The sequence below is a fragment of the Chondromyces apiculatus DSM 436 genome, from assembly GCF_000601485.1.
GTDB classification, from domain to species: Bacteria; Myxococcota_A; Polyangia; order Polyangiales; family Polyangiaceae; genus Chondromyces; species Chondromyces apiculatus.
On the sequence record NZ_ASRX01000018.1, the window covers coordinates 56,976 to 114,646 of the forward strand.

Here is a 57,671-nt window from a genome sequence, read left to right on the forward strand (position 1 = left end):
GGCCGGGGAGCGGGGGCTCCACGTCGTCGTCGACTTCCACCAGGACGGGTTCTCGCGCTTCACCATCGGTGGCTGCGGCGACGGCTTCCCGCGCTGGGCGCTTCCCCCCGAGCTGGCCCCCCTCGAACCGGACAACGGCCCCGACTGCGTCAACTGGGGCGTGAGGATGGCCCAGGACACCGAGATGATGACGGCCTGGACCGCGTTTTACGCCGACACCCACGGCGCGAGGACCCGGTTCCTCCTCATGCTGGAGAGCGTCTCCGAGCGCCTCGCAGGGGAGCCGGCGGTGATCGGATACGACATCCTCAACGAGCCCTGGGGCGACGAGGCGACGGAGATCCCCGCTCTCCACGCCGACGCCGCTGCGGCCCTTCGCAAGGCGAGCCCCGAGGCCATCGTCTTCGTCTCGCCGCACGCCCTCACCAGCGCCGGGAAGGCGACCGAACTCCCGCCCCCGACCTTCGAGAACGTCGCGTACGCCCCCCACTTCTACGACGCCATGGTGGCGCTCCTCCACACCTGGAACGGCACCGATCCGGCAGCGACCTTCGATCTCATGCAGGAGGAGGCGACGGCGTGGGGAGCGCCGCTCTTCCTGGGCGAGTTCGGGGCGCCCGCGGAGGCCGGCAATGCCATCGCGTACATGGACGCGCTGTACGGGCACCTCGACGCCCGGCTCGCCTCGGGCGCGCAGTGGGTCTACACGCCGGGCTGGACCGACACCCGGAAGGACGGCTGGAACCAGGAGGACTTCAGCATCGTCGATGGCGAGGGCACGACGCGCCCCAACTTCCGCCTCCGCCCCGCCGCGCGGCGGATTGCAGGGACGCCGACAGGTCTCCAGGTGACCACCGTGGACGACCCGGAGAGCGGCACGATCACCCTGGCGTGGGACCACGATCCGGACGCCGGCGAGACCGAGCTGTTCGTCCCGCTGGCGTCACTCACCCGCGCGGCGCGCGCGCGGCTTCGGATCGAGACGGAGGGCGATGCGCTCGACTGCACGGCCGAGGGGGCGCGCGTCACCTGCACCTCACCGACAGCAGGAGCCAAGCGCGTGAAGGTCTCCGGAGCACAGGAGCCCGAGGAGGCCCCCGCGTGCGGCCTCATGGGGATCGAGCCGCTGGCGCTCGGGGCCCTGGCCGCCCTGGCCCAGCGCCGCCGCCGCGCACGGAGCCGGGCCGGGCGACGGCCCCGGAGGTGAAGCGCCCCCGCTCACCCGCTCACCAGGGGACGGGACCATCCTTGCTGGAGTACCCGCCCGTGGGTGCGTCTGCCGGCAAGAGCGCGAGGCGGATCGTCTCGCGCGCGCCTTCCTCGATGGTCTGCGTGCCGCTGTTCCCGTTGAGATCGGTGGCGGTGTAGCCAGGGTCCGCGGAGTGCACCTTGATCCCCGCGTCCCGCAGCTCGTACGCGAGCTGGACGGTCAGCATGTTCAGGGCGGCCTTCGAGGCGTTGTAGCCGATGATCTTGAAGGCCGCGAACGGGCTCGCGGGATCGGCGTTCAGCGCGAGCGAGCCGAGCCCGCTGGACACGTTGACGATCCGCCCTGCTGACGAGGCCTTGAGGAGCGGCAGCATGGCCTGGGTGACCTCGAGCGCGCCGAAGAAGTTGGTCTCGAACACGCGCCGGACCGCCCCCACATCCGCCGTGCTGGGAGGCCCGTCGGCGCGGTCGATGATCCCCGCGTTGTTGACCAGCACGTCGAGCCTCTTGAACTCGGCGCCGATCGTCGCCGCCGCGGCCTTGATGGTCTCCGACTGCGCCACGTCGATGTGGAGGAACCGGGCATCGAAGCCCTGATCACGGAGCTTCTTCGCCGCCTCCTCGCCTCGCCCGGCGTCGCGGGCGCCCAGGAGGACGGTCAGGCCGGCCTCTCCCAGGCTGCGCGCTACCTCGAACCCGATCCCCTTGTTGGCGCCGGTGATCAACGCCACCCGCTTCGACGCGTCCTGCATGGTCATCCTTTCCGGTCCTCATCGGACCGTGGGCGGCATGGTATACCCGCGGCGCGAGCGCGTTCGCGTCCGATCTACCCGCCCATGCAGGACGCGTCAGATACGCAGGAAAGGCGCGCGGCGCGGCTACTGCCGGCTGACGTGCTTCAGCTTGAAGGGCGAGGGGCTCTCGCTCATGGTGAAGTACCCGGCGCCGTTGCTCTGGTACTCGATGGCTTCCCCCTGGCCCTCCACGGTGTCCGTCAGGGTGACGGGCGTGGCGGCGAAGGCGGTCTCGAAGGCGGCTCCCGCGGCGGCGCGGAATTCGTAGACCCGCCGGTAGGTGCGGAGCAGGAAGCGGTTGGCGCAGGGGTGAATGGCGGCCGACGTCGCGTAGGAGACGTTGGGGTCCGTGGTGGTGGGGAGCTGCAGGTTCGACACGAAGATCAGGGTCGACATGGTCCCCGGCGTCGGCAGCGGGGTCGGGAACTTGTAGACCTTGCTGAGGCCCGTGCCCGACTTGGTGATGATGTAGATGTCACCCGTGGTCGGGTGCACCATGATGGACTCCGCGTCCTTCGGGCTGTCGGGGTACTGGAACGGGAAGGCATCCGCGGTGAGGTTGCCGCTCGTCTGACCGGCCCCGATGTTGGGCTCCGGGATGCGGTAGACCGCGAACGTCGAGGGAGGCGTGGGGAAGTTCGCGCTGGACCGGCCGATGTCGCCCATGAAGATGCACTGCCCCGCCGGACAGGGACCCGTCGCCACGTCCTCCCAGTCCGCCGGGGTCACGTTGGAGACGTTGAAGCTCCCCAGCGTGGCCGCGCTGGTGGTGCTGATCGCGACCACGGCCGTGGTGTCCTCGTTGTGCACGTACATGACCCCGGGCGTCACCCGGCTCGCCGCGATCCCGGAGGGCTCGACGATCGCGGTCGAGGCCACGGTGCCCACCGTGGTCACGGTGGTCGAGAACGTGTCGCCGACAGAGCAGCTCGGAGCCCCCGCGGGCCTGAGCGCCACGACCTGCGCGGTGTTGGTGTTGGGGTACGGCGAGCTGCCGTTGAACGCCGGCTGCAGGCCCGCCGCGCCGAGCTGCTTGTACGCCGCGTTGTAGAGGATGGCCGTGGAGGACGAGGGCAGGCAGGTGTCGAGCGGCTCGGTGAAGCCGGAGGGCGGGACGATGGGGCTCGCGGGGCACGTCGCCCCGGCCCACACCTGCGACCCGAACCAGACGGCGAGCCCGTTCGCCGCGGTGGTGGTGACGGGAGGCGCGTCGAAGCTGGCAGTGAGGCCGTTCTTCTGGCCGCTGTGCGCGTCGATGGGGTTCGCGGTGTCGACCCCCGAGAACGCGAGGATGCTGCCCGCCATGTTGCTGGCGAGGTCGATCGCGAAGGCATAGCTCGCTGGCTCCGAGGCGCCCGCGACCTTGTAGAAGACCCACGCCTTGAGCTGCGAGGCGCTCTGGTCCGAGCGGATCAGCGTCCAGCCCGCCGGCGGCGTCACGGTCGCGGTGGCGTTGTTCCGGTTGGCGATGCGCGCCAGCAGGACGTCTCCCTGCGCGGTGCCCGCAGGCTTGCCGAGGGTGAGCGACGCGAGGCTCGCCCCGCTGGCGACGGCGCTGCTCCGGTACGTCACCGTCAGCGCCTCCGAGGACTCGCCCGTGAGATCCTCCAGGTCCGCGTCGGCGAGATCCTCGGCATCGACCGCGCCGCATCCGCCGAGCGCGAGCAGCGAGCACATGAGCCATGAGGCGTTCCGCGTGAAAATGTTCATCGACATGTCGGTCTCCAGGTGTGGTTCCTGCTCGCGCGCAGAGCCCTCTCGTTCATCGGCGCTGCGCGCAAGAGGCAGCGCGAACCATGGCGACACACGCGCCCCATCGGAAGCCCGTTCTGCATGACATCCACGCTTGCTCACCGCGCGTTCGCGGGGTGATCGCGCGGCATGGCGGTCGACCTCACGGCAAAACCGCTCCGGCTGGTAAACTACGCCTCGTGCGCGTCGACGGTCCTCCCGCGATTCCTGGTTCATCGCCTGTGGCCGAGGCTGCGACAGAGGAGCACCAGCCGTGATCCAGATCTTCGGCACCGCGAAATGCAAGGTGACGCGTGCGGCGCAGCGGTTCTTTGCGGACAGAGGCATCAAGGTGCAGTTCGTCGAGCTGCGCGAGAAGGGCCTCTCCAAGGGCGAGCTGGCCAGCGTGGCGCGCGCGGTGGGGGGCATGCGCGCGCTCTACGACGAGAGCAGCCCGCGGGTGAAGGAGCGCGGGCTCCAGCACCTCGGCCCCAGCGAGGCGCGGCTGGCCGAGCTCCTCGCGGAAGACACGCTGCTGCTCCGCACCCCCATCGTGCGCGACGGCGCCCGAGCGGCGGTCGGCGCTGCCGAGGCGACGTGGAAGGCATTTGCAGAAGCCGCAAAGGGTAAACCCTGAGCTGGACCGCGCCCCGGCAGGGGTGCCCGGCACGGGAATGTTCCCCTGGGAGGGCGGGTTCTGGCGCCTTCAGGTTCGAGCCGCCGAGCATCACCGTGGCGCCCTGGCGCGCAGACGGAAGAGACCGAGGCGATGAAGGCGCACGAGCGACGAGCGACGAAGACCGCGGGCGGAACGGGTGCGTGGGTGCAGGTGGAGCGGGACGCGCCCAAGGCGGGCCCCGGTCAGGCGCTGGTGCGCATCCGGGCGGTGCGGTGATCCCGGTGTTCGTGGGGAGCCGGGTGATGTTCGAGGAGATGAACCGGGTGCTCGTGGAGCACCGGATCAAGCCGGTGATCGACCGGGTGTTCGCGTTCGAGGAGGCCCCCGAGGCGCTGAAGTACCTGGAGTCGGGGGCGCACTTCGGGAAGATCGTGATCACGGTCTGAGGCCGACGCCTCCCAGGAAGCCCACGGCGAGGGGACGCGCGTCCCCCTCGTGGAGACTCAGATCCCCGTGAGCTTGCCGACGGGGCAGCCGTGGTGCCCGGTGCGCTCGGAGTACTGCTGGTGGTAGCCCTCGGCCTTGTAGAAAGACCCGATCGGCTCGACCTTGGTGACGATCTTGTCCTGGTGCTGCGCTTGCGCGTCGACGAGGGCGCGGCGGGTGGCCTCGGCCTGCGCCTCGGAGAACGTGAAGATCCCGCTCCGGTACTGATCGCCCTCGTCGGGGCCCTGCCGGTTCAGCGTGGTGGGGTCGTGGATCTGGAAGAAGGCCTTGAGGAGGCGCTCGTACGAGAGGACCTTCGGGTCGAACTCGACGAGCACCGCCTCGGCGTGGCCGGTGCCGTGGTCGCACACCTCCTCGTAGGTCGGGTTCTTGGTGTGGCCGCCCGTGTAGCCCACGGCGGTGGCCGTGACGCCCGGGATCTGCCGGAACGCATCCTCCACGCCCCAGAAGCAGCCCGCCGCGAATGCCGCGAGTTCGTGGCCCGGGCGGGGCGTGAGCGGGGTGCCTTGCCCGACGCTGCCAGGGTCGGTGCCAGTCGGGCGGCGGCCGTCGGGGCCGGGCGCGATGAGCTTGTCGCTGGTGAGCTTCGGCGTGCCCTGGTTGCCCTCGCCCGCGGGCGTGCCGGCGGGCGCGTTGGACGCGCTTGACGCCTGGGCACCGGGCGGCGTCTGGCACGCGAGGAGGAGGGAGGCGAGCAGGGGTAGCAACGCTGGGAGGGTACGCATCGTGCTGGTCCTACGGCGAGGAGGGGCGGCGGTTTCGGGGCGCCGAGGCGCTCACTTGGCCTTCGGCGCCAGCGCGATTGCCCGGGGCTTCGTGGGGGCGTAGCAGAGCAGCCTGGGCGCTTCGTCCTTCATGGCCGTCTTCGCGTGGGCGAGGAGGGCCTCGCCCTGCTCCTTGCTGGGCACCTTCACCCCGAGGCGGCGGGTGCCCTCGCGGAACTCCACAAGCGAGAGTTCGGCGGCTCCCGGGAACGTGGCGAGCGCCTTGCGGGTGGTGGGGAAGGTGAAGTCGGCCGGGTTCTTGTCGCTGACGTCGTAGAGGAAGACGAAGGGGGTCGCGCAGCCGTCGTGCATGGCCAGGCTGCTGCCCTCACGGAACCTCTGGACGCCTCCGCTGGTGGCCCAGAAGGTGCCCTGGTCGAGGACGAGGTTCTGGAGAGGCATCGGCCATGCGAAGTGGGCGACGGGGACCCACTTGCCGTCCTCGTGGCGGTGGATGGTCTGCCCGTCGCTCGCGTGGAGCTGACGTTGCTGGGAGACGAAGACCTTCGTCACCGGCTTGTCGAGCGTGGGCAGGGCCGAGAAGGTGCCGCTCTGGTAGTGGAGAATGGGCTCTTTCGCGTCGACGTGGACCCAGAGTTCGTCACCGGTGCCCTGCAGGATCGTGGGCTCGCTGCTCATCCTCTTCACCCACGCGCCGAGGTCGACGATGCGCGACTTGCCTGGTTTGTCCCACACCTCCGCGACCGGCCCGCGCTTCACGCAGAGGTTCCCGAAGATCATCAGCGTGCCCTGCGGGGTCCCCCCGAAGACGTAGGGCGTGACCGCAGGCAACGGGAACAGCCGGCTTCCCTCTTCGAAGTCACCCTCCTTGCACCCGGCTTGCTCCGGGCTCTGCTGCGAGAAGCTCATCCCTGGCCCGCGCACGTTCTTGATCACGAAGCCCTCCGTGAAGCTCCACGTTCCCAGCAGGGTCGAGTCGCCGCGGTGCACCACCCCCAGCACGTCGCCGCCGTTCGCCCCGGGGAGGACGGTGTGCTGCACACCCTTCCCGGTCAGCGGGAAGTACGAGGGCTGCAGCGCCCTGTAGTTGTTGGACATGTAGATCACGTCGATGCCGTCGGGCCACACCCCGTGCACGGAGGTGATGGTGCTGCCGTTGAGCGAACCGTTCAGCTCGGGGAGCGTGCCGAGCCACTCCACCTTCTCGCCCACGATCCGACCCACGCGCCGGTCCTTCACCACCGCGAGCGCACCCTCGACCGGGTAGACCGCCTCCAGCGCGTCACCTCCAGGCGCGAACCGCTCCGCGACGAGCGTGGGGACGGTCTTCGTCGCTGGCTCGGGGGCCACGGCCACCCCTGCGCTCGGCGCGCCGGACGGGGCGCTCGACGGCGTCTCCGCCACGGTCGGCGTCTCCTTCTGCGGCGTGACCTCCTCCTGCTTGTCCTTGCGGGAGCAGGCGCTCGAACACGCGGCCAGCACGCAGAGCGACAGCGCCCGCGCGACTCGTTGGGTTCTCATGGCCATGCTCCTGGATGAAGGGTGCGCATCGTGCAGGTGCCATGGCCGTGCATGGCGGCGGTTTCGGCGGCGGTCTCGGCGTAACAGGGCACTCACTTGCCCTTGGCGGCGATGTCGATCACCCGAGGCTTCGCCGGCGCGTAGCAGAGCAGCCTGGGCGCTTCGTCCTTCATGGTCGTCTTCATGGTCGCCTTCATGTGCGCCATGAGGGCCTCGCCCTGCTCCTTGCTGGTCACCTTGACGCCGAGGCGGCGGTAGCCATCGTAGAACTCCACGAGCGAGATCTCGGCGGCTCCCGGGAATGCGGCGAGCGACTTGCGGGTCGCGGGGAACGTGAGGTCGGCCGGGCTCTTGTCGCTCACGACATGGAGGTGCACGAAGGGCGTGGCGCAGCCCTCTTTGAAGGCCACGTCCTTGCCCTCGCGGAGCCGTTGGAGCGCTCCGGTGCTGACCCAGAAGGTGCCGTCGTGGAGGGCGATGCTCCAGAACTGCATCGGCCAGGCGAGGCGCGCGACGGGCACCCACGTGCCGTCCTCGTGGCGATGGATGGTCAGCCCGTCGCTCGCGTGGAGCTGACCCTGCGAGGAGACGAAGGCGTTCACCAGTATCGGGTTGTTGAGCCTGGGCAGGGCCGAGAAGGTCCCGTTCTGGTACTGCAGGAGGGGTGTGGTTTCGTCGGTGTAGATCCAGAGCTGGTCGCCAGTGCCGGGCAGGATCCGGGGCCGGTCGCTCATCTTCTTCACCCACGGGCTGAGGTCGACGAGGCGTGACTTGCCTGGCTTGTCCCACACCTCCGCGACCGGCCCGCGCTTGTCGCAGAGGGTCCCGAGGGTCATCACCGTGCCCTGCGGAGTCCCTCCGAAGGCGGCGGGCATGACGGCGATCGGCTCCGCCGACACGGCGCGGTCGTCGAGCTCTCCCTCCTTGCACCCGGCCTCCGCGCCAGTCTGCGGCTTCAAGCTCACGCCTGGCCCACGGACGGTCTTGAGCTCGAATCCGCTGAAGAAGGTCCGCCCTCCCAGCAAGGTCGTCTGGCCCATGCGCACCACCCCCAGCACGTCGGAGGCGGCGCCTCCCTCGGGCGCGAGCGTGTGCTGGACGCCCTTGCCCGTCAGCGGGAAGTACGAGGGTTGCAGCGCCCTGCCGTTGTTGGAGGTGTAGAGCACGTCGACGGCGTCGGGCCACACCCCGAGCACGCCGTTGATGGTGCTGCCTCCGAACCCCTGGTTCAGCTCGGGGAGCTTGCCGAACCACTCCACCTTCTCGTCCACGATCCGACCCACCCGCAGGCCGTCCACCACCGCCAGCGCGCCCTCGATGGGATAGACGCTGCTCAGGAGGAGCCCTTCCGGCGAGAACCGCTCCATGACGAGCGTGGGGATCGTCTTCGTCGCCGGCTTCGCGTCCACGGCGAGCCCTGCGCTCGGCGCGCCAGACGGTGCGCTTGACGGCGCCTCCGCCACGGCCGGCGAGTCCTTCTGCGGTGTGACCTCCTCCTGCTTCTCCTCGCGGGAGCAGGCGCTCGAAGACGCGGCCATCACGCAGAGCGACAGCGCCCACGCGGCTCGTTGGGTTCTCATGGCCATGCTTCTGAAGAAAGGGTGTGCATCGTACGGGTGCCGTGGCGATGCACGGCGGCGGTCTCGGCGTGCCAGGGCGCTCACTTGCTCTTCGGCGCCAGCTCGATCACCCGGGGCTTCTGCGGCTCGTAGCAAAGCAGCCTGGGCGCTTCGTCCTTCATGGTCGCCTCCACGTGCGCGATGAGGGCCTCGCCCTGCTCCTTGCTGGGCACCGTGACGCCGAGGCGGCGGCCGTTCTCCTGGAACTCGACGAGGCGGAGTTCGGAGACGCTCGGGAACGTGGCGAGCGCCTTGCGGGTCGTGGGAAACGTGAAGTCGGCCGGGTTCTTGGAGCTGACGTCGTAGAGGAACACGAAGGGCGTGGCGCAGCCCTCCTCGAACGCCACGCCCTTGCCCTCGCGGAGCCGGTGGAGCCCTCCGGCGCTGACCCAGAAGGTGCCCTCGTGGAGATCAATGCTCCAGAACTCCGGCGGCCACGCGAGGTGCGCGACGGGAACCCATGTACCGTCCTCGTGGCGATGGATGGTGTGTCCGTCATTCACGTGGAGTTGACGCTGCTGGGAGACGAAGACGTTCTTCATCGGCTTGTCGAGCTTGGGCAGGGCCGAGAAGGTGCCGTTCAGGTAGTGCACGATGGGCGTGATGCTGTCGGTATGGATCCAGAGTTCGTCGCCAGTGCCCTGCAGGATCTGGGGCCGGTAGCTCATCTCCTTCACCCACGGGCCGAGGTCGACGAGGCGTGATTTGCCGGGCTTGTCCCACACCTCCGCGACCGGCCCGCGCTTGTCGCAGAGGGTCCCGAGGGTCATCACGGTGCCCTGCGGGGTGCTCCCGAAGGCGACGGGCATGACGGCGATCGGCTCCTCCGACCTGGCGAAGTTCTCAAGCTCGCCCTCCTTGCACCCGGCCTCCGCGCCGGTCTGCAGCTTGAAGCTCACGCCTGGTCCACGCACAGCCTTGATCTCGAACCCTGCGAAGTGGGTCCACCCTCCCAGCAAGGTCGTCTTGCCGAGGCGCACCACCCCCAGCACGTCGGCGTTGCCTCCGCCGGGCGCCAGGGTGTGCTGGACGCCCTTGCCGGTCAGCGGGAAGTACGAGGGTTGCAGCGCCCTGCCGTTGTTGGAGGTGTAGAGCACGTCGACGGCGTCGGGCCACGCCCCCAGCACGTCGCGGATGGAGCTGCCTCCGAGCCACTGGTTCATCTCGGGGAGCGTGGCGAACCACTCCACTTTCTCGCCCACGAGCCGGCCCACCCGCAGGCCGTCCACCACCGCCAGCGCGCCCTCGATGGGATAGACGTTGCTCAGGGAGACCCCTTCCGGCGAGAACCGCTCCAGAACGAGGGTGGGGATGGCCTTCGTCGCTGGCGTCGGATCCACGGCGCGCCCTGCGCTCGGGGCGCCGGACGGGGCGCTCGACGGCGCCTCCGCCACGGCCGGCGTCTCCTTCTGGGGCGTGACCTCCGCCTGCTCGTTCTTGCGGGAGCAGGCGCTCGCCCCCACGACGATCATGCAGAGCGGCAGCAACCAGGCGAGGCATCGCGATCGCATCACCGCAGCACCCCCGCATGCAGCTTGACCTCGGACTCCACCCGCGCCTGGCTCGGGTCTGTCCCCGCGCCGACGGTCGCTACCCGCTGGTAGGTCACCCACCAGGCGATGTGATCGGAGGGCGGCGCAGACGGCGGCACTGACAGCTCGATGTCAACGGTCTTCGGCGCGCTCTCCACGCGGTCGTCGCGGTCGAGGTGTCGCCCCGGCTTCCCCGGGACGGCCTCGAAGTGGCGGGCGAGGTGGCGCACCTCGCGGCGCACCACCTTCCCATCGGCACGGCGCAGCTCGCACCCGACCTCCAGCCTCCGGAACAGGTCCCCGGTGGGGAAGGCGTGCCCCGGCGTGGTCTGGACGAGCGTGAGGCGGACCGTGTCCTCCTCCACGCGCGCGGCCGTCACCCGCAGGTGGTCCCTCAGCCACTCCGGATCGCGGACCTCGGCGAAGGCGTGCGACCGACGCCCCTTCACCACGGGCATGTGGCACGCGGCGCACGCTTTCCCGGCCGAGGGCGAGCGCTGGTGCTCCCTCACCGTGGTCTGCATGAAGTGTGCATCCTCGTCGCCGGGCGCCAGCGGGAAACGGAACTCGTGGCAGCCGACGCACCCGCCGGTCCGGGCGAATTCCGGCGACCTCTGCACCGCGTGAGGCATGCCGACCGTGGCCGGGAGATCCGCGCCTCCTGGCGCTGCCGGTGCAGTCCCCGGAACCGTGGCAGCGAGCACGGACCCCTCCTCGGTCACGTGGCAGGTGACGCAGGCGACCCCGAGCTGGCCCACCGCGGCCGGCGGATCCTTCCTCGGGTCGGCCTCGGGAGCGTGGCAGCCGCGGCAGAACGCCGTGGGCTCGATGGTGAAGGCCTCCCGGAACGCGGGGTTCAGGTGAGCGCGCTGGTGGTGCGAGCCGCGCCACGCCGCCGCCTCCTCCGCGTGGCAGGACACGCACGTCGCATTCAGCGCCACGGCAGCGCCAAGCCGGCCGCGGTAGGGGCGCGGCATCGGGAGGTGCGGCTCGGTGGCGGCCTCGGTGGAGGGCTCCGGCGGAGGAGCCGCCATGCTCGAAGCCTCGGGAGCGCCCGATGAAGTCCCAGGTCCTGGTGCGCTCACCGCGGGCATGGTCGACGCGGACGCCGCCAGCACCGGGGACGCGCCTTCCGCCGCGAGGTCGGCGCGGTCCGAGGTGACCTCTCCACGGAGGCACCCGGCAAGGACGCACAGCAGTCCCAGCAAAGCCCCCCTGGCCTGCCTCACGGGAGAGGCTCGCCTCCCGGCAACGCCTGCACGCTGCAGGCTGCGATACGCCAGGCGAGACCGACCCGGCGTTCTGGATGCGGCAATGCGCCCGCTCGCTGCATCCATCGATCGACTCCCAAGCCCAGGGGTAACACCCTTCCCGCATCGCCGAAAGCCGGCACGCGACCGGCGGGTGCGCGCGCTGGTGAGCGACGCGCCCGCGACGGCACTCCCGCGCGAGGGCAATGCCGCACCTCGTCATGGGCGCGACGCGCTCGACAGCAATGATACGCTCCGCGTCGATGCGAACCTTGCGCTGGATACCCTTGGCTCTTGGCCTCCTCTCCCCGCTCGGATGCGAGCCCTCCGCGAGCGCCCCGCCGCCGCAGACCGCGAACGACGGCGCGGCAGCCCCGAAGAAGCGCGACGAGAAGATTCCGGCCTTCCGGCTCGGGCACTACTCGAGCGCGGACGGCTTCGTCGCGCTGGTCCTCGACCGCCTCGGGGACCTGCCCAAGGTCCGCCTCGACAAGCAGAGCGACGTCGTCGAGCTGTTCGTCGAGGCGGCCAGGGATCGCGGCGACAGCGTGGGACACTGGCTGAACGGCCCCGAAGGCAAGCACTGGCTCTTCCTCGGCACCCAGGGTGACCTCTGGTTCATCCGCCCCGAGGCGCGCGCCAACGTCACGCCCCGCTCCGTGCGCGACCTCGCCACCGCCCTCAACCGCGACGCCGAGGCCGACCCGCTCGGCGCGCCGACCCACCGCGGCGCCGCCACCCCGCCCCCCGAGAAGACGCCTTACGAGAAGGCCGGGGAGCAGTTCCAGGCGATCTCCGTCCTGAAGCGGCTGCCGCAGTTCAAGCCCGAGGACTCCGGCAACCTCGCCAAGATCGAGGAGGCGCTCGCTGCGATCGACGCCTCCATGCTGGTGCGCGTGAGCGCCAAGGGCGCCCCGGGGGGGCGGTGGGCGCCAGCCTCCGAGTACATCGGCGGAAGCCAGCAGGGCCTCGGCGGTGACCTCGGCGGCTACCCCTCCGACGACCCCTGGGACAAGGCTGCCAAGGGCCTGGCGAAGCATGGCGGCATGCTCCGAGGCCGGGTGGCCTTCGGCGACCCGAGCCGCCTCCGCACCTACCAGCTCAAGGGGTGGCCGCCGCCGCTCGCAGCGGGCACGCCGGGCATGGTGTGGATGGTCGAGAGCGGCAACGTGATCTTCGTCTCGCTCGACGGCGGACGCTACCGGCTCAGCATCCCGAACGACGTCGACAAGGAGGGGCTGCCTATCGACACGGGCGCGGGCTCCCCGGCGAGCTGGCCGGCCCCCTTGCAGCACACGCTGGTCGACGTCGACACCATCCGCGGCTTCGCCAAGGGCAACGCCGTCCCGGCGAAGGCCGGCACCGACATCGAGGCGCTCGACGACGCCTGGTTCGAATGCGTGAACAAGACCTGGGCCGAGGGCCGCAAGGAAGGGGAGAAGATCGATGCCTCCCCGGAGTCGCTCGACAGCAAACGCGGCAAGCTCACCGCCATCCCCAAGAAGTACGAGAACAAGGCGGAGAAGGACTGCGCCGGGGCCAGGAAGAAGCTGGAGGAGGGCCTCGTCCAGTTCATCGACGCCCGCACGAAGGAGCGCCTCGCGCTCTACGAGAAGGCCAAGGCCCGCGCCGCCGCCCTCGGCGCCAGGTAGGCGGCCCGCCGCCCGTGACCCTCGCCCCTCGGGCCCTTCAGGGCATCACGGGCGGCGTGTACCCGAGCGTCTGCCCCAGCGCCCAGAGCATGAACAGCACCAGCGGCGCGTGCACGAGGAGCTGCAGGAAGCTGAAGCCCACGATGTCCCGCGCCTTGAGGGACAGCACCCCGAGCAGCGGCAGCATCCAGAACGGGTTCACCAGGTTCGGCAGCGCCTCCGCCGCGTTGTACACCTGCACCGCCCAGCCCAGGTGCACCTGCAGATCGTTCGCCGCCTGCATCACGTACGGCGCCTCGATGATCCACTTCCCTCCCCCCGAGGGGATGAAGAACCCCAGCACCGCCGAGTAGACCCCCATCAGGAGCGGGAAGCTCTCCGCTGTCGACAGCCCCACGAAGAGCTGCGCGATCCGGTCCGACAGCGCGTGCCCATCCGCCCCCTTCGTCGCCGTCATCATGGTGGCGATCGCCCCGTAGAGGGGGAACTGGATCAGCACCCCGCCCGTCGCCGGCACCGCCTTCGCCACCGCATCCAGGAAGCTCCGCGGTCGCCAGTGCAGGAGGAGCCCCAGCATCAGGAACGCGAGGTTGTAGGTGTTCAGGTTCGAGATCGCGACGATCGGGTTCTGGCGGCTCATCTCCTGCCCGAGCCAGCCCACCGCCATCAGCACGAGGAGCACCGTCAGCACCGGGCTGTGCTCCAGCCACTCCCCGGGCCTCTTGGCCTGCACCTCGCCTGCCGCCTGGCCGAGCTTCTCGCGCGGCAGCGCGCTCCCCGCCCCCTCCAGCGCCACCCCCATCTCCTCCGCCGTCACCGCCTTCTCCCCCGCGGGCGCCGACATCCAGGCGATGGCGGTGGACACCACCACCAGCACCACCGCCATCAGCATCGATTGCCAGAGGAAGATGGTCTCCGTGAAGGGGATGACCCCCGAGATCTGGAGCAGCGGCTTCGGCAGGCTCGCCGGATTGGCCTGGAGCTGCGCCGCCGACGAGCTGATCCCGAGCGCCCACGTCGCCCCGAGGCCCAGGTACGCCGCCGCCCCCGCCGCGCGGTAGTCCATGCGCAGTTCCGCCCGCCGCGCCAGCGCCCGCACCAGGAGCCCGCTGAACACCAGGCTGAGCCCCCAGTTGAGCAGCGACGCCAGCATGCTGATCGTGGCCACCGCGGCGATGGCTCCCCTCCCCGTGCGAGGCACCGCCGCCAGCCGCGCGATGAGCCGACCCGCGGGCGGCGAGCTGGCGACCACGTACCCGGTGAGCGCCACGAACGCCATCTGCATGGTGAACGGGATCAGCGACCAGAACCCGTCCCCGAACCCCTTCGCCACCGCGAGCGGCGGCGCGCCCATGACCAGCGCCCCGACCGCCACCGCCACCAGCGCCACCGCCGCGAACACGTACGAGTCGGGGAACCACCGCTCGGCCCACGCCGTGAACCCCAGCGCCAGGCGCGCCATGGCGCCCTGCGCTTCCGCCGTCTCTCTTGCTCGCTCCGTGCTCATCATTCACCCAGGGTAGCCACGCCAGGTCACCTCACGGATCGAGGCGCTCGGAGGCCCTGAGGGTCACCTCGTCCTCGAAGACCGGCGCGGAGCAGCGCGTGCAGCGGATATCCACGGCCACACGCTATCACCGCTCACCTCGGCAAGAACCTCGCCCCGCGCGACTCTTTCATGTCGGCGAGGTGCTCCTCCACCCGCTCCGTGATGAAACGCGCCTCGTCGAAGGAAGGGAGACCCCTGAGCAGCTCCACGCTCTCGCCCCCCCGGAGACTCCCCCAGAGCGTGTAGCTGGTGCTCGCATGCTTTCCCGTGGTCACTACCGTCTCGTACCGGAGGGACTTCAGATCGGAGAGCGGAATTGCCCGGTTTCCAGACCATGGCAGCGGGACGTGCTTGATGGTGAGCGCGTCGGAGGTCACCACGATCCAGGTCTTGTTCAGCAACCCCGCGACGGCATGGTAGAGGCCCCACCCGCCCACGGCAGCGAACACGAGCAGGAACAGCATCATCGCGTCGAACGGCCCTGAATCCATGCACGTGGTCGCGAGCGTGGTGAAGACCATCATGCTCCAGAGGCCGAGGAAGATCGTCCGGATGGTGTTGTCCCTCGAGGCCCAGCTCCGCACGAGCACGAGCCGACCCACGCCGGGAGCCGAGCGGTAGCTCCCCTCTTCCAGGGCGCCGCCCCCCTCCTCCACGACCTGGATCGTGGGCGGCACCAGCAGGTAGGGCGTGCTCCGCGCGAGCGCCCGCGACCCCTGCTCCACCTGCGCCGTGACATCGAAGACGGCATTGCAGCCCTGGCACCTGGCGAGGTGGGTGCCGAGGTCGATGTCGGCGGCGGGGATGGCCGCGGAGCAGCGCACGCAGACGATGTCCATCGGGCCCACGCTACCACGCGCCCCGAGCCCCCTATTGTTCGGCCGAACGAGATCGCCGAACATGGACGGATGCCGTCTGTCGAGGAGCTCCAGGCAAAGATCGCCGAGCTGGAATCGCGCGTCACCGCGCTGGAAAGCAGCCTCGCGGAGGTCTCCCAGGAGCGAGACGACCTGCGCGGGGCCATCCTCCAGATTCCCGCGCTCTTCGTCCTCCTCAAGGGCAAGGAGCACGTGTTCTCCCTCGCGAACAAGCCCTGGCTGGAAGCCGTCTTCGGCCAGAAAGGTCGGCAGGTGCTCGGCAAGACCATCCGCGAGGTGATGCCGGAGCTCCAGGGACAGGGGTTCTACGAGCTGCTCGACCGCGTCTACAGGACGGGCGAGACCCACTTCGGCGCGTTCACCCCGGTGGACCTCGACCGCGCCGGGACCGGGGAACTCGAGCGGCGTTACCACAACTTCCATTACATCGCGCACCGCGGCAAGGAAGGCGAGGTCCGCGGGATCATCGTCCACTCCCACGACGTCACCACGGAGTTCCTGGCGCGGCAGGAGGTGCTGAACCTCAACGCGAAGCTCAGCACCTTCTTCGCCCTCGCCGAGAACGCGACGGACGGCATCACCCTCACCACCAGCGGCAAGATCACCTACGCCAACCCGGCCTTCCGCCGCATGGTGGACGAGGCGTGCCTCGGCAAGGCCCACACCGACCTGATCACCGAGGAGAGCCGCATCGCGCTCCAGGAGGCCGCGGAGACCTCGTCGGCCGAGGATGCGTGGCAGGTGATGCTCACGTACCGCCGGCCCGACGGCAGCACCTTCCCCGGCCAGCTCTCGAGCTTCATCATCCAGGACGAAGAGGGAGAGATTCGCGCCGTGGGCAGCATCCTCCGGGATCAGCGCCGCAGCGAGCAGGAGCGGGCGGCGCTCCGGGAGGAGATCATCCTGGCCCAGGAGCGCGCCATCCGCGAGCTGTCGAGCCCCCTCATCCCCCTCGCCCAGGGGCTCGTGCTCATGCCCCTGCTCGGCACCATCGACACCGGCAGGGCGAACCAGATCATGGAGACCCTGCTCGCGGGCATCGCCGCCCAGAGGGCGCGGATCGCCATCCTCGACGTCACCGGGGTGAAGAACGTCGACAGCGCCGTGGCCAACGCCCTGGTCCGCACCGCCCAGGCCGCGAACCTGCTCGGCACCGAGGTGGTCCTCACCGGCATCGGCCCCGACGTCGCGCGCATCCTCGTCGAGATCGGCGCCGACCTCGGCACCGTGCAAACCCGGGGGACGCTCCAGAGCGCCGTGGCCTACGCCCTCGGCACCCCCACGCCCCGCGCGCGGTGACCTCAGGAGGACAGCAGCCGGAGCGGCAGCGCGACCGGGCCGCGCACCGTGAGGGTGCGGTTGTACCGCAACGCCCCCGGGACCCGCTCGATCCTCCCGAACCGTGCGACCAGCACCTCCAGCGCCACGCGCGCCTCCAGCCGCGCCAGCGCCGCGCCAGCGCAGAAGTGAATGCCGTGACCGAACCCGAGGCCGCTCTGCCCGCGCTCCGGATCGAACCGGTCGGCGTCGACGAAGCGCACCTCGTCCCGGTTCGCCGAACCCACCAGGGCGAGCACCAGCGCGCCCGCGGGCAGGGTCACGCCTCCGAGTGACACCTCCTCCACGACGATCCTGGGCACCGACTGCGTCGGCCCGTCGTAGCGGTTCATCTCCTCCAGGAAGGCGGGGATGCGCTCCGGGCGCTCGCGGAGGCGGGACAGCTCCTCCGGGTGATCGGCCAGGAAGAGCAGCGTGTTGGCGAGGAAATGCGTGGTGGTCTCCAGCCCTCCGAAGAGCAGCACCACGAGCATCTCGATCGCCTCGGCGTCGCTCAGCCGTGCGGCGCTGTCGCCGTCGCCGTCGCCGTCGCCGTCGCCGCCCGCGCCGGCGCTCAGCAGCCCTCCCACCACGTCGTCGGCGGGCACCCGGCGCCGGGCAGCGACGACCTCGCCGAGGTAATCGCAGAGTTCGGCCATGCTCCCGCGGACCCGGGCCACGTGGGCGGCGCTCTCCGGCTCCGGGGTGACGGAGAGGAGGTCGTCCGCCCAGCGCTCGAAGCGGGGGGCGAGCGCCTGATCCAGCCCGAGCAGCTCCGCGATCACGAACGCCGGCACGGGCGCCGCGTAGGCAGCCACCACGTCGACCTCCCCCGCGAGCCGCGCCGCGAGTCCCTCGGCGAAGGCACGGAGCCGCGGCTCCATCCGGGAGAGCGTGGATCCCGCGAACACCCGGTGGAGCCGGGCGCGGAGCCGCGCGTGCCGCGGCGGATCCGTGGCCAGCAGCGAGCGGGCCAGGGGGTTGTATCCGAGCCACGGCGGCTCCCAGGCGCGCTGGAACCCCTGCGACGAGAAGATCGCCGGGCTCTTGAGCACCCGCAGGACCTCCTCGTGCCGGCTCACCGCCCACATCCCCCCGGGATCGACCTCGCACACCGGGCCGCGGCGGCGCAGCTCCGCGTAGTGCGGATAGGGATCGGCGCGAACGACGGGTGAAAGAATGTCGATGCGTGACGTCATCTGGGTCGCCCTCCTGAGCAGACGCGGTGGGCCGTGGAGCGACAGCCGCTCCCTCGGTGACCGGGCTCCTCCAGCAGGCTGTGGACCAGCGCCGAGATCCCCGGGATTCCTCGCTGCTTGGCTCTCGCGCCGGCAGGAGTGGTCGGTCAGGCTGACCGGATCGTCGGTCACGTCGACCGGGAGGGCAGGACATGCGCGCAGCGGACCTCGATCTTTCGGAGCTCCTGGACATCGATCCCCACGCCGGCGAAGTCCGCTTCTCGGGAGCGCGCGCGATCCTGCTCGACGTCGTCGCCATCGGCCTGCTGCGGCGACAGCTCGTCGAGGCGCTCGGGCTCACGGCGGCCAGCGCCATGCTGACGCGCTTCGGCTTCACCCACGGCTACCGCATGGCCGAGGCAGTGCAGTCCGAGATCCCGTGGGACAGCCCCGCCGAGCTGCGCGACGCGGGAGGACGCATCCACCTCCTGCAGGGCCTGCTCCGGCTCGCCCCCGGCGACGGCGACCCGCTCTCGCCCACGGGCGCCCGGGTGGAGGCCTCGTTCGAGGCGGAGCAGCACCTCCTGCACCTGGGCCCCGCCAGCGCGCCGGTGTGCTGGATCCTGGCGGGGATCGCGAGCGGGTACCTCACCCGCACCGAGGGCCGGCCCATCCAGGTGGTCGAGCACCGCTGCCTCGCGCGCGGTGATGCGCACTGCGGCTTCCTCGCCCGGCCCGCCGAGGCCTGGGACGCCGAGCCCCCCGCGCACCTGGTTCCCTTCCACCTCGACCGCATCGACGCCAGGCTCGACGGCCTCGAAGCCTCCCTGCGCGACGTCGCCACGGCGCTCGGCCACGTGCAGCGCAAGCCCCGCCCACGCGCAGCGGCGCTCGCCTGCACCGCGCTCGCCCATGACGCGCATGCTTCCCGCGACGCCCGCAGCGCCCGCGGCGCCCGCGGCGCCCGCGGCGCCCGCGACGCTCCTGGTGAGCTGGTCACGGCGAGCGCTGCCATGCATCGGGTCCTCGCGATGGCGCGCCGCGCGGCCCAGGTGGACGCCACGGTGCTCGTCACGGGCGAGAGCGGCGCCGGCAAGGAGCGGGTGGCGCGCCTGGTCCACGACGCGTCTCCCCGCGCGCACGGGCCATTCCTGGCCATCAACTGCGCCGCCATCCCGGAGACCCTCCTCGACAGCGAGCTGTTCGGGCATACCCGCGGGGCCTTCACCGGCGCCACCCGCGACCGCCCGGGCCTGTTCGAGGCCGCGCAGGGCGGCACGCTGCTGCTCGACGAGGTGGGCGAGCTCCCGGTCGGCGTGCAAGCGAAGCTGCTCCGCGCCCTGCAAGCCCGCGAGGTGCGGCGGCTGGGCGAGAACCGGGTGAGGCCCGTGGACGTGCGGCTCGTGGCAGCGACGAACCGTGACCTCCACGTCGAGGTGGAAGCCGGGCGCTTCCGGCAGGATCTCTATTACAGGCTGAAGGTGATCGAGCTCCGGATCCCCCCGTTGCGCGAGCGGCGCGAGGACATCCTGCCGCTCGCACGGGCGCTGCTCGCGCAAGCTGGCGACCGCATGAAGCGCCCTGCCTTGCGCCTGAGCCCCGCCGCAGCCGACCGCCTCGTGCGCCACCGCTGGCCCGGGAACGTCCGGGAGCTGGAGAACGCGATGGAGCGTGCCGCGGCCCTCGCCGAGGGCCCGCGCGTCGTGCCCGAAGATCTCCCGGAGGAGGTCCGCGCGCACCAGCCGGTCCTCGCCCCGAAACCGCGCCCGCGCACCATGGACGACATGGAGCGTGATCACCTCTTGTCTGTCCTGGCGCGCTGCGGCGGCAACCAGACGCGGGCCGCCGCGGAGCTGGGGATCGGCGTCTCCACCCTCTACCGGAGGCTGCGCGCATACCGGCGCGACGCACCGTGAGAGGGCCGAGGCGAGCAGCGGCGTGCAGGGGTACTGCGAAGGAGCACAGATCGTTCCGCATTTCGCATTCCGCATTCCTCCGGCAGCGGACAGAAAGCCAACGCTGCACCGCGGCAGCGCTGGCAGCGCTGGCAGCGCTGGAGGAGCGTTTCCTACCGTCGAGGCGCATGCGGCGCGGCGTGGCTCTCCCGATTGTTCATCGGGTAGAGATCGCTGATCATCCTCGCAATGATCGCTCTCGATGACCTCGATGACGCACTTCGGACAGAGAATGACACGCTGAGAGCGCAGGTCACCTTGCTGCAGGGGGAAGTGGGGGTCGTGACCCGGGAACGGAACGACCTGCGCGGCGCCATGCTCCAGATGCCAGCGCTCATCGTGCTCCTCCAGGGCAAGGATCACGTGATCACGTTCGCGAACCAGCCCTGGCTAAATGCCGTCGGACCCCGCCACAAGGACGTCATTGGCAAGACCATCCGGGAGGTGCTCCCGGAACTCGCCGGACAGGGCATCTACGAGCTGCTCGACGGCGTTTTCACGACCGGCGCGACCTTCCTCGGCGAAGGCATACCGCTGGATCTCGACCGCTTCGGGACCGGGCAGGTCGAGCGGGGCTACTATACCTTCCATTACATCGCGCACCGCGGCCTGGACGGCGAGATCATCGGCATCGTTGTCCACGCCGCCGACGTCACCTCGGAGTACCTGGCGCGCCAGCAGGTGCAGAGGCTCAACGCCAAGCTCAGCACCTTCTTCGCCCTCGCCGAGAACGCACCGGACGGGATCATCGTGACCACGGACGGGAAGATCAGCTACGCGAACCCGGCGTTCCGCAGCATGGTGGCGCAGGGAGAGGCGTGCATCGGCAAGTCCCACGCCGAACTCGTCGACGACGTGAGCCGCGAGGTGCTCCGGGAGGCCGAGGCGACCTCGTCGCCCGAGGAGGCATGGCAGGGGATGCTCAACTACTGCCGCAGCGACGGCAGCACGTTCCTCGGGCAGGCTTCGCACTTCACCATCCGCGACGAGGCAGGGGGAATCCGCGCCGTTGGCAGCATCCTCCGCGACCTCACCGATCAGCGCCGCAACGAGGAGGAGCGGGACGCCCTCCGCGAGCAGGCCCTCGCCGCCCACCAGCGCGCCATCCGGGAGCTGTCCACGCCCCTCATCCCCCTCGCCGACGGTCTGGTGGTCATGCCCCTGCTCGGCACCATCGACAGCAGCAGGGCCAAGCAGATCATGGAGACCCTGCTCGACGGCGTCGCCGCGCAGCGCGCCCGCATCGCCATCCTCGACGTCACCGGCATCAAGCACGTCGACACCGCCGTCGCCAATGCCCTGGTCAAGACCGCCCAGGCCGCGAACCTGCTCGGCACCGAGGTGGTCCTCACCGGCATCGCCCCCGACGTCGCCCGGATCCTCGTCGAACTCGGCGTCGATCTCGGCACCCTCAAGACCCGCGGCACCCTCCAGAGCGCCGTCGCCTACGCCATGGGCAAGCCCACGCACAGCGCCTCCGCACCTTCGCTCAAGGCGCGGTAACCACCACACCTCTCTCAGGATCCATCCAGCCCCGGTGGGCATTCGCGGCATGGTCCTCCATTGCCCGACCCCACGAGATCGCCGATCATCTTGAAATGGCCACCCTCGACGACCAGCTCCAAGCGGAGATCGCCACGCTGAAAGCGCGCGTCGCCACGCTTGAAAACACCCTCTCGGAGGTCTCCCGGGAGCGGGACGAGCTGCGCGGGGCCGTCATCCAGATGCCCGCGCTCTTCGCCATCCTCCGGGGCAAGGAGCATGTGATCTCATTCGCGAACCCGCCCTGGAAGGACGCCATCCTCGGCCCGGGCGGTCGGGAGGTGACCGGCAAGACCATCCGCGAGGCCCTGCCGGAGATCTCCGGACAGGGCTTCTACGAGCTGCTCGACCAGGTCTTCGAGACCGGCGAGACCTATGCTGGCCGATTCATCCCCGCGGATCTCGACCGCTCCGGGACCGGGGAACTCGAGCGGCGCTACCACAACTTCCATTACATCGCGCACCGCGGGGTGGACGGCGAGATCCGCGGCATCGTCGTCCACTCCCACGACGTCACCTCGGAGTTCCTGGCGAGGCAAGAGGTGCAGGAGCTCAACGCAAAGCTCAGCACCTTCTTCGCCCTCGCCGAGAACGCAACGGACGGCATCACCCTCACCACCGACGACAAGATCACCTACGCCAACCCGGCCTTCCGCCGCATGGTGGACGAGGCATGCCTCGGCAAGTCCCACACCGATCTGATCACCGAGGAGAGCCGCGTCGCCCTCAGGGAGGCCGCGGAGACCTCATCGGCGGGCGAGGCGTGGCAGGTGATGCTCACGTACCGCCGGCCCGACGGCAGCACCTTCCCGGGTCAGCTCTCGAGCTTTGCGATCCAGGACGAGCAGGGAGAGATCCGCGCCGTCGGCAGCATTCTCCGGGACCAGCGCCGCAGCGAGCAGGAGCGGGCAGCGCTCCGGGAGGAGGTCATCCTGGCCCAGGAGCGCGCCATCCGTGAGCTGTCGAGCCCCCTCATCCCCCTCGCCCAGGGGCTCGTGCTCATGCCCCTGCTCGGTACCATCGACGCCAGCAGGGCGAACCAGATCATGGAGACCCTGCTCGCGGGCATCGCCGCCCAGAGGGCGCAGATCGCCATCCTCGACGTCACGGGCGTGAAGAACGTCGACACCGCCGTGGCCAATGCCCTGATCCGCACCGCGCAGGCCGCAAACCTGCTCGGCACCGAGGTGGTCCTCACCGGCATCGGCCCCGACGTCGCCCGCATCCTCGTCGAACTCGGCGCAAACCTGGGCTCCGTGAAGACCCGCGGCACCCTCCAGAGCGCCATCGCCTACGCCCTCGGCACACGCACGCCCAGCTCCGCCTAGGTACTGCGTACCCTGGATCAGGGACCTGTCGGCCAGGAGCCTGGCGCCCGGGACGTGCTCGCTCTCGCGGAACCTCACCACAAGCACCTCCCAGCTTCACCCACACCTGCACCGCCATCCCTGCCATTGCAACGATCCATACTTCCTTTCATCCATCTATCCATCCATTGGCTGCACTGCCGCTGGATTTCCTCCGTCGTGAACGGTGCAGCTCCACGGTTCTTCAACGGCTGAAAAACGCGTCCTACCGGGCCTGTTCCGCGCTGACCTGCCTCACCTTCCACCGAGCTATCCACCCTCCGGGCGGGTCGCTGCCAATGCCTGGTCCTTTATTGCCTGGCCGCTGGGAATCGTCGATCATCGGCGCGTGGTCACTCTCGATGACGAAGTACACGCCGAGAATGCCAAACTCAAAACGCGGATTGCCGCACAGGAGGGGGTACTGGGGAAGGTGAGACGGGAACGGGACGAGCTGCGCGGGGCCATCCTCCAGATGCCAGCGCTGATCGCCCTGTTCCGGGGGGAAGAGCATGAGTTTGTGCTCGCGAACGAGCCCTATCTGGACTCGGTCGTGGGCAACGGAGACCGGAACATCATCGGCAAGACGATCCGGGAGGTCCTCCCGGAGATCGCCGGGCAGGGCTTCTACGAGCTGATGGACAAGGTGTACCAGACCGGCGAGACGTTCGTCGGCGAGTGCTTGCCGGTGGACCTCGATCGCTCCGGGACCGGAACGCTCGAGCGGCGGTACTACACGTTCCATTACATCGCGCACCGCGGCGTGGATGACGAGATCATCGGCCTCATCGTCCACGCCGCCGACGTCACCTCGGAGTACCTGGCGCGCCAGCAGGTGCAGAAGCTCAACACCAAGCTCACCACCTTCTTCGCCCTCGCCGAGAACGCCCCCGATGGCATCACCGTCACCATCGACGGCAAGATCACCTACGCCAACCCCGCCTTTCGCGGCATGGTGGCGGACGGAGACGCTTGCGTCGGCAAGCCCCACGCCGAGCTGGTCGCCGAGGAGAGCCGCGCGGTGCTCGAGGAAGCGGAGGCCACCGCGTCCTCCGAGGAAGCGTGGCGGGGGATGCTCACCTACCGCTGCAGCGGCGGCGGCACGTTCCCGGGGCAAGCCTCGCGCTTCACCATCCGCGACGAGGCGGGCGGTATCCGCGCCGTCGGCACCATCCTCCGCGACCTCACCGATCAGCGCCGCAGCGAGATGGAGCGGGACGCCCTCCGCGAGCAGGTCCTCGCCGCCCACCAGCGCGCCATCCGCGAGCTGTCCACGCCCCTCATCCCCCTCGCCGAGGGCCTGGTGGTCATGCCCCTGCTCGGCACCATCGACAGCAGCAGGGCCAAGCAGATCATGGAGACCCTGCTCGACGGCGTCGCCGCGCAGCGCGCCCGCATCGCCATCCTCGACGTCACCGGCATCAAGCACGTCGACACCGCCGTCGCCAATGCCCTGGTCAAGACCGCCCAGGCCGCGAACCTGCTCGGCACCGAGGTGGTCCTTACTGGCATCGGCCCCGACATCGCCCGCATCCTCGTCGAGCTCGGGGTGAACCTGGGCACCCTCAAGACCCGCGGCACCCTCCAGAGCGCCGTCGCCTACGCCCTCGGAAAGCGCACCGAAGGCGCCCCCACGCCCGCACTCAAGGGCCGGTGAAGGCCGCGCCCTTCCTTCGGATCGTTCCTTACCCTGGGCATGGTCCTCCGTTGTCTGTCCGCGCCAGATCGCTGATCATGCCACGATGGCCTCCTTCGATGATCAGCTTCAGACAGAGAATACAAGGCTGAAAGCGCGGGTCGCTGCGCTGGAGCACGCCCTCGCGGCGATGACCCGGGAGCGGGACGAGCTGCACGGCGCCATCCTCCAGATGCCAGCGCTGATGGTCCTCTTCAGGGGCAAAGATCACATCTTCACGCTCGCGAACCAGAACTGGCTGAACTCCGTCATCGGCACCAGCGATCGTGTCGTCCTCGGCAGGGGCGTCCGGGAGGTCCTCCCGGAACTGGCCAACCAGGGCATCTTCGAGCTGCTCGACGGCGTGTACAGGACCGGCGAGACGTTCGTTGGCGAGTGCATGCCGCTGTACTTCGACCGCACCGGGACCGGGCAGCTCGAACGGCGGTACTTCACCTTTCACTACATCGCGCACCACGGGGTGGACGGCGAGATCATCGGCATCATCGTCCACGCCGCCGACGTCACCTCGGAGTTCCTGGCGCGCGAGCAGGTGCAGAAGCTCAACACCAAGCTCACCACCTTCTTCGCCCTCGCCGAGAACGCCCCCGATGGCATCACCGTGACCACGGACGAGAAGATCACCTACGCCAACCCCGCCTTCCGCAGCATGGTCGCCGAGGGAGAGGCGTGCGTCGGCAAGTCCCACGCCGAGCTGGTCGCCGAGGAGAGCCGCGCCGTGCTCCAGGAGGCGGAGGCCGCCTCGTCCCTCGGGGAAGCGTGGCGGGGAATGCTCACCTACCCTCGCAGCGACGGCAGCTCCTTCGTGGGGCAAGCGTCGAGCTTCATCGTCCGCGACGAGGCTGGCGGGGTCCGCGCCACGGGCACCATTCTCCGCGATCTGACCGAGCAGCACAGCAGCGAGGAGGAGCGGGACGCCCTCCGCGAGCAGGTCCTCGCCGCCCACCAGCGCGCCATCCGCGAGCTGTCGAGCCCACTCATTCCCCTCGCCGACGGCCTGGTGGTCATGCCCCTGCTCGGCACCATCGACAGCAGCAGGGCCAAGCAGATCATGGAGACCCTGCTCGAAGGCGTCGCCGCGCAGCGCGCCCGCATCGCCATCCTCGACGTCACCGGCATCAAGCACGTCGACACCGCCGTCGCCAATGCCCTGGTCAAGACCGCCCAGGCCGCAAACCTGCTCGGCACCGAGGTGGTCCTCACCGGCATCGGCCCCGACATCGCCCGCATCCTCGTGGAGCTCGGCGTCGACCTCGGCACCCTCAAGACCCGCGGCACCCTCCAGAGCGCCGTCGCCTACGCCTTCGGAAAGCGCACCGAAGGCGCCGCCGCCCCTGTACCCAGGGCCCGGTAGCGCCGGGGTTCACCGACAGGCACGATCTGCCTATACCGGGCGCCCCCAATCATCGATCATCGTCGAATGGTCACTCTCGCGGATGAGGGGTACGACGAGAATGCCTGGCTGAGAGCGCGGCTCGCGGCGCTGGAAGATGCGCTGGAGACCACGAGCCGGGAGCGCGACAATCTGCGCGGGGCCATGCTCCAGATGCCGGCGATGATCACCCTCATCCGGAGTGAAGATCAGGCGTTCACCCTCGCGAACAAGCCCTGGATGGACTCTGCCATCGGCAACAGTGGTCGTGAGGTCCTCGGCATACCGATCCGCCAGGTGTTCCCGGAACTCGTCGGGCAGGGAATCTTCGAGATGCTCGACAGCGTGTGCAAGGAAGGAAAGGCGTTCGGCGGCGATGCTCTGCCCGTGGATCTGGTCCGCACGGACAACGGCGAGCTGGACCGGCGCTACTACGCCTTCCATTACCTCCCGCACCGCGGCCCGGACGACGAGGTCCTCGGCGTCATCACCCACGCCGCCGACGTCACCGCGGAGTTCATCGCGCGCGAGCAGGTGCAGAAGCTCAACACCAAGCTCGGCACCTTCCTGGCCCTCGCCGAGAACGCCCCCGATGGCATCTCCGTGACCGTCGACGGGAAGATCATGTACGCCAACGCCTCCTTCCGCAGCATGCTCGGCGAGGGAGAGGCGTGCGTCGGCAGACCCCACGCCGAGCTGGTCGCCGAGGAGAGCCGCGCCGTGCTCCAGGAGGCCGAGGCCACCGCCACCCCCGACGAGCCATGGCGGGGGATGCTCACCTACCGCCGCAGCGACGACAGCACCTTCATTGGGCAGGCGTCGACCTTTGCAATCCACGAGGAGACGGGCGGCATCCGCGCCGTCGGCACCATCCTCCGCGACCTCACCGAGCAGCACCGCAGCGAGGAGGAGCGCGACGCCCTCCGCGAGCAAGTCCTCGCCGCCCACCAGCGCGTCATTCGCGAGCTGTCCACCCCCCTCATTCCCCTCGCCGAGGGCCTGGTGGTCATGCCCTTGCTCGGCACCATCGACAGCAGCAGGGCCAAGCAGATCATGGAGACCCTGCTCGAAGGCATCGCCACCCAGCGGGCCCGCACTGCCATCCTCGACGTCACCGGCATCAAGTACGTCGACACCGCGGTCGCCAACGCCCTCATCAAGACCGCGCAGGCCGCGAGCCTGCTCGGCACCGAGGTGGTCCTCACCGGCATCGGCCCCCACGTCGCCCGGATCCTCGTGGAACTCGGCGTCGACCTCGGCACCCTCAAGACCCGCGGCACCCTCCAGAACGCCGTCGCCTGCGCCCTCAAAAAGCCCACCCAAGGCGCCGCCACGCCCGCGCTCAAAGGCCGCTGAGGACCACGCCCCACCGAGCAAGGGTGGCTCACGCACGTGAGCCACGTCATCCCACGTTCTCCTCCTTGGCGCTCAGCCCCTCCAGCCGCGATTACCGATCCCATTCCGGCACGGGCCATAGATTCCAATGGTGGGGTCAATGGGAAACCCGTTCCTCGTCGCAGGATTCTCTCCTGCGCGACGCTGGCGGGACGCGGTTTTCACGGGAGAAGCAACTTCACGGACAGCACCGATCCGCGCTGGATTTCCACGTTCTTCACCGCCCTATCCGGCTTTGATGAAGGATTGTAAACGGCCTCGTCCATCGTTGCTCGACCCGGAGAGATCACCGATCATCGTCGAATGGTCACTGTCGACGACGATCTGCGGACAGAGGTTGCCAGGCTGAAAGCGCGGGTCGCCACCCTGGAACGAACCGTGGAGACGGTGACCCAGGAAAGGGACGAGTTGCGCTGCGCCATCCTCCAGATGCCAGCGCTCATCGCCATCGTCCGAGGCAAGGAACTCGTATTCTCCCTCGCGAACCAGCACTGGCTGGACTCGGTGATCGGCACGAGCGAGCGTGAAGTCCTGGGGCGGAGCATCCGGGACGTGCTCCCGGAGATCGGCGAGCAGGGCTTCTACGATCTGTTCGACGGCGTGCTCACGACCGGAAAGACGTTCCTCGGCGAGTGCATGCCCGTGGACCTCGACCGCACCGGGACCGGCGTGCTGGAGCGGAAGTACTACACGTTCCATTACATCGCGCACCGCGGGCCGGACGACGAGATCATCGGCGTCATCGTCCACGCCGCCGACGTCACCTCGGAGTTCCTGGCGCGCCAGGAGGTGCAGAGGCTCAACACCAAGCTCAGCACCTTCTTCGCCCTCGCCGAGAACGCGCCGGATGGCATCACCGTCACCGTGGACGGCAAGATCATCTACGCCAACCCCGCCTTCCGGGACATGACCGGCCACGGAGAGACGTGCCTCGGCAAGTCCCACGAAGAGCTGGTCGACGAGGTGAGCCGCGAGGTGCTCCGGGAGGCGGAGGAGACCACCGAGGAAGCGTGGCGGGGAATGCTCACCTACCTCCGCAGCGACGGCAGCGCCTTCCTGGGACAGGCCTCGGGCTTCGCCATCCGCGACGAGGCAGGCGGCATCCGCGCCATCGGCACCATCCTCCGCGACCTCACCGAGCAGCGCCACAGCGAAGAGGAGCGCGAGGCCCTCCGCGAGCAGGTCCTCGCCGCCCACCAGCGCGCCATCCGCGAGCTGTCGAGCCCCCTCATTCCCCTCGCCGACGGCCTGGTGGTCATGCCCCTGCTCGGCACCATCGACGCGAGCCGCGCCCGGCAGATCATGGAGACCCTGCTCGAAGGCATCTCCGGACAGCGGGCGCGCATCGCCATCCTCGACGTCACCGGGGTGCGCAACGTCGACGTCGAGGTCGCCAATGCCCTGGTCAAGACCGCGCAAGCTGCGAACCTGCTCGGCACCGAGGTGGTCCTCACCGGCATCAGCCCCGACGTCGCCCGCATCCTCGTCGAGATCGGCGCAAACCTGGGCACCATGAAGACCCGCGGCACCCTCCAGAGCGCCGTCGCCTACGCCATGGGCAAGCCCACCGCCGACCTGCACGGACCAGCGCACCGCACCTCGCTCTCCCGGTGAGCGCCAGCTCCGCCCTCTGCGCCGCAGGCCGGTGGCCCTGCCGTGGGCCTCGGGGATCAGGGGCGTCGCGGGGCGGCGAGGGCGGCGAGGTCGATCAGCCGGTGAAGCTCGGCGAGGCCCGCGGCCATGATGTCCTGACCTGGCGCGACCTCGACGTCGGGGCGCAGCAGCCATCGCGGCCTGTCGGCCACGTCGTGGACAGGCTCGGCCGAGTACTGCGCCTGGATCCCGGTGCGGTCGAGGCGAATGGCGAAGACCGCGGCGCCCAGGCCCATCATCGGCGTGCCCACGATCCGCGCGCGACCGAGGCCGCGCATGCCCATGGGGAAGCCCTCCGCCATGCTCGCGCTCCAGGCGTCGCAGAGCACCACCACCGGCGCCTCGACGTGCTCGGTCCAGAACGGCCCTAGCCCCGCCCCCTGACGGCGGCGCATCCGCGCATAGGGCCTCCGCGCGTCAATGAAGCGGCCCATGATCGGCCGGGCGATGGCGGTATCCCCGCCGCCATTGCGGCGCACGTCGATGACCAGGCCACGCGTGTCCTTCAGGGCGGAGAGCGCCGCGTCGAAGCGGGCGACGGTCCCCTCCTCGCCGAAGGTGGAGATGCGAATGGTGCCGACGTCCCCCCGGCGCGCGAAGCTCAGATCAGGCTCGGGCGCGCGCCTGGACAGCGGCAAAGGCACCGCCCGAGGGCTGCACGCGCCCCCGCTCCGGACGAGGAGGAGCCGCGGACGCCCGCGCCGCCCTGCCACCGCGGCATTCCACGCATAGGCGTCGGCTGCGCGGTCACGCCGGGACAGGCAGCGCGGGAGGAGTGACGCCGCCGCCTCGTCCATCGGCATGCCGTCGGCGGCGAGGATCTCATCTCCGGGTCTCAGCCCCGCAGCGGCTGCGGCCGAACTCTCCTCGACAGCGACGACGCGGGTGACGTCCCGCGCGCGTTCGACCAGCAGATCGAAGGGCGGAAAGCGCGGGGTGCCCTCCGGCGCATCGTTGAGGTGCGTGTGGGCGTCATACAGTTCGTGGAGCATGCGCCCGAGGGCCGCGGCGAAAGCGTCGAGCGACGTCGCCGCAAGCGCGAGCGGCCGGTGGAAGGCCCTCACCGCGTCCCAGTCCGTCGCCTTCTCCCCGAAGAAGCAGTAGCGCGCTGCCAGCGTCTCCCACAGCTCGTCGAAATCCTGCTCCAGGCTGATGTCCCTCGCAGGCTCGGCGCGCTCGATGCCGAGGAGAGGGGCGGACATGGAGGCGAGCGTGGCGCCGCAGAAGAGCCGGCGATCGAGGACCTGGTCGGCCATCGCTCCTCCATAACAAACCGCCGCCGCGCCGTCGCCTGCACGGGCGGTCGTCGAGGGAGACCCGGCACGCGTGGACGAGGTGCGGGCGGTTGGCGAGGGAGATGCGGCACGCGTGGACATGGTGCGGGCGGTTGGCGAGGGAGATGCGGCACGCGTGGACATGGTGTCGTCGGACGCCGACGGTGGCTGGTCCGACGGCGGACCAAGTGCGGGAGGCGTCCGGCGCCGGCACGTTCCCGCCGTGGACCAGGTGCGGGAGGCGCCCCCCGCACTTTTCCCACCGAGGACAAGGTGCGGGAGGCGACCGTCCGCACCTCTTCCCGCCGGAACCAGGGTCTCCTCGCGCAACCCAGGCCATCCCGCGCGGGTCCTGGGCTCCGTGGAGGCGTTCTGCTACCGCTTCGCCCTACCATGGGCTACCGCGTCAAGCAGGACGGACACCTGGACATCTCCCCTCCCCTCGACCCGGCGCAGACCGCGTGGGTCCGGGCCTTCGCGCAGGCGCGGCGCTTCCGGCGGCACGCCGAGCGCATCGCCGCAGCCCCGGACCCGTTGCGCGAAGCGGTGGGCCTCCCGGTGGGCGCCGAGGGCGTCTTCTACACGGGCGCGCTGCAGGACCCGTCGGACGAGACCATCGCGGACTGGAACGCCCCCGCGGACCCGGTGCCATCGCTCTACGCGGCCTGGACCGTCTCCGAAGACGGCGCGCGGTTGATCGGCTGCGACGACGCCACCTGGCCGTCCATCTGGCTGGAGGTGTTCGTCGGTATCCTCCGCGGCTGGGGGAGGCGCCTCTCGGGACAGGTGTGGCTCCACGGCGATGATCCCGCCGATGTCAGCCGGGTCGAGGTCGAGGAGGACCGGGTGGTGCTCCGCGAGATCCAGAGCGATCCCGAGATTGCGCGGCTGGCCCTGGCGCGCGCGATTTCCCCCGCGGCAGCCAAGGTCGCGCAGCGCACGCTGGCCAAGGCAGCGCCCGACGACGGAGACCGCATCGTCCTCCCGGAGGACGCCGAGGGGCTGGACGACTCCATCCACGCCCTCGACATGTCCGTGCGCGCCACGAACCTGCTGCTGAATCAGGGCATCGAGACCATCGGACAGCTCTCGGGGCGCTCCCTCAAGGAGCTGGTGACCAGCCCGGACGACGCCAAGGTGGAGCGAGAGCTGCGCGAGGTCTTCGAGGACTTCGGCTGGCTCGGATGAGAGGGAGGCGCAGGCTCGATCCCGGAAGCCTGGGGCGACCCCAGCAGCCTGCGGCGACGCTCACCATAACCGAGCGAAACGCCACCCCCCAAGAACGGCACGCTCCTCCTCCCTGACGCGCATGGATGCACGAGCGATGGCGCAACGCGAAAACTCGCGTGGAACTCGGCGCGTGGTGAGCCTGTGTGCCTGGGGCGCGCTCAGGGGCTGCAGACTTCGAAGCGTACCTGGATGAGGTGTTCGAGGGAGCCAGTGAGCATGCATTGCGTGCCGGGTTCTCGGTGCTGGGGCGGCTCTCGGAAGAGCACCCCAGGGCCCAGGGGTGGCTCGCGCACCTGCTCGACCGGGACCTGCCGGGGCGGGCGCTCGCGGCGTTCGAGGCGGCCAAGGCGATCGGGGAGCGCACGGCGCACGCGCGGCTGGGCGAGGTGCTGGGACGGGCGCTTGAGCGTAAGGGGACGATCGCGCTCGCCGTGCAACTCGACAACGCTGGCTTGCCGGAGCAGACAGTGTCGCTGCGGGAGGTGGGGGCGTGGGTAGACAAGACGCTGCTGGACCATCTGCCGGAACCTACAGACCTAGCAAGCCTTAGTGCGCGCGCAGCTCTGCTTGGCAACTTGGGGGCCAGGCAAAGCACGCTTGGAAAGCGAGAGGAGGCGCTGGTGAGCAGCGTGGAGGCAGTGACGCATTACCGCCGGCTGTACCCCGCCGATCCTGCAGTGTTCTCGTCCGGCTTGGCGCTGAGCCTTGAAACTCTAGCTCAGTGCCAGTTCCATATAGTGAGTTGGTTACCGGCACCTTCGTTGTGATAACGGACGCGCCAGAGACGACCACGATAGTATACGGGGCGCGGCAGTCATCTTGGAGGGCAGAACTTGGTTCGCGCTGACAGGGATGCCTTGAAGAAGCTTGATCCGGCCACTCCGTAGCCGTGAAGGGGCCTGGGTGCTGATCCGAGAAGCCAGGCGGATGACTAAACGACTCAGCCCTACGCAGGGCCGGTGCGGCGCAAGGGCAGGTCACACCGTCGCCATCGCAGGCAGGATGCACCCACACGCTACCGGATGAACATCGCTGGATTGCGCGTGAGGCCGACGGCGGCCTTGAGCAGCAGCTTGCCAGAGGGGTCGTGCAGTCTGCTCATCAGCGGGAACTTCCAGTGAGCTGGCACTTCGGCGCTGCCCGAGGCACCGGTCCATGGATACTCGACGTTGTCGGGCCTTCGGCCATTGTCATCCACCTGCGGGTGCAGCAGGTCGACCTCGCGACAGAGATGCTTGATCGCGGCGAGTTTGGGACGCTGCGTGAAGCCGATGCGGCGCCAGTGCTCGTCGATGAGGCGCGGGAGCACTTTGCTGACGACGCCGTGTGTGAACCGAAGCTCGTCCGCGGTCGCCTGATTAATGAGGGAGCCACAGGTAAGCTTTGCAGAGCTTCTCCAGCCACATCTGCAGGGTGTGAAGACGGTGGCTGCTGGGGACCGAGGACTTGACGAGCGTGTCGTGGGCGTCGAGATCCGAGGCCGCCTGCGCCGCGAAGGCTTCGCTCCAGGTGGTCATGCGTTCACGCTGCAGGAGGATAGAGGGTGTTCCCGAGACGCCATCCCGCGGGCAGAGGCAGGCTACCTTCGAGGGTTCGCTCGTATTCGCCTTCTGTCACCTCGACGGTCACGGAGGGGTAGGGGAGGCGAGGAGGATCGTCCGAGAAGGCGATGGGCAAGATGCCCGAGGGAGAGGTGGCGGGGTTCACTTCGAGCAGCTTCACGGGCTCGCGCTGCTCCTCCTCGCGATCGGTCAGCAGACGGATGACGCGATTGATCGTGGGCTCCACCTCTCGGTGCGCTTCCGCGAGCAACCTGGCGATTTCTTCTTTGTCGGGCATGGCTCCTCTGTCGAACGACAGTAGTATGCAGAGGGCGGGCTGCTCGTGGTTGCTCCAGTGCGCGAACCAGAAATCATGCGCGGCGCGACTTCGGATTGTGAACCGTTTTCAGCAGGCGATAGGTAATGCTCCAGCAGAGCGTCGGGCATTCGATCGCGCGACACCGGATGACCTGACAGATCGCCTGGTCCGCCGTGGCCGAGCGCAATGCTCGGCCCTCCCTCACCCCAGCAAGATCTTCCCGTTGGCGCGGATGGTCTGGCCTTCCAGCTCCAGCATGCCCTGGGCTTTGATCTGGGTCTTGGCGCTGGCGACCTTGACCATGGAGGGGCCGTAGCTGATCAGCGTGGCGGCGGATTGCACGGTGAGGCCGTTCTGGGAGGTGCCGAGCTTGGCTTCGCCGTCCTTGATGGAGAGCTTCCAGGTCGGGGTGCCGAGGGTCGCGGTGCCGGCCTGGGCGTCGAGCTTCATGCTCACGCTGCCAGAGAGGAGCTGGGCGACCTTCGAGGCGTTCATGGTCACGTTCTCGGCGCCGCCGAAGAGGTCGGTCTTGGCCTCCATGCGGATGCGCTGGCCGGGCTTGCTCTTGGCCTGCAGCTCGATGCTCTGGTCCTGGGACTTCAGGGTCATCGCGCCCTTGGACTCCAGGGCCAGGGTGCCGACGCTGCCGAGGCTGCTGGGGACGGCGGGGTCGGGCTCGGCCTTCAGCTCCAGCTTGTCGTAGGCGCGGACGTCGATCTGCTTGCTGGTCTGGAGGAGCTTGTCCTTGGCGGCCAGCTCGGCCTTGTCGGCGGAGAGGAGGGAGAGGTGCTTGCCGCTCTCGATGAGGACGCCGTCCTTGCCGAGGAGGAGGGTGGTCTTCGCCCAGGAGAGCAGCTCGTGGTCGGCGTAGATGATCATGTCGCCGGAGGAGCCGAGGGTGTGCTTCACCCCCAGGATGGAGGTGCCGAGCGGCGGGACGTAGGTGCTCTTGAGGGCGAAGGTGGGGTCTTCGCGGGGGAAGCTGGCGAGCTTGGTGGCGAGCAGCTCGACCTTGTTGTCCTCTTTCTTGAAGCGCTCGATGAAGTCCTTGATGCCGGCGAAGAGGGCCATGACCTCGCTGAAGAGGACGTTCGCGGTCTTGGCGTACTCGAGATCGCGGCGCAGCTCCTTGGTCTTGATGGCCTCCTCGCCCAGCTCGTTGACGCCGACCTGGGTGTTGTAGGCGTTGCGTGAGTTGAAGGCGGTGTCGGCGGCGGCGTTGGCCTCGTCGTCGGCGGCCGGCTCGTCGGTGATGGCGTCGTCCGCCTCGTCGAGCGCCGCTTGCTGGGTGGCGCTCGGGGGATCGGGGGTCAGCTCCTTGAGCTTCTCCAGGTAGGCGAGGCGCGCGGTCTCGTAGTCGGTCTTGAGGACCGGCAGCTCCTCGTTGATGCCTTCGAGGGCGATCTCCTGAGTCTGGATCTGCGCGTACGAGTCGGTGACGACGACGGCGTTCGCGGTGTCGACGTTGGGGACCCACTCGCCCTTCTTGGCGTCGGCGAGCCATTCGAGGGTGGTGCGCTTCTCGATGAGCTTCTCGTCGTACGCCTTCTGGGCGTCCTCGTACGCCTGCCGGAGCGCGTTGACCTCCGCCTGCTGGTCGGGCGTCATGGTGCAGCCGCTCTCCAGGGCCTTGAGGGCGTCCCCGGTGCGCTTGCGCGCGGCCTTGCGGCGCTGCTCGGCGTTGTAGGAGGCCTGCGAGTCCCGCACGGACTGGAGCTTCAGCTCCGCCTCTTTCTTCGCCTTCTGGGCCGCCTTGAGGTCGAGGTAGCTGCCGGCGAGGTCGAGGGCCTGGCCCATCAGCTCCTTCACCGTGGAGACGGCGGTGGCGAAGGGCGTGTACTCGGCGACGGTGCTGATCTGGCCGGAGAGCGAGAGCTTGTAGAGCGTGGAGACGGAGGCGCTCGCCGAGGTGTACATGGCGGTGCCGGCCATGGCGATGGAGCTGCTCGCGCCCTGGGTCTCCAGGATGGCGCCGTCCTCGGGGGAGTTCCGGTAGCCGAGCTGGAAGGTGGTGCTCTTGTGCGGCGTCGACATCTTGATGCGCTGGTTGTCGCCAGTGTCATCGATGTTGATCTCGTTGCCGCCGCCGGTGCGGATGATGTTGCGGGGGGCGTTGCCGGCCGTGACGGGGCTCGCCGTCTGCGGGTTGGGGACGGTGGAGACGATGATGGGGCGGTCCGGGTCGCCGTCGACGAAGGTGAGGATCACCTCGACGCCCTGGCGGAGGGGGAAGTGCATGCCGTAGCCAGCGCCGGCGTGGGGCTGGGCCATGCGCACCGGGCGGGAGGCCTGCTGCTCCTCGGGGGTGGAGGTGTCGAAGAGGAAGCGGACGTGGTAGCGGCCGTCGTCGTCGAGCTGGGCGTAGTCGCCGCCCTTGGGGCCGTCGATGACGCCGGTGAGGACGCCGTGGACGCGGGGCTTCGGGGTGACGCGCGGGGGGCGGTAGCGGCGGGTGTAGGGGATGGCCCTGAAGGCGTTCTCGTAGGTCAGGCCGTCGGCGTGACCGGTGCCGAGGGTGACGAGCGAGGCGCGGTGGGTGACCTCGACGAGGAGGAGGTTGAGGTCGCCGTAGGGGTGGCCTTCGAGGGTGAGCCTGGCGCCGGCGCGGAAGGCGATGAGGTCGCTCTGGCCATCGAAGACGCGCAGCCAGGTGAGGCGCTCCTGGGCCCGGATCTCGGCGAGCTGCTGGGCCTCGTCCGGGGTCTTCACGTGAGAGCCGTACTCGACGACGGCGCCCGTGCCGCTCGGCACCGTGGAGACGCCGTTCAGCGCGACGTGGGGGGTGCGGTAGTTGTAGTCGCGGACGACGAACTCGCCGGGGACCATGCGCACCGTCTCCTCGATCTGGAAGACGTCGCAGGGGTCGCCGCGGGGGCGGAAGGAGACCCGCTCGTCGCCCTCGATGGCGCGGAAACCGCTGTTCCGGTCGGTGAAGACCATGACGTCGCGGCCGCTCTCGTGCTCGAAGAAGTAGCTGATGCCGAGGTGCTCGGTGAGGCGGGAGATGAAGGCGAGGTCGGTCTCCTTGTACTGCACCACGAAGTCGCGGACGGGGTAGGTCTCGTAGAGGCGGAAGAGGTAGTCCTCGCCCTCGGTGAAGCCTGCGGCGTCGAGCTTCTTGCGGAGGATGCCGGGGATGTTGAGGTCGAGGAAGACGTCGAGGGTCTCGCTGAGGGTGAGCTTGTGGACCCGCGGGGTGAAGGTGACCCGGTAGGTGGCGTGCGAGGTCTCGGTGTCGAGCCGGTCGCGGGCGTTGGCGATCATGCCGTGGAGGCGCCGCAGCTCGACGTCGCCGCGCTCGAAGACGATGGTGGCCTTCTCGCCGACGATGACCTCGATGCCGAGGCCCGCAGGGTCACGGCACACGAGGAGCAGCTCGATCTCGAAGGGCTGGGAGATCGACTCCCTGCCGGTGAGCTGGGAGATCTCGAGCGCATCGGGCTCGATGCCCTCCATCTCGATGCGGATCTTGAAGAAGTCGGGCGACGCGGACATGACAGACCTCCGCGGCCATGACAGCCGGGAGATCCAGGTGCGTCAAGGCTGCGGGGCAGGCGGCGGCATCAGGAAAAAGGGACGTCGAGCAGGTTCGGCAGGATCTCCCCTGCTTTGCCCTCAAAATAAGCGTCGCAAAATTCGTTGGCGGCGCTGGGCTCGACGTTGACCTCGGCGACGGTGGCGCCGAGGCGCTTGGCGACGGGGATGTAGCTCGCGGCGGGGTAGACCACCGCGGAGGTGCCGACGACGATGAGGATGTCGCACGGGGCGATGCCGTCGTAGGCAGCCTGGAGGTCGGCCTCGGCGAGGCGCTCGCCGAACCAGACGATGTGGGGGCGGATGACGCCGCCGCAGTGGCAGTGGGGAAGGTCGGCCTCGCCGAAGCGGCGGGCCTGGAACTCGGGGTCGGGGGAGCCGCTGCCCTCGAAGGCAGGGGCGATGGGGACCTGATGGGTGGTGGTGACCTCGCGGCAGGCGACGCAGCGGACCTGCCAGAGGGAGCCGTGGAGGCGGACGACGTTCCGGGAGCCCGCGCGCTCGTGGAGGCCGTCGATGTTCTGGGTGACGAGGGTGAAGGCGCGGCCTGCGTCGCGGCACCGGGCCTCGAAGTGCGCGAGGGCGTGGTGGGCGGGGTTGGGATCGCAGGTGCGGGCGACGGCGCGGCGGTGGTCGTAGAACTCCCAGACCAGGCCAGGGTCCTTGTCCCAGGCCTGGGGCGTGGCGAGGTCCGTGGCCTGGTAACGGCGCCAGAGGCCACCGGCGCCGCGGAAGGTGGGGATGCCCGACTCGGCGGAGACACCTGCGCCGGTGAGGACGGCGATCTTGCGCGCGCGGCCGAGGGCTTCGCGGAACTGGTCGCGGTCGAGAGAGGTCATGTCAGCGCTCCACGTATCCTTTGCTGGTCTTCTCGTCGATGAGCTTGGCGGCGTCGCGGCGGGCGGCGTCCTCGCTCGCGGCTTCCTTGGTCTTGGTCTGGCCGCCCGCGCCGAGGCGCCCGTAGCGCACCGTGTAGTGACGGCCGGTGACCTCGATCTCCCAGAACTTGCTGGAGGTGCCATCCGCAAACTCGAAGCGGCGGAGGGCACCGCTCGCCGCCGGGGAGGTCGCCGCCGGAGCGCTCACGGGAGACGAGGTAGCTGCAGGCGGCGGGTCGGGGGGCGCCGCGACGCTGGCTCCCGCGGCCGAGATGGTGTCGCTGGGAGGGTGCACTGCGGCGCGGCGGAGGACGGCGTTGTCCGGCGGCCACTGGATGTCGTCGCGCACGGCGACGTAGGAGGGGAAGCGGGGGACGCCGGCGTCGGTCAGCTCCTGGTAGCGGAAGGTGACGATGGCGCCGGGCGGCGGCGGTGACTGGCGCTCCTTGTCGGAGAAGCCGGTGCCGATGGAGAAGCGGGTGCCGTCCGGCAGTTCGACGAGCAGGGCGCCCATGCGGCCGGCGTGGCGGCCGGCGCCGGCCTGGTGCTCGATGACCAGGGCCTCGGCGTCGAAGAAGCTCTTCACCTTGAGGAGGGTGGAGGAGCGGCCTGCCTCGTAGCGGGAGCCGGGCTTGCGGAGCATGAGGCCCTCGCCGCCCAGGGCCTCGACGCGGGACAGCTCGGCGCGGAGGTGGGCGGTGTCGCGGCAACGCTCGTGGTCGTGGGCGTCGGCGTGCGGCGCTGCCGTGGCGGCGAGAAGCTTGCGGAGGTGGTCGATGCGGTCCTCGAAAGGGGCGTCGAGGGCGGGGGCGTCGAAGACGACGAAGCGGATTTCCTTCCAGTGGTCGCTCTTGTCCTGGCGGCGGACGATGCTGATGGTGCGCTGGAATCGCTTGCGGCCGCCCCACAGCTCGCCGTCGAGGGGGGTGTCCGGGAGGCCCTGGGTGAACCACGCGGGGGCGTGGTAGCGGTTGCCGAGGCGCGAGATGAAGTCCTTGCCGTCCCAGTAGGCGCGGACGCCGTCGAGCTTCTCGCTCATCCACCAGCCGGAGAGGTCCTGGGCATTGTCCCAGGGGTTGGCGAGGAGGATGGGTGGCGCTGCGGCCGCAGCGCCCGCAGCGGACGCGGATGCGCCGGCAGCGCTGGAGACGCCCGAGGAGCCCGAGGCCGCAGATACGCGCTGAGCAGCTTGGGATGCGGAGGAGGAGAGGCCGACGCGGGACAGCTCGACGGCCTCGCCGCGCAGCGCCTTGAGGTGCTTGCAGGTGCGCTGGTCGATGGCGTGCGATTGATTTCGCCAGGCCGGGCAGGTGCAGGAGTAGACCTCGCCCACATTGCGAAGGACGTAGCGGGCCGACCCCGAGCCCTGCACTTCGATGGATTCGCCGTCCTCGAGATCCGCCATGTCGTCTTCCCTGCTCCTTTCGTCCACGTCGTCGCTGCAGGCGATGGGCCAGCGTGGAGAGGAGACCACCCTTGCGGCCATTTCGTCACGCACTCTTTGGATGTCGAAAATGTGGCCAGGAGTGGAGGGGTCTGTAGTCTTCTACACTGGGAGGTGCCGCTATGGCATACGGTGATTCTCGTGGCCGCGGGCTGGGGAGCCTGCGAGCGTGGGGCTCCTTCGGGGCAGCGGTGTGGGCTGTCGTGTCTCTGGCATCGGGCGCATCGGGCGCATCGGGCGCATCGGGCGCGTCGGTCGCGTCGGTCGCGGGCTGCGCGGCCGGGAGCGAGGCAGGGCTCGGCCTGGCGGGGCAGGGTGGTGACGGAGGGGGGACGACGCAATCGGGAGGTGGTCACGAAGGGGGCGCAGGTGGGAGCCTGTTCGAGACGGCAGGCGCAGGGGCGGGGACGGGCGAGCATGAGGGAGACGGGTGCGCCGACAGCGCGCGTCCCATTTACCTGCTGGGGCAGCAGCAGAGCTTGTATCGCTTCGATCCGGCGACACCCTCGGTGACGGAGATCGGGACGATCGAGTGCCCCCTCGACGGGGTGGCGGCGACGCCGTTCTCCATGGCGGTGGATCGCAAGGGAACGGCCTGGGTGCTGTTCAGCAATCGCCGGATCTACCACGTGGATGTGACCACGGCGTCGTGCACGCCCACGGATTTCGAGCGCTCGCAGCAGCTCGTTCACCTCTTCGGGATGGGGTTCGCTTCGAACGAGGCAGGGAGCCAGGAAGAGTCGCTGTACGTCGCTGATTTCAACGGCCGGGGCATGGCGAAGCTCGACACGGAGACGCTGGTGATGTCGCCCCTCGTGCCCTACGGGGAGGTGGAGCCAGGCGCCGCGGAGCTGACGGGGACGGGAGACGGGCGGCTGTTCGGGTTCTTCAAGAACGAGCCGAGCCGGGTGGTGCAGCTCGATCCCGCGACGGGGCACTTCGTCTCGCAGGTGATGCCGCCGGAGGTCAAGATCGGCTCGGGGTGGGCATTCGCGTTCTGGGGCGGGGAATTCTATCTGTTCACCAATCCCGAAGGGACGGGATCGCAGGTGGATCGGTATTCGCTGTCGGCGGGGACGAAGACCACGGTCCTCACGGGTATCCAGGACAACATCGTGGGGGCCGGGGTCTCGACCTGCGCGCCCACGGTGCCCCCGCAATGAGCGGGCGGCGCTGGCGCTGAGTCACCCGGCGGCCTCGGCATCCTCGGCATCCTCGGCGGCCTCGCGGAGCGCGGCGTTGTCGGGCACCTCGTGGAGGAAGCGGGCGCGCCAGTCGGGGTCGCTGATGCGGACGGCGCGGGCTTCGAGGCGCCTCCGGGCCTCGACGCGGACGTGGGCGGCAGCGGTGGGGTCTCCGGCGGCCGCGAGGGCCTCGGCGCGCACCCGCCACACGAAGGACTCGCCCTCCTCCAGGCCACCGGCGGCCTGGAGCTGGGCGAAGGCCTCGGCGGAAGGGGCGAGGGCCTCGTCCCCGCGGCCCTGGGCGAGGAGGGCGGAGGCGAGGACGGCCTGGGCGAAGGCGCGCAGCGGGGGCGCGACGACGAGGAGCTCGACGGCGGCGCGGGCCTCGCGCTCGGCGGTGGCGCCGAGGCCGGCGCGGAGGGCGATGCGGGCCAGGTAGGCGTGGGACATGCCCTGCATGCGCGCGTTGCCCTGCTCGCGGAACGCTTCGAGGGCCTGCTGCTGGAGGCGGCGGGCCTCGTCGAGCTGGCTGGTGTAGGCGAGGGTGAGGCCGAGGTTCTGCTGGGCCATGGTGGCGAGGTCGTGGAGGCCCATGCGCTCGGCCTGGACGAGGGCGGCACGGAGGGATCCCTCGGCGCCCTCGACGTCGCCCAGCTCGGAGAGGGTGTAGCCGAGGTTGGCCTGGACGACGCAGGCGTTGCGGCGATCGCCGGCCTGGCCGAAGGCGAAGAGGGCCGCCTCGAAGCCGGCGAGGCCTGCGCCCGGATCGCCGCCGGCCATGGCGCGGAGGGCGTAGGCCTGGTGGAGCACCCCGAGGGCCTGGCCGTCGACGATGGGAGGGTCGCCGGAGATGCCCGTCGCGCGTTCGAGGAGCGCCTCGGCGTCCTCGAAGCGGCCGCTGAAGACCAGCTCGCAGGCGCAGAAGGTGAGGCATGTGACCTGGGCGCTGAGGGCGCCGGGCAAGGGGGTGGCGTCGCGGGCAGGGCCGATGCGGGAGAGCAGCGCGTCGACGGAGCCTTGCTTGCCGGCCGCGGAGATGGCGTTGGTGACCGCGCGGAACCACTCGGCGGAGCCGCGGGGGAGGAGGTCGATGGCCTCGCAGGCGCAGGTCTCGGCGCGGGCCAGCTCGCCGCGCCAGATGTAGGCCTCGGCGGCGACGAGCTGGAGGGTGCCGCGATCGAGCCCGGTGGCGCCGCACTTGATGCCGCGCTCGGCGCGGGTGAGCGTGGTGGCGAGGTCGTTGCCGCGGAGGCTGGCCTCGGCGGCCTCGCCGAAGTAGGTGGCGGCGCGGACGCCCTCCTCGCCGCGCTCGAAGTGCTCGGCGAGGACCATGGCGTCGCCCTTGCCCTCGCGTTCGAGCCAGGCGCCGGCGAGGCGGTGGCCGAGCTGCCGGTCGGCGTCGGTGAGCATGCCGTAGGCGGCCTCGCGCTCCAGCTCGTGGCGGAAGGCGAAGAGGGGCTCGGCGGGGCGGCGGGCAGCGTCGGTGGTGCGCGCGGGCGCGTTGGCGGTGGGCGCGGCGGGCGCGGCGAGCGCGGCGAGCGCGGCGGGGGCGCGGCGGACGATGAGCTCGCGGGCGATGAGGTCTTCCATGCGGTGGGCGGCAGGGGCGCCGCCGAGGAGGGCCTCGACGCCGCCCGTCCAGAAGCTGTCGCCGAAGACGCTCGCGGCCCGGAGGATGCGGCGGGCCTCGGGGTCGAGGGCGGCAAAGCGGGCCTGGGCCATGGCGAGGACGGTCTCGGGGAGGCGCTCGCCGTGGCCCTCGGAGACGGCGCGGATCAGCTCTTCGAGGTAGAGGGCGTTGCCGCCGGAGCGCTCGACGATGGCCTGGGCCAGGGGAGCCTGGATGGCGTCGCCGAGGACGTCGCGCACGAGGCGCTCGGAGGCGCGGCGGGGGAGTGGGCCGAGGGCGATGGGCTCCACCTGGCGGCCCGCCCAGAGCCTGGGGAAGAGGGTCTGGACCTCGGGGCGGGCGAGGGCGAAGACGAGCAGGGGCTGGTCCGCGAGGTTGCGGAGGGCGGCGTCGAGGAAGGTGACGGTGGGGAGGTCGCCCCAGTGCAGGTCTTCGAGGACGAGGATCACGGGGCGGGCGGCGCAGGCGGTGCGGAGGAGGTCCTCGGCGGCGCGGCGGATCTGGTCGCCCATCAGGATCGGGTCGCGCTTGGCGGCGCGGAGCTGGGCACTCAGCTCGTCGGGGAAGGAGGTGCCGATCAGCTCTCCGACGAAGCCGGCGATGCGCTGGGCCTCGACCGCGGGCAGGGAGGAGAGGCGGGCCATGATGCGGCGGCGCCGCTCGACGAGGGGCTCGTCGCCGCTGATGCCGAGGGCGTAGCGGGTCGCGCGCGCGAGCAGGCCGAAGGCGGCGCCCGCACCCATGGGATCGCCGCGGCCGAGCCACACCTCGATGGGCTCGCCGCGCTCCTTGAGGCGCTGGAGGATCTCCTGGCGCAGGCGGGTCTTGCCGGCGCCCGCGGGGCCGGTGACGAGCACGGCGGCGGCGGTGGGGGTGTCGGCGCAGTGGGCGAAGGCGGCTTCGAGCTGGGCGAGCTCGCGCTCGCGGCCCACGCAGCGGGTGGGCTTGCCGAGCAGGGAGGCGGCGGTCTCGTTGCTGTCGCGCTCTCCGTGGAGGGCGTGGTCGTCGCCGCCGCCGCCCTCGGCGCGGACGTCGAAGGCGTTGCCGAGGAGGCGCGCGGTGAGGTCGTCGATGGCGACGGGGCTCGCGGCGTCGGGGTCGCTGGCGGTGTTGAGGAGGGTGACGGCGCGGTCGATCAGCTCGCCCACGGGGAGGCGGGCCTCGATGGCGGCGCGGCCGGTGACCAGGGCCACGGGGGCGCCTTCGAGCACGGCGCGGATGGAGAGCGCGCAGCGGGCCGCGCGCGCCGCGAGGTCGGTGGGGGCCTCGTTGCTGGTGAGCACCACGAGGAGGGCGCCGTCCGCGAGCGATTCGAGGCGGCCCTGGTGGCGCTCGGCGGCGGCGCGCAGGGCGCGGGAGCGGCGCGCGCTGTCGGCCTCGGGGCTGCGCCGCGAGCTGACCGGGCCGTCGTGGGGCGGCTTCTGGGCGGCGCTGGCGTCGCGGACGACGACGAGGGACATCAGCAGGCGCTCGTTGGCGGTGAGGACCTGCGCGTGGACCACCGGCGGGGCGGTCCACCCGAGGCGGGCGGCGCTGGCGGGCGCGCCGAGCGCTTCGAGCTCCACGGCCACGGCGTCGCCGTCGCGGGGGCGGAGCTGCCGCTGCTTGGAGAGCATGCGGGTGATGAGGGCGTCGAGCTCGACGGGGACGTCGGCGCGGAGGTCGCGGGCGCGCTTGGGCTCTTCGAGGAGGACCTTGAGGGTGAGCGCCAGCGCGTTGCCGCCGCTGAAGGGCTCGGCGCCGGTGAGGCAGCGGAAGAGGACGCAGCCGAGGGAGAAGACGTCGGCGCGCGCGTCGATGTCCACCTCGTTGCGGGCCTGCTCCGGCGAGACGTAGCCGGGGGTGCCGATGACAGCGCCAGAGCGCGCGGTGCGGGCCGCCGCGCCGGGCACGCGCGCGAGGCTGAAGTCGAGGATCACGGGGCGCTCGATGGCGCCCTCGACGAGGAAGATGCTGGCGGGCCTGAGGTCGCGGTGCACGATGCCCGCGCGGTGCACGGCGCCGAGGGCGACCGCGATGCGCGCGGTGAGCGAGAGGGCCTCGGGGATCTTGAGCGGGCGCTTGGCGAGGCGCGCCCCCAGCGTATCGCCGGCGATCCAGGCGGTCGCGGTCCAGGGCTCACCCGTCTCGAAGACGCCGTGGGCGACGTAGCGGGTGACGCCCGGGTGGCGGAGGCCGGCGAGGGCCTGCACCTCGCGGGTCTGGCGCTCGACGCCGTGATCGTTGTTCGGGAAGAGCTTGAGCACCACGTGCTCGGAGGAGGCCTGATCGCGCGCCTCGTAGACTTTGAACGCACCGCCACCGCCACCGGCCATGGGGCGCAGGATCTCGAACCGACCCCCGAGCAAACGTCCACCACTCATGCGTGTGACCGATTATCGGGAGGTGTGGTCCATCCGTCGAGGACAACGACCGGTCTGTCTTCATGGTAGGCTGACGGTGGGCGATGACACCTTCGTTGCTCCCCGACGGCGACGCGCGACCGGGCGAGGACCCGCCGCGTCCCCTGCCCTGCCCGCGCTGTCCGGGGACCCTGCTCGGCGCCCTCGACGTCCCCCCGGCGCCCCGCATCGACGCTTGCCCTTCGTGCCGGGGGATCTGGTGCACCCGCGCGCGGCTCCCGGCGCTGCTCGGGGTGGCGGAGGACCACCCCGGGCTCGCCTGGTACGGCCTCACCCCGACGCGCACCGAGCGCGCCTGCCCCGCGTGCGCCACCGCGACGCTCGATCAGCTCTCGCCCGGTGAGGGCGTCACCCTCGCGCGGTGCACGACGTGCCGCGGGGTGTGGCTCGAAGGCGGGGCGCTACCGCGGCTCAAGGAGGCCCTCGCCGCCCTCGCGCCGGCGACCCTGCGCCCCCGCCCGCGCACCGTGCCGCCGCCGCCGCCGCCCGCGGGCTCCGGAGACGCGGCGGACGACGACGCGGAGGACGGCGACGCGGAAAGCGGCGAGCGCTTCGCGTACGACGTGCCCCTCGTCAACGCGAGCGCCCTCCCGATCGCCCTCGGCGCCTCGCTCCTCGTGGGCGCCACGGGGCTCCGCTTCCTCGTCGAGACCTTCGTCAACATGACCTTCCACGAGCTCGGCCACGCGGCCGTGGCGTGGTTCAGCGGGCGCTACGCGGTGCCGCTGCCCTTCATCACCTTCGCGGTGACCGAGGAGCAGAGCGTCGTGGTCGCGCTCGCCCTCGCCGCGTTCCTCGGCGCGGGGCTCGTCCTCGGCCTGCGCGAGCGCCGCCGTTACCTCGTCTCCCTCGCCGGGGGCGGGCTCCTGCTCCAGGCGTCGCTCACCCTGCTCCTGCCCCAGGCCCTCGTGGAGCGCTGGATCACCTTCGCCGGATGCGCCGGCGAGTTCGTCTTCGGCGCGCTGCTCGTGGTCAGCTTCTACTACCGCCTCCCGGACAGGATGCGCTGGGACTTCTGGCGCTACGTCGCGCTCGCGGTCGGCGCCGCGGCGCTCTCCTGCGCGTTCCTGCGCTGGCACCAGATCGCCGCGAACCTCGCGCTCCTGCCGCTCGGCAGCGCGCTCGGGGGCGCCGAGGACCCCGAGGGGGACATGAACAAGCTCCTCGGCTGGGGGTGGAGCGGGCGGCAGATCGCCCGGACCTATCTGGGCCTCGGGTACGCCTGCCTCACGGTGATCGCAGCCCACTACGGCGTTTTTCTGGCGCGCGCGCGCATGCTCGCGCTGAAGAAAGCACGCACCACCGTGGTCGCGGCGCGTGGCACGGCGCACGGCGCGGCGGAGCGGTCGACGGGCTGACGACGGGCTGACGACGCGCCACGGCTTGACGACGCGCCACGGGCCGACGACGGGCTGATGACGCCGTTCCCCCTGCCCTGCGCTCCGTCTCGCTTCCCGGCGCGTTTCCAGCCTACCATGCGGGCCGCCCATGCAGACCGGAGCCATCGTCGCCGGCCGCTTCGAGATCCTCCGCCACGCCGGCTCCGGGGGAATGGGGGCCGTCTACAAGGCGCGCGACCGCGAGACCGGCCAGGCGGTGGCGCTGAAGGTGCTGCACGGCCACGGCGCAGCGCACGCCGACCGCTTCGCCCGCGAGGCGCAGCTCCTCTCCGAACTCCGTCACCCGGGCATCGTCCGCTTCGTCGGCAGCGGGGTCACCTCCGAGGGCGACGGGTTCATCGTCATGGAGTGGCTGGAAGGAGAGAGCCTCTCCGCCCGGCTCAAGCGCGGTCCGCTCTCCGTGGAGGAGGTGATCCAGCTCGGGGTGCGCGTGGCCGACGCGCTCCGACCCGCCCACGAGCGCGGCATCGTGCACCGCGACCTGAAGCCCCCGAACCTGTTCCTGGAGGGCAGCATCGTGGAGCGGGTGAAGGTGCTCGACTTCGGCATCGCCCGCATCCTGGACCCCGGACAGAAGCTGACCATCACCGGGCAGATGATCGGCACCCCGGGCTACATGTCCCCCGAGCAGGCGCGCGGCGAGCAGGGCGTCGACGTGCGCACCGACGTCTACGCGCTCGGGTGCGTGCTCTACCGCGCCCTCACCGGCAAGCGGCTCTTCGACGGAGAAGACCCGGTCTCGGCCCTGGTCAAGGTGACCCTCGAAGAGCCGCCGCGCGTCAGCGTGCTCCGGCCCGACGTGCCTCCGGCGCTCGACGACCTGGTGGCGCGCATGCTCTCCATCCCCAAGGAGCGGCGCCCCGGCGACGCCACCACGGTGCTCTCCGAGCTGTCGCTGATCGGCGGATTCCGCGAGGGCGCGACGGCGATCGCCCCCTCGACCGCGCAGCGCGCCCTGGGCCCCGCAGGCAGCTTCTCGGCGATGCAGCCATCGAGCTTCTCGCCAGCGCCCCCTCCCCCCGGCGCCGCGCCCGCGTCGTCGGCCATGTCCCCCCCCGCGATGCCCTCCACCTTCGCCACCGACCCCACCCAGGTTGCCGGACCGGGGACCCACGGGCCGCACGCGTCCGGAGGCGTGGCGGGCGTGGCAGGCGTGGCGGGCGTGTCAGGCGTCGCGATCCCCGGGTCCGGCTGGAGCGGAGCGCCCCACACGCTCGCTGCCGGCAGCTACGGCCAGCCCAGCGTGGGCAGCTACGCCCCACCCACCGGGCCGAGCCACGGCTACGCGCCAGGCCCTTACGGCACGCAGTACCCACCTCCCGGCCCCCACCCAGCCGCTCCAGGAGGAGGCGGCAACCGCGCCACGATCTTCGTCCTGCTCGGCGTCATCGGCGCCCTGCTGACCGTGGTGGTCCTCGGCCTGGTGGCCTTCCTCGTCTTCAGCCCGGGGAGCGGAGGCACGTCCCTGCCCGGCGGCATGACCGCCGTCTGCCCCGGAGAGCGGTGCATCGACTTCGAGGTGGAGGACCCCACGCGCGTCGACGCCATCGCCCACCTCCCCGCCATCCGCAAGATCGCCCGCGGCGTCGAGGGCACGTCGGAGCTGGTGATGATGACGGTGATCACCTCCAGCGCCGACGGCACCGTCGACCTCACCAGCCAGCGGCAGTTCATCCAGTACCACTTCCAGAACGCGCGCCGGGACAGCCGCTTCTACCTGTGGCTGAACAATGGCCGCCTGGTCCTGAACCGCGCCTCCGCCCAGCCCACCAACCTGCCCGTCGCCGACCCGAGCTGCTCCATCTCCGCCGTGGTCCGCGCCTCGGGCGCAGGCGGCGGCGGAGACACCACGATCACCCTCATGGATAGCAGCCCCCTCGGCCCGGTCCTCATGATCGCCTCCTCCAAGGGCAGCACCTTCGTCGACCCCAAGAGCTGCGCCCTACGACGGCTGTTTTGAGAGGTCGCCGCCACCAGAAGCATCGCGAGTCAGGCGACTTACTTCCAGGAAAAGACTGGTGTAATTTGGCCTCCATGAAGCGACACCTCCCCCTTTGCCTGGTGCTCCTCACCGCCGCAGCCAGCGCGGCCTCGATGGGTGCCTGCTCGTCCGACAACGGTGGCGACACCGGCGGCAACACCTCGGGAACCCCGGGTGGCACCGGCCCCGGCACGGGCTCCGGCGGCGCCGGCGGGGCGGGCGGCGACACGTCCTCCACGGGCACCAACGGTGAAGGCGGCAGCCTCCTGCCCACCACCACCACCTCCTCGGGAGGCAACGGCACGCCCGAGGTGTGCGACGGTATCGACAACGACAACGACGGCCAGATCGACAACGTCGACGTCGGCAACGACGGCATCTGCGACTGCCTGAGCATCGCCACCCTGGGCGTGAAGGGCAACGCCGGGGTGGGCGACGTGTTCGCCGCCTGGCTGAACGACCGGAGCGACAACGGCGCCGTCAACCTGAACGACGCGGTGCTCACCCCCCAGCTCCTCGCCCCCTACCAGGTGATCGTCGCCCAGAACCTGAGCCAGATCGGGCGCGCCTACAGCGCCGAGGAGATCGCGGCGCTGCAGCAGTGGATCGAGGAGGGCGGCGGCCTGATCACCCTCATCGGCTACGCCAGCCCGCCCGAGCGCACCAACGTGAACAGCCTCCTCGCGCCCTTCAACGTGGGCTACGACGCGCAGCCCATCCTCCCCAAGACCGGCGCCGTCACCATCCCGATCACCGAGTGGACGGCCCACCCGACCACCGTGAACGTGACCGCTGTGGGCTTCGACAACGGCTACGCCGTGAACGGCGACGCCGAGGTGATCGCGACGAAGGAAGGCCTGGTGGTCGCCCGCGCCAAGACCATCGGCGACGGTCACCTCTTCGTGTGGGGCGACGAGTGGATCACCTTCGACAGCGAGTGGGAGTCCCTGCAGAACTACCAGGTCGAGCAGTACTGGCTGAACCTCATCAAGTGGCTCACCCGCGAGACGGAGTGCCAGGTCGACATCCCTGACCCCCAGTGAGTACTGCGTACCCTGGAGCAAGGGCCTGTCGGCCCCTACGCTCCCGATGGTCGCTACCCCCGTTGCCTCGCAGATCGTCACACGAAGACCCGGAACGCAGTTCGGGAGGTGGAGCAACAGCGCTCTCCTCGTGATGACCTGCGCACGCACCAGGTGATCCAGAACAGCGGGGGGCGATTTGCCAGATCGCCGGGGGGTGATTTGCCAGATCGCCGGGGCGCTCTCCGGAGACGCTCCCCACCGCCGCAGACCTGGTTTTCCCGCCCGGAAGCCCGGAAGACCCCCTGGCACATCCCCTGCAATCTCCCGGGGCACCCCCCGCCCCAGGAGATCCGATGCCCGCTTCCAGTCCGCTGACCGCCTCGAAGCCCACCACCCTGCCGCGCCCGGCGAGCGCTCGCCCGACCCTCCTGGGCCGCGTGGCGCGCCACGCATGGCTGCTCGCGGCCGCGGCTTCGTGGATGGGCTGCGCCAGCACGTCGGACGCGGATCCGGAGGAAGACGGCTGCACCTCTCCCGCCACCTGCGAGACCGCCGGCAACGGCGGTAACGGCGGCAGCGGCGGCAGCGGGGCCAGCGGCGGCAACGGCGGCAACGGTGGCAACGGTGGCAACGGCGGCAGCGGCGGCAACGGCGGCAGCGGCGGCAGCGGCGGCAGCACCGGCTTCGCGGAGCACGCGCTGATCGGCTACTGGCACAACTTCACCAACCCGAGCGGTTGCCCCATCCCGCTCTCGCAGGTCTCCGACGACTGGGACGTCATCGTCGTCGCCTTTGCCGACAACGATCCGCAGAGCAACGGGACCGTGCACTTCAACCCGTTCCCGGGCGGCGGGAGCTGCGCGGCGATCGGCGCCGATCAGCTCAAGGCCGACATCGCGGCCAAGCAGGCGGAGGGCAAGATCGTCGCCCTCTCGCTCGGGGGCGCGGAAGGCACCATCACCCTCAACACCGACGCGGACCAGCAGAACTTCGTCAGCAGCTTGACCGACATCCTCGACGCGTGGGGGTTCGACGGCATCGACGTGGACCTGGAGAGTGGCTCGGGGCTGGTGCACGGCGCGCAGATCCAGAGCAGGCTCGTCCCCGCCATCAAGGCCATCAACCAGAACGTCGGCGGCGATCTCTACCTCTCCATGGCGCCCGAGCACCCCTACGTGCAGGGAGGCGTGGTCGCGTACTCCAGCATCTGGGGCGCGTACCTGCCCATCATCGACGGCCTGCGCGACGAGCTCGATCTGCTCCACGTCCAGCTCTACAACAACAGCAGCGTCCCCACCCCGAACACGCCCGAGTACCAGAACGGCAAGCTCTTCGCCGAGGGCACCGTCGACAACCTGGTCGTGTCGGCCACCATGCTCATCGAGGGCTTCACCACCGCGGGCGGCGTCCCCTTCCAGGGCCTGCCGGCGAGCAAGGTCGCCTTCGGCCTCCCCTCGGGGCAGAGCGCCTCCAACTCGCCCGTGACGAGCCCCGAGACCATCGGGCGCGCGTTCCGCTGCCTCACCGAGGGCACGGACTGCGGTGAGCACGTGCCCTCGGCGCTCTACCCCGACTTCCGGGGCGTCATGACCTGGTCCATCAACTGGGACCGCCACGACGGCTTCCCCTTCTCGCAGCCCGTCGCCGCCTTCCTCCACCCGTAGCCCCTGCGGGCCCCCGTAGCCCCCCGCGGGCACGCGCAGGCCCCCACCACGCACCCGCGGGCGCCCCCCCTCGGCGTCAGCCTTGCTCGCCGGAGCAGGTGATGAACTGGGTCGCCCCGGCCTCCACGTCCGCCTTGCCCACGAACCGGATCATCCGCCGCTCCGTGGAGGGGCACGTCTGCACGAGCGCGGGATCGCCCACGGGCTTCGCCGTCGTCGCGTCCACGTAGCACCAGCCGTTCACGTCGTTCCCGCCGTCCTGCACCGGCTCGTCGAGATCTGTCTGGCAGGCGGTCAGCTCGGTGCCCGCGAGCTGCACGACCTCGCAGAGGCAGTCCCACCCGGCCGTGTCCGCGAGCGCGTCCTCGGCGATGACCGCCCGCACCGCGTCGTTGTCTTCGGTCACCTCGCGGCGACCCGTGGCCCCGTCGCAGGTGCACGCCCCGCCCGAGTTGCGCGCTTCGATCACCAGGCACGAGACCTGTCCACCCTCGCCTGGCTGGAGCGACCGCGGCAAGCACTGGCCCACGAGGGCCACCTTCAGCCGCTCGATGATCGCGCCGATGGTGGGCCTGTACCCGAAGTCCGCCGCCTCCGGATCGTCGAGCTGGGCCGGGCACACCGAGCCCACGATGCCCTGCGTGTCCAGGCTGCGGATCACCTCCAGCTCCCGCAGCCCGGGGAACGCCTTGGCGCGCGTCTGCAGCGTCCTCGCTCCGCTGCCGGGATCCACGTCGCAGAGCGGAATGTCCGGGCTCTTCTGGCAATCGCACCCCGGCGTGCCGCTCACGGAGCAGTCCTTCGCCACGGTCAGGGGGAAGACGCAGGCGAACTGCAGGTCGTCCTTCTTGGGGATGGTCCACTCCGTCCCGTTGATGGCGTTGGGCGTCGCGCCCGGCGCGGAGAGGGCCACGTCGAGGATGGGGTTCGTGCCCGCCCGCGGTTCGAGCGACTCCCGCATGAACGGGTCCGCCGGCGGCACGTGCTCCCCGGGGTTGCCGAGGATCACCTCCCAGGTGCTGGCGAAGCTCCCCACGGGCGCGGACAGCTCGTCGGAGTTCTTCACCCCGGCGCCGGGGTTCGCCGGATCGCGCGCGATGTCCTGCCAGGGGACGCCCACGATGCCCGCGAAGAAGACCAGGCTCGGATCGCGGACGTTGACGCGCCCGTCACCGCCCCCGAGGTCGCTGAAGAGGGGGTTGTCGACCAGCTCTCCCTTGCGGTTCTGGATCTGGCGGCTGGTGAGGGCCTTGGTGTAGCGGTCCACCGGGTAGAGGAAGTCCACGCCGAAGCGGCGCTTCTGCTCGAAGCAGCGCAGGTTCGCCGGGTCCTCCTCTTCCTCCAGCCCGAGCACGGGCTTCGTGCTGTCCCCGTTCGGGTAGCAGGTGGGGTCCACGGGGCACTCCCCGCGCTCCTGCAGGCAGGACTTGCAGCAGGGATGGCTCGGGTCCACCGCGCACTCGGCGCGCGGGCGCGGCATCCGCCCGCCGTCGGCGATGATGACGTTGTCCCTGCCCTCCCGCATGGAGCAGTCGTTCTCGTCGCTCAGCATGAGGATGGCCAGCAGCGAGTCGGGCCGCAGGAAGTCGGCGCGCTGCCCGAGCAAGGCGTCGTCCTTCCCTTCCAGCGTCGCCCAGCCGTCCTTCACCATGATGGAGGTGTACGGCTCCGGATCGACGAGGAAGCGGTACCAGCTCTCGAACTGCGCCTCGTAGCCGCACCCCGACTGCCCCACTCCCCTCACCATCTCGGTCAGCGTCGGCAGGAGCGCCGTGTCGTTGGCGTCGGCATCCGTGGGCGTCCGGAGATCCGCCTCGCCGCCGTACTTCTGCTCAGGGATCGGTGGGGTCGACACAGGGCGGGTTCACCAGCCCCTCCACCAGGTCCGGCACGGCGAGGGCCAGGATGTCCTGCTTGTCGGCCATGGAGATCGAGTTGTCGATCGCCAGCAGGATGTCGATCTTGTCGACCGCGCTCTGGGTGAGCCGCTCCACGATGGTGGTGGTCGTCCTCGGCTCCAGGGTCTCGATGGGGCGCTGCAGGCACCCGAAGGTGCCCACGGTCGCCAGAGCCGCCATCACGGAGAGTAGAAACCGGGCTGCAACGGGCCTCGCGGCGTGGAGGCGGGGGCGCTGCCGGTCATGTGTGTTCCGCACCATGGCTGGTCCTCCTGCGTGGGCGTGGATCGCCAGCCAGACCGAGGACCGGTCTCCTGGCAGACCCAACCCTGGGTGCGTGGAGGCATCCCCGTCGCGCCATCACAGAAAATTGAAGAAGTGGATCTCCCACCCCGGACGCCAGGCGCAGACCTCAGTTCCGGCCCCACTTGCGGGGCTGCTTGAACCGAAAGAAGCCGCTGGCCTCCTCGCTGGCGATCACCTCGGCCTCCTCGCCGAAGGTGCGCTCCCGCAGCCGCCGCAGCGCCACCTCCAGCGCGTTCCCCGAGTTCTTCGCCGCGAGCGCGTCCCGCTCTGCCTGGTAGCGCTGCCCGACATCCCAGCGGCTGTCCCGCGCCTGGTCCAGCGCGTCCCACCGCCCGAGCGCCTCCGCGTCGAGTCCCATCCCCTCACGCAGGCTCCGCAGCGCCGCGGCGCGCTCCGCCGCCGACATCGCTCCGAGGTCCTCCTGGATGGAGGGCAGGTCCAGGAACTGGTTCATCGCCTCCTGCTGGTGGCGGGCCAGGTTCGCGTCGGCCTTCTCGCCGTGGGTGTCCTTCAGCGCCTGCTCGTAGGCCGAAAGCTTCTCCTGGAAGCCCGCCTGCTCGTCCGCGTCGATCGCCGCGAGCCTGTCGCGCATCTCCTGATGCTTCAGCTCCGGCGCCCAGAGGCTCTTCGCCCTCTCCTCCCCGAACAGCTCCTTGCGCTTCTCCCACAGCGCCTCGCGCCGCTCCTCCGCGCTCAGTCCCTGCATCGACGGCTCGTTTTCGCGGATCCACGTCTCGTACGCCACCCGCTGGTCCAGCAGCGCCGCGAGCTCCGCATAGCGCTCCGGAAAGTTCACCCGCAGGAAGGCCAGGAGTTCCTCGCGCCAGGTCCCGGGGCTGCGCTCCTGGAAGTACCGCATCAGGTTCTCCAGCATGTGCATCTGGATGGACGGATGCGAAAGCCGGGCGCCGTACTTGTCCCGCATCGCGCTGGCGAGCGCCTCGTGGCCCTGGCCGGGCCGCTCCCCGGCCGCGCCGCCCGGCGCCCGCGCCGCGGAGGTCCCCTCCTGACCGGGCCCCGCAGAGGCGCCCGGAGACGCCCCCGCGGCCGGGGTGTCCGCCCGAGGGGAACGGGAGAGGAGGCTCAGGGCAACGCCGAGCGCGAGAAGCCCCGCCGCGGCGCCGCCCACCACCTTCCTGTTCCACGTCCCCATCGGTCAGCCTCTCTCCTGGTCCGCGCCTCTCAGTCGTACTGGCCGATGTACTCGAAGATGGCGGCGTAGAACTCGTTCTCGTCGAACGTGTCGGGACCGACGCCGATCACGTCGATGTGATCCTGGTTGACCACGCTCGACGACGAGGTCATCTGCGCGCTGGTCGGCGCGTTGAGGTCCCCCGAGTAGGCCACGTTCGAGTCGTTGGTCACCGTGTCCAGCACCCCGAGGATCTCGGTGTACCGCAGCCGGTATCCCATCTGCTGCGAGTTGATCCCGACCAGCCCGTCGTCATCGCTCTCGTACCGGGTCCCGTCGCCCTTGCCCGCGGCCCCGTCGTTGTCGCAATCGCCGACGCAGTACCCGTCGCCGTCGATGTCGAGGAACGACCCCTGGAGCAGGAAGAACGCCGGGTTCACGCTGATGCCGTGCTGCGCCGTCATCAGCGAGACGTGGCGCGCCGCGGTGGAGGTGCTGATCGGGTAGGTCACGTTGAACGCCTTCGCGCCCGTGGTCACCCCGTCGCTCGCGCTGAAATCGTCGAACACGAGCTGCTTGCCCGCGCTCACGATGTCGTTCCCCGGCTGGTACACGCTGTCGCCGAAGTAGTTGGCGAACGCGCTGACCACGCTGGTCACCCCCGGCCCCAGGCCGAGGATGTGCTTCGCGGTCGGCGAGCCCCGGTGCGGCGAGGAGATGCTGAGCAGCACCTTCACCGCCGCGTACCCCTTGCGCTGCTTCAGGAGCTTCGCCGCCTTGCGGATGTCGAAGCCGCCCTGCGAGTGCCCGACCAGGTTCACGTAGCTCGCGCCCGCCGTGGCCATGAAGCTCTCGGTATCGTTCGCCAGATCCAGCCCGCGCACCTCCGAGTTGTGGAAGGGCTGCACCTGGGCGACGAAGGCCTTCTGCCCCCGGTCGACATCGCCATTGCAGTACACCTCCAACAATTCGTCACAGGGGTCGCCGACGAAGGTGCCGTAATCATCGCCCCAGTACTCCACGCCGAGAATGTTGTCGAAGCCGGCCATCCCGTGGGCGAACACCACCGGGTACGTCGTCTTCTGCGCGCCTGCCCAGGCCGGAGCAGCGACCCCGATCGTGGCCGCCACCGTCGCCATCAGGAGACATGTATCCTTGAGCCTCATCCGATCTCCTCGCGACCGATGTGGCGGCCGCGATGCCATGAAGACGAAGCTGTCGCTTCGCGTCAAGACACCCACTGCACGCGCACTGCACGCGCACGGCGTCCCGGTCGTGCCGCAGTGCGTCCAGCATGGCCTGCTTCCGCGTCACCGTTCGCCGCCACGGCACTTGGCCGTTGATGCGCGACGCACGGCGGTCGTGGACAGCACGGAGGAGCGACGAAGGACACGCGAGGCTCGTCCCGCGCGGACGCGTTCTGCCCCGCCGCGTCGTTCATGGCCTCCCTCACGGGCCCGAGATCGGCTGCTACGCTTCACGCATGCGGTCGTTATCCATCCACGTTGCGCTCTCGTCATCGCTGCTCTTCCCTGCCTGCGCCAGGGGCTACAACGACATCTCGGACCACCCCGGCGCTGACCCGAACGACCTCCCGGGCCTCGCCGGCGCGGACCCCCTCGCGGACGCTCCACCCGTCGTCGAGATCGGGAGTGGTTACCAGTTCACCGAAGGCACCTGCTGGTTCGCCTCCGAGGGCATTCTCCGCTTCACGGACATCCCTGCGAGTCGCATTCATCAGCGCGACCCCCAGGGCACCATTGCCCTGTTCCGGGAGCCCTCCGGCCAGACCAACGGAATCGCCGTGACCCCCGAGGGCGCCCTGGTCGCCTGCGAGGGCGAGAATCGCCAGCTCACCCTCTCCACCGCGGGCGGCCCCCCGGAGATCATCGCCGCCTCCCACGGCGGCGCGCGCTTCAACTCCCCGAACGACGTCATCGTCCGCGGCGACGGCACCCTGTACTTCACCGACCCCACCTACGGCCTCGACCTCCACGGCGGCCAGCAGGAGATGGCGTTCCAGGGCGTGTACCGCGTCACCCCCGCCCGCGAGGTGCACCTGGTGAGCGACGCCTTCGCGCAGCCCAACGGCATCGCCCTCTCCCCGGACGAACGCACCCTCTACGTCACCGACACCGAGGAGGACGCCCTCTACACCTTCGCCCTGCACCCCGACGGCTCCACCGGCCCCCGGGAGAAGCTCTGCGACACCCTCCCGAGCCCAGACGGCATGGCCGTCGACGACGCCGGCAACCTCTACCTCACCACCGAGCCCGGCGTGCAGGTGCTGCGCCCCGACGGCACCGAGCTGGGCTTGATCCCCGTCCCCCAGGTGTCCACCAACTGCGCCTTCGGCGGCGCCGACCGGCGCACGCTCTACATCAGCGCGCAGACCTCCCTCTACGAGGTCCCCCTGAGCATCCCCGGCAAGCCCTGACGCCCCGCGCGCCCGCGACGGCGCGACGGCGCGACGGCGCGACGGCGCGACGGCGCGACGGCCTACCGACCACCCCCACCCCCACCCCCTGACCGCCCCGCGGAGCGCGCAGAGCCCCTCAGCGCCCGAAGCGGGAGCCGCCCGGAGACGAGCCCAGGCCTCGCCCCGAAGACGAGCCCCACCCGTGCCCGCCGCTGGACGAGCCCCATGAGTGCGGCGAGCCCCACGTGTCCGTCGCCGACCTCCTCCGCCAGGGTCCCCAGGGCGCGAAGAACTCCGAGCCCTCGCTCTCCTCGCCCGCATCCACGTACGCCTGCGGCGCTCGCGGCGTGCCGTGCCGGAGCAGGAGGTGCAGCGTCGCGCTCCGCGAGAACGTGTCCTCTGCGACCTTGCGCCGCACCACGTCGACGCTCAGCTCCACCTCGTGCCCCGACGGCCACCCCCAGGCCACCACCGTGTGCGACGCGCTTTCCCTGGCACACGCCGCCGGATCCTTGCCGCAGTCCGCGGGAATCTCGCCCTTGCGGTACGTGGCCGCGCCGTACTTCTGCGCGAGCTTGCCCTCGTGGGCGCGCAGGCGCTCTTCAAGCTGGGCGGCCGTGGCGCGCGGCTGCTTCGCGGCGAGGTCGATGGTGCAGAGCGCCCCCGCACAGAAGTCGAGCTGCGCCGTGGTGGGCGCGCCCAGATCCTCGGGCACCCCGCTGCACCCATACGAGGTCTGCGAGCGCGCCTGCCATGCATGCCCCGCGGCCGTGCACACCTTCACGGCCTCCTCCACGCTCCACCCTAGCCGGAACCCTCCCACCTCCTGCGGCACCTCCGAGGTGGCGCGACGCGCCGCGACCGGCAACCTCACCTCCCCTGCCGCCAGGGCCGTCCCTTCCCTGCAGGCAGTGCCCTGGTACTGTCCGCTGCTGCAGAAGTAGACCCTGCCCTGGCACTCTGCCACCCAGGTCGACGCGGTGAACCCCTGGCTGTCGCGAATGACGATGTCCTCCGGCGCGCACCCGATGCGGCCCGAAGAGACACTGCGCAGGTAGCCGTTCGTGCCCCCGCCGATACACCCAGCCGTGGCTGCGCCGAGAACGCCGAGGGCGAGGACAGAGAGCAGGAGGGTCGGTCGTACGTGGATGGCCATGGGATCCTCTCGTGCAGCGCGGGGCTGCGCAGGGGGGTGGGGACGTCGCCGAAGGTCTCGGAGCGTCTCGGGGCCTCTCCGAAGGACTCGGAGCGCCTCGGGGCCTCTCCACGCAAGGGCGGGGCCAGCGCTCCGGAGGAAGCCGGGAGGGGTGCAGGCGGAGCGACCTGGCGCTGAAACCAGGGGAAATCGCCACCTCCCCCAGGTGACAGGC

The 57,671-nt window shown here is 70.4% G+C and carries 44 protein-coding genes and 1 pseudogene (1 of these 45 only partly in view); 21 read left to right on the plus strand and 24 right to left on the minus strand.

The features are described from left to right. Nucleotides 1-1,207 carry the 3' portion of a cellulase family glycosylhydrolase gene (locus tag CAP_RS13500; protein WP_044240699.1) on the plus strand. The gene continues 335 nt to the left of window position 1, outside the view, so only the last 1,207 of its 1,542 coding nucleotides appear in the window; its start codon lies off the left edge, out of view; the stop codon is at nt 1,205-1,207. 19 nt (nt 1,208-1,226) lie between these two features. Here CAP_RS13500 and CAP_RS13505 read toward each other — a convergent pair whose 3' ends face one another. Next, the gene (locus tag CAP_RS13505; protein WP_044240837.1) at nt 1,227-1,961 is read right to left on the minus strand and encodes an SDR family oxidoreductase; all 735 of its coding nucleotides are present in this window, start codon (nt 1,959-1,961) and stop codon (nt 1,227-1,229) included. Nucleotides 1,962-2,087: 126 nt separating this feature from the next. Continuing rightward, nucleotides 2,088-3,719 carry a cell wall anchor protein gene (locus tag CAP_RS13510; RefSeq protein WP_275936506.1) on the minus strand — a complete coding sequence of 544 codons (1,632 nt, stop codon included), beginning with the start codon at nt 3,717-3,719 and terminating at the stop codon, nt 2,088-2,090. A 289-nt stretch (nt 3,720-4,008) separates the two neighbouring features. Between CAP_RS13510 and CAP_RS13515 the strand changes: the two genes are divergently transcribed. From CAP_RS13515 to CAP_RS47990, 3 genes are all read left to right on the plus strand, one after another. After that, the gene (locus tag CAP_RS13515; protein WP_052375062.1) at nt 4,009-4,371 is read left to right on the plus strand and encodes an arsenate reductase family protein; all 363 of its coding nucleotides are present in this window, start codon (nt 4,009-4,011) and stop codon (nt 4,369-4,371) included. A 132-nt stretch (nt 4,372-4,503) separates the two neighbouring features. Beyond that, nucleotides 4,504-4,629, plus strand: coding sequence for a hypothetical protein (locus CAP_RS54950; protein WP_269324287.1), 126 nt, complete (start codon nt 4,504-4,506; stop codon nt 4,627-4,629). Beyond that, nucleotides 4,626-4,799: a zinc-binding dehydrogenase gene (locus CAP_RS47990; RefSeq protein ID WP_231511445.1), complete on the plus strand. Its 174-nt coding sequence runs from the start codon at nt 4,626-4,628 to the stop codon at nt 4,797-4,799. Before CAP_RS54950 ends, CAP_RS47990 begins: the two co-directional genes overlap by 4 nt. A 57-nt stretch (nt 4,800-4,856) precedes the next feature. Here CAP_RS47990 and msrA read toward each other — a convergent pair whose 3' ends face one another. The 5 genes from msrA to CAP_RS13540 form a co-directional block, all read right to left on the minus strand. Next, nucleotides 4,857-5,585, minus strand: a complete 729-nt coding sequence (msrA, locus tag CAP_RS47995; RefSeq protein WP_081864856.1) for a peptide-methionine (S)-S-oxide reductase MsrA — start codon at nt 5,583-5,585, stop codon at nt 4,857-4,859. Between the two features lie 51 nt (nt 5,586-5,636). Further along, nucleotides 5,637-7,106, minus strand: a complete 1,470-nt coding sequence (locus tag CAP_RS13525; RefSeq protein WP_156040761.1) for a hypothetical protein — start codon at nt 7,104-7,106, stop codon at nt 5,637-5,639. Between the two features lie 92 nt (nt 7,107-7,198). Next, nucleotides 7,199-8,686, minus strand: a complete 1,488-nt coding sequence (locus CAP_RS13530; RefSeq protein WP_156040762.1) for a hypothetical protein — start codon at nt 8,684-8,686, stop codon at nt 7,199-7,201. Between the two features lie 80 nt (nt 8,687-8,766). Next, on the minus strand, nt 8,767-10,239 hold the full coding sequence (locus CAP_RS13535) for a hypothetical protein (protein WP_231511447.1): 1,473 nt from the start codon (nt 10,237-10,239) through the stop codon (nt 8,767-8,769). Continuing rightward, a complete protein-coding gene (locus CAP_RS13540) occupies nt 10,236-11,291 on the minus strand; it encodes a multiheme c-type cytochrome (protein WP_197041164.1) in 1,056 nt (351 codons plus the stop codon). Before CAP_RS13540 ends, CAP_RS13535 begins: the two co-directional genes overlap by 4 nt. Before the next feature lie 503 nt (nt 11,292-11,794). On the opposite strand from CAP_RS13540, the gene CAP_RS13545 reads away from it, so the two are divergent. Further along, a complete protein-coding gene (locus CAP_RS13545; protein ID WP_044240710.1) occupies nt 11,795-13,159 on the plus strand; it encodes a hypothetical protein in 1,365 nt (454 codons plus the stop codon). A gap of 37 nt (nt 13,160-13,196) precedes the next feature. Here the strand turns inward: CAP_RS13545 and CAP_RS13550 are convergent, their stop codons facing one another. Further along, a complete protein-coding gene (locus CAP_RS13550) occupies nt 13,197-14,669 on the minus strand; it encodes a short-chain fatty acid transporter (protein ID WP_044240713.1) in 1,473 nt (490 codons plus the stop codon). A gap of 131 nt (nt 14,670-14,800) precedes the next feature. Beyond that, entirely contained in the window at nt 14,801-15,547 is a 747-nt protein-coding gene (locus tag CAP_RS44480; protein WP_052375064.1) for a hypothetical protein, read from the minus strand. A 69-nt stretch (nt 15,548-15,616) separates the two neighbouring features. Here CAP_RS44480 and CAP_RS44485 point away from each other — a divergent pair, with 69 nt between their 5' ends. Beyond that, nucleotides 15,617-16,885 carry a PAS domain-containing protein gene (locus CAP_RS44485; RefSeq protein WP_052375066.1) on the plus strand — a complete coding sequence of 423 codons (1,269 nt, stop codon included), beginning with the start codon at nt 15,617-15,619 and terminating at the stop codon, nt 16,883-16,885. Nucleotides 16,886-16,887: 2 nt separating this feature from the next. Here CAP_RS44485 and CAP_RS13565 read toward each other — a convergent pair whose 3' ends face one another. Further along, nucleotides 16,888-18,102: a cytochrome P450 gene (locus tag CAP_RS13565; protein ID WP_044240715.1), complete on the minus strand. Its 1,215-nt coding sequence runs from the start codon at nt 18,100-18,102 to the stop codon at nt 16,888-16,890. Nucleotides 18,103-18,293: 191 nt separating this feature from the next. Between CAP_RS13565 and CAP_RS13570 the strand changes: the two genes are divergently transcribed. The 7 genes from CAP_RS13570 (at nt 18,294) to CAP_RS44515 (ending at nt 29,001) form a co-directional block, all read left to right on the plus strand. Beyond that, nucleotides 18,294-19,997, plus strand: a complete 1,704-nt coding sequence (locus tag CAP_RS13570; RefSeq protein WP_044240717.1) for a sigma-54-dependent Fis family transcriptional regulator — start codon at nt 18,294-18,296, stop codon at nt 19,995-19,997. A 321-nt stretch (nt 19,998-20,318) separates the two neighbouring features. Further along, nucleotides 20,319-21,539, plus strand: a complete 1,221-nt coding sequence (locus CAP_RS44490) for a PAS domain-containing protein (protein ID WP_197041167.1) — start codon at nt 20,319-20,321, stop codon at nt 21,537-21,539. Nucleotides 21,540-21,634: 95 nt separating this feature from the next. Continuing rightward, nucleotides 21,635-22,906 carry a PAS domain-containing protein gene (locus tag CAP_RS50335; protein WP_052375071.1) on the plus strand — a complete coding sequence of 424 codons (1,272 nt, stop codon included), beginning with the start codon at nt 21,635-21,637 and terminating at the stop codon, nt 22,904-22,906. Between the two features lie 451 nt (nt 22,907-23,357). Then, the gene (locus tag CAP_RS44500) at nt 23,358-24,581 is read left to right on the plus strand and encodes a PAS domain-containing protein (protein ID WP_052375073.1); all 1,224 of its coding nucleotides are present in this window, start codon (nt 23,358-23,360) and stop codon (nt 24,579-24,581) included. Between the two features lie 85 nt (nt 24,582-24,666). Further along, nucleotides 24,667-25,974 carry a PAS domain-containing protein gene (locus CAP_RS44505; RefSeq protein ID WP_052375075.1) on the plus strand — a complete coding sequence of 436 codons (1,308 nt, stop codon included), beginning with the start codon at nt 24,667-24,669 and terminating at the stop codon, nt 25,972-25,974. 66 nt (nt 25,975-26,040) lie between these two features. Beyond that, nucleotides 26,041-27,348 (plus strand): PAS domain-containing protein, encoded by a 1,308-nt coding sequence (locus CAP_RS44510; RefSeq protein WP_052375077.1) that lies wholly within the window; start codon nt 26,041-26,043, stop codon nt 27,346-27,348. Nucleotides 27,349-27,690: 342 nt separating this feature from the next. Further along, a complete protein-coding gene (locus tag CAP_RS44515; RefSeq protein WP_052375104.1) occupies nt 27,691-29,001 on the plus strand; it encodes a PAS domain-containing protein in 1,311 nt (436 codons plus the stop codon). 56 nt (nt 29,002-29,057) lie between these two features. Here the strand turns inward: CAP_RS44515 and CAP_RS13605 are convergent, their stop codons facing one another. Then, entirely contained in the window at nt 29,058-30,296 is a 1,239-nt protein-coding gene (locus CAP_RS13605; protein ID WP_044240720.1) for a S41 family peptidase, read from the minus strand. A 411-nt stretch (nt 30,297-30,707) separates the two neighbouring features. On the opposite strand from CAP_RS13605, the gene CAP_RS13610 reads away from it, so the two are divergent. Together CAP_RS13610 and CAP_RS13615 are read left to right on the plus strand one after the other, a co-directional pair. After that, nucleotides 30,708-31,502 carry a DNA-directed RNA polymerase subunit alpha C-terminal domain-containing protein gene (locus CAP_RS13610; protein ID WP_044240722.1) on the plus strand — a complete coding sequence of 265 codons (795 nt, stop codon included), beginning with the start codon at nt 30,708-30,710 and terminating at the stop codon, nt 31,500-31,502. Between the two features lie 236 nt (nt 31,503-31,738). Next, nucleotides 31,739-32,311: a hypothetical protein gene (locus CAP_RS13615; protein ID WP_044240724.1), complete on the plus strand. Its 573-nt coding sequence runs from the start codon at nt 31,739-31,741 to the stop codon at nt 32,309-32,311. A gap of 248 nt (nt 32,312-32,559) precedes the next feature. Here CAP_RS13615 and CAP_RS13620 read toward each other — a convergent pair whose 3' ends face one another. The 7 genes and pseudogenes from CAP_RS13620 to CAP_RS13640 form a co-directional block, all read right to left on the minus strand. Continuing rightward, entirely contained in the window at nt 32,560-32,853 is a 294-nt protein-coding gene (locus CAP_RS13620; RefSeq protein ID WP_044240726.1) for a hypothetical protein, read from the minus strand. A 49-nt stretch (nt 32,854-32,902) separates the two neighbouring features. Beyond that, nucleotides 32,903-33,061 carry a hypothetical protein gene (locus tag CAP_RS50340; RefSeq protein WP_156040765.1) on the minus strand — a complete coding sequence of 53 codons (159 nt, stop codon included), beginning with the start codon at nt 33,059-33,061 and terminating at the stop codon, nt 32,903-32,905. A 4-nt stretch (nt 33,062-33,065) separates the two neighbouring features. Beyond that, the gene (locus CAP_RS13625) at nt 33,066-33,383 is read right to left on the minus strand and encodes a hypothetical protein (RefSeq protein ID WP_044240728.1); all 318 of its coding nucleotides are present in this window, start codon (nt 33,381-33,383) and stop codon (nt 33,066-33,068) included. 222 nt (nt 33,384-33,605) lie between these two features. Further along, complete coding sequence (locus tag CAP_RS52265) at nt 33,606-36,899, minus strand: type VI secretion system Vgr family protein (RefSeq protein WP_063748684.1); 3,294 nt, start codon at nt 36,897-36,899, stop codon at nt 33,606-33,608. Between the two features lie 68 nt (nt 36,900-36,967). After that, on the minus strand, nt 36,968-37,777 hold the full coding sequence (locus CAP_RS13635; RefSeq protein ID WP_044240731.1) for an SIR2 family NAD-dependent protein deacylase: 810 nt from the start codon (nt 37,775-37,777) through the stop codon (nt 36,968-36,970). Nucleotide 37,778: 1 nt separating this feature from the next. Then, nucleotides 37,779-38,165: a WGR domain-containing protein gene (locus CAP_RS55715; protein ID WP_370865977.1), complete on the minus strand. Its 387-nt coding sequence runs from the start codon at nt 38,163-38,165 to the stop codon at nt 37,779-37,781. Next, nucleotides 38,154-39,221: pseudogene (locus CAP_RS13640) on the minus strand (DNA ligase); the annotation flags it as partial. The pseudogene CAP_RS13640 and the gene CAP_RS55715, both read right to left, overlap by 12 nt. Before the next feature lie 242 nt (nt 39,222-39,463). Here CAP_RS13640 and CAP_RS44520 point away from each other — a divergent pair. After that, nucleotides 39,464-40,423, plus strand: coding sequence for an NHL repeat-containing protein (locus tag CAP_RS44520; RefSeq protein ID WP_156040766.1), 960 nt, complete (start codon nt 39,464-39,466; stop codon nt 40,421-40,423). 21 nt (nt 40,424-40,444) lie between these two features. Here CAP_RS44520 and CAP_RS13650 read toward each other — a convergent pair whose 3' ends face one another. After that, nucleotides 40,445-44,437, minus strand: a complete 3,993-nt coding sequence (locus tag CAP_RS13650) for a serine/threonine-protein kinase (RefSeq protein ID WP_044240735.1) — start codon at nt 44,435-44,437, stop codon at nt 40,445-40,447. A gap of 83 nt (nt 44,438-44,520) precedes the next feature. Between CAP_RS13650 and CAP_RS13655 the strand changes: the two genes are divergently transcribed. The 4 genes from CAP_RS13655 (at nt 44,521) to CAP_RS13670 (ending at nt 50,546) form a co-directional block, all read left to right on the plus strand. After that, nucleotides 44,521-45,834, plus strand: coding sequence for a zf-TFIIB domain-containing protein (locus CAP_RS13655; RefSeq protein ID WP_044240738.1), 1,314 nt, complete (start codon nt 44,521-44,523; stop codon nt 45,832-45,834). Between the two features lie 130 nt (nt 45,835-45,964). Beyond that, nucleotides 45,965-47,836, plus strand: coding sequence for a serine/threonine-protein kinase (locus CAP_RS13660; protein ID WP_044240742.1), 1,872 nt, complete (start codon nt 45,965-45,967; stop codon nt 47,834-47,836). Between the two features lie 74 nt (nt 47,837-47,910). Next, complete coding sequence (locus CAP_RS44525) at nt 47,911-48,900, plus strand: type 1 glutamine amidotransferase family protein (RefSeq protein ID WP_052375109.1); 990 nt, start codon at nt 47,911-47,913, stop codon at nt 48,898-48,900. Nucleotides 48,901-49,235: 335 nt separating this feature from the next. Beyond that, a complete protein-coding gene (locus CAP_RS13670; protein WP_052375112.1) occupies nt 49,236-50,546 on the plus strand; it encodes a chitinase in 1,311 nt (436 codons plus the stop codon). A gap of 76 nt (nt 50,547-50,622) precedes the next feature. Here the strand turns inward: CAP_RS13670 and CAP_RS13675 are convergent, their stop codons facing one another. From CAP_RS13675 to CAP_RS13685, 4 genes are all read right to left on the minus strand, one after another. Beyond that, a complete protein-coding gene (locus CAP_RS13675) occupies nt 50,623-52,401 on the minus strand; it encodes a hypothetical protein (RefSeq protein WP_052375114.1) in 1,779 nt (592 codons plus the stop codon). After that, nucleotides 52,379-52,705, minus strand: a complete 327-nt coding sequence (locus tag CAP_RS53560) for a hypothetical protein (protein WP_231511449.1) — start codon at nt 52,703-52,705, stop codon at nt 52,379-52,381. Before CAP_RS53560 ends, CAP_RS13675 begins: the two co-directional genes overlap by 23 nt. Before the next feature lie 151 nt (nt 52,706-52,856). Beyond that, a complete protein-coding gene (locus tag CAP_RS13680) occupies nt 52,857-53,903 on the minus strand; it encodes a hypothetical protein (protein WP_044240744.1) in 1,047 nt (348 codons plus the stop codon). 29 nt (nt 53,904-53,932) lie between these two features. Next, on the minus strand, nt 53,933-55,048 hold the full coding sequence (locus CAP_RS13685; protein ID WP_044240746.1) for an esterase/lipase family protein: 1,116 nt from the start codon (nt 55,046-55,048) through the stop codon (nt 53,933-53,935). A gap of 317 nt (nt 55,049-55,365) precedes the next feature. Between CAP_RS13685 and CAP_RS13690 the strand changes: the two genes are divergently transcribed. Further along, on the plus strand, nt 55,366-56,319 hold the full coding sequence (locus CAP_RS13690) for an SMP-30/gluconolactonase/LRE family protein (protein WP_052375120.1): 954 nt from the start codon (nt 55,366-55,368) through the stop codon (nt 56,317-56,319). Nucleotides 56,320-56,437: 118 nt separating this feature from the next. Here CAP_RS13690 and CAP_RS13695 read toward each other — a convergent pair whose 3' ends face one another. Further along, on the minus strand, nt 56,438-57,457 hold the full coding sequence (locus CAP_RS13695; RefSeq protein ID WP_044240748.1) for a hypothetical protein: 1,020 nt from the start codon (nt 57,455-57,457) through the stop codon (nt 56,438-56,440). Nucleotides 57,458-57,671: the final 214 nt, after the last annotated feature.

Excerpts from the sequence above, each read along its gene's own strand:
- CAP_RS13505 (WP_044240837.1), bottom strand. The coding sequence starts at position 1,961 with ATGCAGGACGCGTCGAAGCGGGTGGCGTTGATCACCGGCGCCAACAAG.
- CAP_RS13510 (WP_275936506.1), bottom strand. The coding sequence starts at position 3,719 with ATGTCGATGAACATTTTCACGCGGAACGCCTCATGGCTCATGTGCTCG.
- CAP_RS54950 (WP_269324287.1), top strand. The coding sequence starts at position 4,504 with ATGAAGGCGCACGAGCGACGAGCGACGAAGACCGCGGGCGGAACGGGT.
- msrA (WP_081864856.1), bottom strand. The coding sequence starts at position 5,585 with ATGCGTACCCTCCCAGCGTTGCTACCCCTGCTCGCCTCCCTCCTCCTC.
- CAP_RS13525 (WP_156040761.1), bottom strand. The coding sequence starts at position 7,106 with ATGAGAACCCAACGAGTCGCGCGGGCGCTGTCGCTCTGCGTGCTGGCC.
- CAP_RS13530 (WP_156040762.1), bottom strand. The coding sequence starts at position 8,686 with ATGAGAACCCAACGAGCCGCGTGGGCGCTGTCGCTCTGCGTGATGGCC.
- CAP_RS13540 (WP_197041164.1), bottom strand. The coding sequence starts at position 11,291 with ATGGCGGCTCCTCCGCCGGAGCCCTCCACCGAGGCCGCCACCGAGCCG.
- CAP_RS13550 (WP_044240713.1), bottom strand. The coding sequence starts at position 14,669 with ATGATGAGCACGGAGCGAGCAAGAGAGACGGCGGAAGCGCAGGGCGCC.
- CAP_RS44480 (WP_052375064.1), bottom strand. The coding sequence starts at position 15,547 with ATGGACATCGTCTGCGTGCGCTGCTCCGCGGCCATCCCCGCCGCCGAC.
- CAP_RS44485 (WP_052375066.1), top strand. The coding sequence starts at position 15,617 with ATGCCGTCTGTCGAGGAGCTCCAGGCAAAGATCGCCGAGCTGGAATCG.
- CAP_RS13565 (WP_044240715.1), bottom strand. The coding sequence starts at position 18,102 with ATGACGTCACGCATCGACATTCTTTCACCCGTCGTTCGCGCCGATCCC.
- CAP_RS13570 (WP_044240717.1), top strand. The coding sequence starts at position 18,294 with ATGCGCGCAGCGGACCTCGATCTTTCGGAGCTCCTGGACATCGATCCC.
- CAP_RS50335 (WP_052375071.1), top strand. The coding sequence starts at position 21,635 with ATGGCCACCCTCGACGACCAGCTCCAAGCGGAGATCGCCACGCTGAAA.
- CAP_RS44505 (WP_052375075.1), top strand. The coding sequence starts at position 24,667 with ATGGCCTCCTTCGATGATCAGCTTCAGACAGAGAATACAAGGCTGAAA.
- CAP_RS44510 (WP_052375077.1), top strand. The coding sequence starts at position 26,041 with ATGGTCACTCTCGCGGATGAGGGGTACGACGAGAATGCCTGGCTGAGA.
- CAP_RS44515 (WP_052375104.1), top strand. The coding sequence starts at position 27,691 with ATGGTCACTGTCGACGACGATCTGCGGACAGAGGTTGCCAGGCTGAAA.
- CAP_RS13605 (WP_044240720.1), bottom strand. The coding sequence starts at position 30,296 with ATGGCCGACCAGGTCCTCGATCGCCGGCTCTTCTGCGGCGCCACGCTC.
- CAP_RS13610 (WP_044240722.1), top strand. The coding sequence starts at position 30,708 with ATGGGCTACCGCGTCAAGCAGGACGGACACCTGGACATCTCCCCTCCC.
- CAP_RS50340 (WP_156040765.1), bottom strand. The coding sequence starts at position 33,061 with ATGACCACCTGGAGCGAAGCCTTCGCGGCGCAGGCGGCCTCGGATCTC.
- CAP_RS13625 (WP_044240728.1), bottom strand. The coding sequence starts at position 33,383 with ATGCCCGACAAAGAAGAAATCGCCAGGTTGCTCGCGGAAGCGCACCGA.
- CAP_RS52265 (WP_063748684.1), bottom strand. The coding sequence starts at position 36,899 with ATGTCCGCGTCGCCCGACTTCTTCAAGATCCGCATCGAGATGGAGGGC.
- CAP_RS13635 (WP_044240731.1), bottom strand. The coding sequence starts at position 37,777 with ATGACCTCTCTCGACCGCGACCAGTTCCGCGAAGCCCTCGGCCGCGCG.
- CAP_RS13650 (WP_044240735.1), bottom strand. The coding sequence starts at position 44,437 with ATGAGTGGTGGACGTTTGCTCGGGGGTCGGTTCGAGATCCTGCGCCCC.
- CAP_RS13655 (WP_044240738.1), top strand. The coding sequence starts at position 44,521 with ATGACACCTTCGTTGCTCCCCGACGGCGACGCGCGACCGGGCGAGGAC.
- CAP_RS13660 (WP_044240742.1), top strand. The coding sequence starts at position 45,965 with ATGCAGACCGGAGCCATCGTCGCCGGCCGCTTCGAGATCCTCCGCCAC.
- CAP_RS44525 (WP_052375109.1), top strand. The coding sequence starts at position 47,911 with ATGAAGCGACACCTCCCCCTTTGCCTGGTGCTCCTCACCGCCGCAGCC.
- CAP_RS13670 (WP_052375112.1), top strand. The coding sequence starts at position 49,236 with ATGCCCGCTTCCAGTCCGCTGACCGCCTCGAAGCCCACCACCCTGCCG.
- CAP_RS53560 (WP_231511449.1), bottom strand. The coding sequence starts at position 52,705 with ATGGTGCGGAACACACATGACCGGCAGCGCCCCCGCCTCCACGCCGCG.
- CAP_RS13680 (WP_044240744.1), bottom strand. The coding sequence starts at position 53,903 with ATGGGGACGTGGAACAGGAAGGTGGTGGGCGGCGCCGCGGCGGGGCTT.
- CAP_RS13685 (WP_044240746.1), bottom strand. The coding sequence starts at position 55,048 with ATGAGGCTCAAGGATACATGTCTCCTGATGGCGACGGTGGCGGCCACG.
- CAP_RS13690 (WP_052375120.1), top strand. The coding sequence starts at position 55,366 with ATGCGGTCGTTATCCATCCACGTTGCGCTCTCGTCATCGCTGCTCTTC.
- CAP_RS13695 (WP_044240748.1), bottom strand. The coding sequence starts at position 57,457 with ATGGCCATCCACGTACGACCGACCCTCCTGCTCTCTGTCCTCGCCCTC.